Source organism: Colwellia sp. BRX9-1, from assembly GCF_014077195.1.
GTDB lineage: Bacteria > Pseudomonadota > Gammaproteobacteria > Enterobacterales > Alteromonadaceae > Colwellia_A.
In genome coordinates this window covers 1-57,671 of the sequence record NZ_JACGVM010000007.1, presented here as the reverse complement: position 1 = coordinate 57,671, position 57,671 = coordinate 1, and the positions used below count along the sequence as shown (strand labels likewise).

Below are 57,671 nucleotides of genomic sequence, written 5' to 3'. Positions count from 1 at the left end.
ATGATTTTCAATATTAATTTGTGCAACATTTAATGCATCAATTGATAAGTCGAGCGCGTCAACCTCGGATTCAGGGAACGCTACCGCACAAGCAATGGCAATACAGCCGCTTCCCGTACATAAATCAAGAATACGTTTAGGTGGATTTTCGGGTGAAAAATTTGGCGAAAAGTGTTGCTCTATTAATTCACCAATAGGGGAGCGTGGCACTAAAACCCGCTCATCGACATAAAAGGGTAAGCCAACAAATTGGGCATAATTGGTTAAATATGCAGCCGGCAGTTGTTCGACGATACGTCGTTCAATTAAGGCCAATACCGCTGATTTTTCAGTTGATGTTAAACGACAATTAAACACTTGTTCATTTAACTCTACTGGCAAGTTTAAAGCGAACATCACTAAAGTTATAGCTTCATGCCACGCATTATTAGTACCGTGACCAAAAAAAAGCTCGGCTTGATTAAATTCACTGGTGGCAAACCGTAGATAATCACCTATGGTAAACAGTTCATCCTTAATCGGTGAAAAATCAACTTCGTTCACATTTACTCTCTTTATTTAACAAGTTTTATAAGGGGGTACTATAACAATTAAATTAATTCATGGTGCAAATTTAAATGAAGATAAATTTTCAAGAACAAGACGATTGATTGACTAATAGCTGGCTATTGGGATTAAAAGCAACGCTGTTTTTGGATATTTAGAGCATTAACATTGATCATTGAGTTAATTTACTCGGTATTATAACCTTTTGCTTGTTATTGCCCACAGATGTTTTTAGAATTTAAATTGTTTTCCCTCTTAAAGTAAGAATGTAGTTTCCAAGATGAAATTTAAAGACGCATTGACACCCGATGAGAAAGATTTATTTATGCAGGCTATTGGTAAAGTAAAGCCAATTGTGCAAGATAAAATTGCGCCTATAAAAAAGCAAAGCCAAAATCAATCTTTACATCTTGGAAAAAACAAAGCAGATGCAAAGAAAAAACAACATGCTGAGTTCTACTTTTCTGATGAGTTTGAACCAAATCTGAATCAGCAAGGGCCGATGAAATATGTGCGTGAAGATGTTGACAGCTTTGAGGCTAAAAATTTAAGACGCGGTCAGTACGCACCCGATTTAATTTTAGATTTACATGGTTTAGATCAGAAAACAGCCAAGTTAGAAATTGCCGCGCTAATGTTTGCTTGTAAAAAAGAACATGCGAAGTGTGTCTGTATTGTACATGGCTTAGGTTCACAGGTACTAAAGAATAAAGTCCCACATTGGCTAGTACAGCACCCTGACGTAATGGCTTTTCATCAAGCACCACTTGAGTGGGGCGGTAATGGCGCATTATTGGTTCTAGTTGAACTTAATGATCGCTTCGCTGATATTATCTAACCAGAGCACTAAAGACTGTTGGGTGTCGTATGCGAAACTAACCGCCCTTGCGCGGTACTTATATCATAATCAATAACCGCAATAGAGGCGGTTTCAAATAACGGCGCATGTTGACCACAGGTAAACTCTTCCACTAAATAACAGACCAAAGGCATATGTGAAACAATAAGTACATTTGCCTGGGCATTATCGATGAAAGTGACATCAATATAATTATGCATTTGTTGAGCTGAGTCTTCTGGCGTTATAAATTCAAGCGTGGTTAGAGTTGTTGTTGTTGCTAAGATGTTTTTTACAATTTTTGCGGTTTGTTGAGCGCGAACATAAGGGCTAACAAAAATAGCATCAAAGTGCTCTTTTTGATGGACCAATTTCTTTGCCATCACTTCAGCTTCACGTTGACCAACGGCAGTTAATTCACGACCTTTATCAGAAGGAGCCATTGCTTGAGCTTGACCATGTCGCATTACAAATATTCGCATAAATTTTCCAAATAACATCATTTTTTCAAATCGATGGCATTTTAGCGCTTATTTCGGTCTATAGTATAGATAATTAATAGATAAATTAAGAATACAATAGACTCTAGTTGGTGCTTCAGGTAATTTAACTAGATAATTAAAATAATCTTAGAAACAAACGCTTACCTTTCCAGTGTTCGTCACAAATGAGGTTGCTGCAGTGTTTGCCGGAGCCGATATTGAAACAAAGCCCAAATGACAACAAGCAATATAAAACCTTAACATTAGCTAATGGCTTGCGTGTTCTATTAGTTCACAACGAACAAACCAATAAATCAGCTGCAGCATTGGCAGTAAATATTGGCCACTTTAGTGACCCCAGCAACCGTGAAGGTTTAGCCCATTTTCTAGAACACATGCTATTTTTAGGCACTAAATCTTATCCAGACGGCAGTGAATATCAAAAATATATTAGTCAACATGGCGGCAGTAATAATGCATGGACAGCAACTGAGCACACCTGTTTTTTCTTTGATATCCAACATCAACATTTTACTTTCGCTTTAGATCGTTTTAGCCAATTCTTTATCAGTCCGTTACTCTCACAAGAGTTTGTTGAAAAAGAACGCCAGAATGTTGATGCTGAATTTAAACTTAAACTTAAAGACGATATTCGTCGTCTATACGATGTTCACAAAGAGACTATTAATCAAGCCCATCCTTTTTCAAAATTCTCGGTTGGTTCAATTGATACACTAGCCGACAGAAAAGAAAGCGATCTGACAACCGAAATACGTGATTTTTTTCAACAGCATTATCGTGCCAACATAATGACACTTGTATTAGAGGGCCCACAGTCACTTGATGAGTTATCACAATTAGCAAAGAATAAATTTACCGATATAAAAGCCGCAACCTCAAGCCCCAAAATAATAGATATACCGCTTTATTTACCTGAACACCAACAAATAAAAATTAATGTAAAACCGGTGAAGAATGACAGGCAACTTATTGTTAGTTTTGCAATGCCCAGCATTGATCCCTACTACCGTAACAAACCAGAATCTATTTTGACCTATTTACTGGGTCATGAGGGTAAAGGCAGTATATTGTCTTATCTTAAAAAACAGCGTTGGGCACTTAGCTTAACCGCTGGTTCAGGAGTAAATGGTTCAAACTTTAAAGATTTCAATTTAAGTATTTCGCTTACTGAATTAGGTGAGCAGCATATTAACGAAATCATTAGCAGTATTTTTTCTTACCTAAATTTAATGAAGAGCAAACCTGTTGATGAGTTTTATTATCAAGAAAAGCAGGCAATCGCTAATTTAGCGTTTAATTACCAAGAAAAACTAAAACCATTAGATTCTGTTTGTCAGTTAGTTATTAACATGCAGCATTACGGACCCGAAGATTATATTTACGGTGACTACATAATGGATGGTATGCAACAACAAGAAATCAATGTCTTGTTGGGCTATTTATCAGCAAGCAATATGCGCATTATTCATATTAGTGCGCAAAATGAATTTGATAAAAATAGTTTTTGGTACCAAGTCCCTTTCAGTATTGAAAAAATAACTCAACTGCAAATTAACACTTGGGAAAATGAAGCATTAACCGCTAATTTTTCTTTGCCGCTAAGTAATCCTTATATTGTCGAAGAGCCCAAAATATATCCGTGTCAACCTGTTGCTAAGCAGGGTAATAAAACCCCCAAATTAATTGAAAAAATTGATGGTTTATCTGTATGGTTTAAACAAGACAGTACTTTTATTGTCCCCAAGGGCTATATTTACATAGGTATTGATGCCCCCCTAACGATAAAAGACAGCAAACATATTGCAATGACACGGTTATTTGTTGATTTGTATAGCGATGCTGTTATTGAACAGCATTATGATGCTGAATTAGCTGGAATTCATTACCATTTATTTTCGCACCAAGGTGGTATTACTCTACAACTATCAGGGGTTAGTACTAAACAAGACAAGTTACTCGAACAGTTATTGATAAGTCTAGTCACTGAGAATTTCATTGAAGAAAAGTTTGAGTTATTTAAAAAACAATTAATTAACCACTGGCATAACGCGCAAACCAGTAAATCTATTTCGCAATTATTTTCGATTCTTAGCTCAACAATGCAACCTAAAAACCCAACAAGTAGTTCACTCGCTAACGCGCTAGAAAATACTTCTTTCGAAGAGTTTGTCGCCTTTAGAAAACACTTGTTTGATGAGATAACTATTGAGGCGTTAATGCATGGCAACTGGTTACCTGAACATGCATTGAAATTTAGTGAACAATTAAAAGCAGCATTTAGTCATCATTATTCAGATAAGTATGCCGTTAATGTACCTGTTCTTGATATTGAAGACCAAGGTGACATTCACCTTCCTTTGCATTTACCAGAACATGATCATGCTGCCGTGGTGTATTACCCGTTCGTAGGAAAAGATTTAACAACAATAGCGATAACTATGATCGCCAGCCAAATATTGTCACCCCTATTTTTTCAAGAAATGCGGACTGAAAAACAATTTGGTTATCTGGTAGGAGTTGGCTTCATTCCTATTAATCGTTATCCTGGTATCGCTTTCTATATACAGTCACCGCACGTTGACGCTATTGTTTTAGTAAAAGAAATAAACGAGTTTATTAATAGAGCACAGGACAATTTAACACTGTTATCTGAGCAAGATTGGCAACATATTCAACAAGGTTTGGCGAGTCAATTACAAGAAAAAGACTCTAGTTTGCGAATAAAGAGCCAACGATTTTGGGCCGCTATTTGTAATAAAGAAACGAATTTCGATGAGAAACAACAATTGATCAACGTTATTTTATCATTGACGATTGATGATATTAGTCGCTTCTTTACTCAACAACTTTTATTTAACAACAATACCGACAGGATAACCTTAGCAAGTTACCAAGAAAACATTGCAGAAAATGATGAGAAAACATTGCAGCACAATGAAAGTATTGAAAAAAAATTAAAAAATTGTCAAAGAAAATACTAAACCTGCCGATAAAATATTAGGGCTAATGATATTAACTTATCTGAGTATCTAATTCATATAAGGGTAAATAAGTTGACTTAGCTCTAGCCATGATTTTTAATGTGGCTTGATGCAATATAAATAACAAAAATAATAAAATTGCTGGCTTAATTTATACCGTTCAAACGGTCAAATAATTCATTATAAATATTTTTCTTCTATTTTATATTATGAGTGGTGTAAATAAGCCTAATTGAAGCTTCTATCCAAGGTTGTATTTGTGCTTAATTTTTTTCCAAAGACTTATCCGGTAAAATTACAAAACTTTTGCCAAGCTTTCTGTTTATTGATTTTGACAATGGCATTTACCATTAATGTCGCAACTGCTGATGAAACAACTACTGAAAGTCTTATTTCGGCAAATACTTCCTTATCAAACCAAGCAGCCTTAAAGTTTAAACGTTTACTATCTGCAGACGGGTTAAGTCAAAATAACGTTTTTGATATTACCCAGGACCATGATGGTTTTATTTGGATAGCGACCGAAGTTGGTCTCAATAGATATGATGGAAGTAACTTCGTCCATTATAAAAACAACCCGGCAGATAAAAGTTCAATTGCGAATAATTTTATTCGTAAAGTTTTTGTTGATAATCAAGGTACTCTTTGGGTTGGTACTAAAAAAGGCTTAGGTAAATTTAATGCAGAGCTAGATAACTTCGAAAACTATTATCATCAATTAGGAAATAGTGATTCCTTAAAAGATAATATGATTTGGGATATCTATCAAGACAAAACAGATAATATTTGGGTATCAACCACCAGTGGCATCCAAAAATATAATCCCGCTAATAATAATTTCACACGCATTAAAATACATGGCCTTGAAAATGAAATAAAACAAATATATACCATATTTCAAGATTCTAATAATAATTTTTGGTTTGGTAGCTACGATAAAGGCATTTATGTAACCAACAAAGATCTTAATTATTCATCATCACTGCAGGAAAAAAATAATAAATGGAAGATCACAATTCCTGCTAAATCACTATTCGATATAAAAGAAATTAATGGTGAATATTGGTTAGCTACAGAATTAGGTATTTATGTATTAGATCAAAATTATAACCTGAATAATCAGTACAACCAGGGTCATCTAACAAATAAGCTTATTTCTAATACTATACGCAGTATAACTCAAGCCGATGAATCGACCATATGGGTTGGAACAACAGATGGTTTAAATATTATAAATTTAAAAACTAATTTAATTGATGCATATACTAGTGATTCAAAGATAAAAAGTTTATCAGAAGATTGGATAAACTCGATATATAGCGATAAATTTGGCAACATATGGTTAGGCACTTATGGAAAAGGGCTCAATTTATTCTTAAAAGACAGCTTGAAGTTTTCTCATTATTTATCAGGCACATACAGCTCACCCATAGGTTCATTTTCCGAAACAACAGATGGTAAAATTTGGTTGTCTTCTGAGGAGTTAGGACTGAATTACATAAATAATTATGGAGAAGTCATAACAAAAGACATCCTTAAAAATGAAAATATCTATCAACTCATTGCTGATAACAACAACAACTTATGGTTAACTACTCTATCAAATAAATTATTTGTTTTTTATCAAGATACAAATACGCTAACTGAAATAAAACCCTGGCAAAAAGAATCTTTATACGACTCAAACTATACACTTAATTTACTCAATAATAGTATTTGGTTTGTCGATACAAATGGACAATTAGTAAATTATCAATTAGATAATCAAAATTTTAATCGCTTTATTATAAAAGATAATAACCTTAATAAAATAAAATCAATACATATTGATAGTAATAATACTTTATGGACCTTTTCATCGAATAATCAATTGATCAGTTTAAAAATAACATCTAGTGGCATTGTTGAAAACAGCATTACTTATCATGATTTATTAAATATTGATTACTTAGCTATGGTTGATGTTATGAACATAAAATCATACAACGCATGGGTTTGGCTGACTTCCGAGCAAGGATTGTTACTTTACAATAAAGAAACAAAAGAGACAGAATACTTCAATGAAAGTTCTGGTCTTTTAAATAATTCCATAGCTTCAATTGAAATTGATGAAAAAGAAAATGCTTGGTTATCTAGCGATGGAGCCATCAGTGTGATATCCCCTGAAACAAAAAAAATAAATAACTTTAGCCAGGATTTACATTTATCTGATAACGAATTTGTTTTTAATTCCTCATTAAAGGCTGGAGATGACAAAGTTTATTTTGGCGGTATTAATGGTTTCCACCAAATATCACCATCAAAAATAATGAATATAGAGCAACAAATAAATCCTCCAGTATTTATAGATTTACTCATTGCTAATAAAAAAATAAATGTAAAAAAATCAGCTCAAAAAAGTAACAAAAATAAAGAGTTTACACTTAATAGTGACATTAATCATTTAGAAGTGCTGACCCTCAAGCATGAACAATCTCCTTTTAGCATTGAATTTACATCCCCAAATTCAAAACTTCCTAATCAACTTTCCTACCGGTATCGCTTAATAGGGCTAGAAAAAGAATGGATACACACAGGTAAAAACAAGCATTTTGCTACTTACACCAACTTAAGTGCCGGTGATTATATATTTGAAGTTGAAGTGTATGATTTATTAGGTGCTGTTCCAAATAAGAAGAGCAATTTAAACATTCATATATTAGCACCTTGGTGGCTTTCTAAAACTGCAATTATAGCTTATACGCTACTCTGCTTTTTATTGATTGGCTATGTTATTCAGCAAATGCGACATAAACGCTTATTTCACTTACAGATTCAAAAAAGTGAAGAACGTTTAAAACTTTCTCTATGGGGAAGTGGCGATGAAATGTGGGATTGGAATATAATCACTGGCAAGATATATCGCTCAAATATTTGGGGTATTTTAGAGTTTCCACAAGATGGTAAGCGTAACGTCGGCTCAGACAAAACAAATATTAACGAACATGATATCGCGCGAGTTCGTGATGCAATAAACGACCATTTCGATAACGATACCGACCATTTTGAAGCGACCTATCGTGTTAAAAATAAAGATGATAAATGGATATGGGTACTTGATCGCGGAAAAATAGTCGAACGCGATGAAAAAGGCACCCCAACCCGTATGACAGGTACTTTAAAAGATATAAGCCGAATAAAAAAAGCTGACGAACGTTTAAAATTATTTGCCAAGTGTATTGAGAATATTTCTGATGCGGTTGTTATATACGATCGTGCTTTTAATATTGTTGATGTCAATAAATCTTACCAACGTATTACCCAAAAAACGCGTAAAGAAATGCTTGGTATAACCTTAGAGTTTGCCCAATATCCAAAAAGTTTCACCAAAGATGTAAAAAAGCACTTAATAACCAAAGGCAGTTGGCACGATGAAATCGAAAGTAAACGTGATAATGGCGAAGAGTATTTAACCGACCTTAATATCGATGTGATACTTGATGAGAATAAAAGTATTTCTCATTTTGTTGGTGTATTTTCTGATATAACTAAACGCAAAGAAACCGAAGCTGAACTGCGTAAATTGGCCAATAGCGATACCTTAACGGGCCTGCCTAATCGTTCATATTTTCAAGCTAATCAAACTCTGCTAGTTAATAAAAAAGCCCCTCATGCTCTACTGGTTTTTGATTTAGATAATTTTAAAAAGATTAATGACTCTATGGGACACGAAGTAGGAGACGTACTTCTATGTCAGGTCGCAAAAAGAATGCAAGCTGTTGGCAGAAAGCAAGATACGGTTTATCGCTTAGGTGGTGACGAATTTAGTATTATTATTGAAAACACCAACGATATTCATACGATCACCAGTATTGCTAAAGATGTGCTAACGACCATTGCCCAGCCGCTGAAACTGAGAAATCAAGAAGTAGTTCTTTTTAGTAGCTTAGGTATTGTACTTTATCCTGAAGATGGTATATCACCGCAAGAGCTACTGAAAAACGCAGATACAGCCATGTATCATGCTAAAAACAATGGTGGTAATAAGTATCAGTTCTTTAGTGATTCGATGAATAAGGCAGCAGTTAAGCGCTTACAAGTTGAAAGCTTAATACGCCATGGTTTAAAAGAAGATTCTTTCTCAGTCTTCTATCAACCTAAGATTGAAATTTCTACCGGTAAAGTGGCCGGTATGGAAGCCTTAGTGCGTTTCGAAACCCCTAAAAAAGGCATCATTAGCCCAATAACTTTTATCCCTATTTCGGAAGAAACAGGCCAAATAATTGACATTGGCGAAGTGGTTTTAAGAAAGTCATGTTTTGCAACTAAAAAATGGGTTGATGCCGGGCTATTTAGTGGTCGGGTAGCGGTCAATTTATCAGCGGTGCAATTTACCCAGCCTAATTTGGTTGGCATGATTGCTGACATTCTCAAAGAAAGTCAATTACCGGCTAAGTACCTTGAATTAGAAATAACGGAAGGTACTGTTATGGACTCTCCCCAAAAAGCTATTGATATTATGTTGCAAATTCGAGCTATGGGTATTCACTTATCGTTAGATGATTTTGGCACGGGCTACTCATCACTCGCTTATTTAAAGAAGTTTCCGCTTAATACCTTAAAAATAGATAAAGCTTTTGTTGATGATATTGAAGAGTCAGAGCAGGGTCGTAATATGGTTGCCACTATAGTGACTATTGCACATAACTTAGGTATGCAAGTAGTCGCTGAAGGGGTTGAAACTAATCAACAGCTAAGTTTTCTTTCTGGATTACGCTGTGAGCAACTGCAAGGTTATTTATACAGTAAACCTTTACCGGAAGGAGACTTTCAAAAGTACTTACTTTCTTATCAAATCACCACAGCATCGACCAACTTTGGGAAAACGTCATTTTAATGTCATTTAGCATTATAAAATTCTAACGAATTACTTTAGTCTCTGACAAGTTTTTGACATACGAAAATTCCTCTAAAAAACCTCCACGAAAGCCTTATTTAACAAGGCTTTTGATTTCTGGCATAATACGTGCTTTAGCATAGATGAAATTAATAATAAAAAATTAAGGAAATTTTAATGCTTAGCTCACTTATTTTATCTTTGGCAATGTCTGCTTCGCCAGCACCTGTTATAAAGTCTGATTCATTAATGATAGATGAAATTGGTCGTTTACGTGGTTCTGTAAAAGTAAATGAACAAAAGTTAGATGTAGATACAATCGGTCGCTTACGTGGCTCTATAAAAGTAAATGATCAAAAGTTAGATATAAACACAATCGGTCGTTTACGTGGATCTGTGAAAGTAAATGAACAAAAGTTAGATGTAGATACAATCGGTCGCTTACGTGGCTCTATAAAAGTCTAGGAGTCCAAGATGATCAACTTATTTAAAGCTCTATTTGTAACAACTAAAGCAAACCCTATTGCTGCTAGCATTGAAATTAAAGAAATGCCAGCCAGTAAGTGGTGGAAGTAATAATCATTGAGCCACTATTATCAATGGTTAGTTTGAAGAAAGACACTGTTTGCTACAAGGAATGTAGCTGTCTTATTTTATCTAGAGTGATAAAGAAAAATTAATTTTAAAAACTTCTAAGCTTTTAAAATTAGTGTATTAAAGCCAAACATCTTATTCATTTTCATCCGTTTCTTCATACAGAACATTGGCCAAATAAAAGGCCCAAAAACTAATCCTGCACATGCCCAGCGCTTCAAACCTAAACCACTACGTAATGCCTGGCAGTAAAAGAACATCGAACAAACAACACTGACAACCGCTAAAAATAACAACATAATATTTACCGCTAAACTGACTAAAAGAATGGCTAAAACTTTATAGGCGAAATATAACTAATTTAGAGTATTTATTCAACTTATTTTAAAGGGTAAAAAGCATAAAAAAAAGAGGCATTAAATTGCCTCTTTTTCGTTAAATTGCCACCGAGGTGGCATAACATTGCCTGTTACTAATAATATTTATTACCTGTTTCAGCCATGGTAATTAATGCCTGGCAAGGCTTGAAGCGTTCGCCTAGTTCACTACTCCACAGGTTCAACTTATTAACAATCACCTCTGCACCTAACGTATCGATATAATGGAATGGTCCACCTAAAAATGGTGGGAATCCGATACCAAAGATAGCGCCGATATCACCGTCTCTAGCATTACGAATAATACCTTCATCTAAACACCTAGCAGCCTCATTCAACATCATAAAAACACAACGCTGGACAAGTTCATCATTTGTTTTTTGATCTTTAATGATGATATTTAATAATGGATAGACAGATTCATCAACAAGTTTTTTGGTGACTTTTTTGCCGTTTTTATCTTTATAGAGGTAAAAACCTTTCTGCACTTTTTTACCTAAACGTTTATCGGCAATAAGTTTATTAAATGCTTCTGGTGCAGCAAATCGATCGCCTAATTCAGCTTGTAAAATAGGACCAATTTTAGCACCTATATCAATACCGACTTCATCTAGTAATTGTATGGGTCCAACAGGGAAGCCAAACTTAACCAGTGCTTTATCTAACTTACCAATCGATTCGCCTTCAAGTAATAATAAGGCGGCTTCATTCATGTAAGGCGCTAAGATACGATTAACATAGAAACCCGCTTTGTCTTTAACAACTATCGGCGTTTTGCCTTGTTTTTTAGCAAAAGCAACTGTCGTTGAAATAGTTTGATCAGAGGTTTTTGAATGTGCAATAATTTCGGCTAACGGCATTTTATCTACCGGAGAAAAATAATGCAGTCCAATGACATTTTCAGGGCGCAAAGCTTTTGCGGCTATTTGTCCGATAGGTAAACTTGAGGTATTACTCGCAAAAATAGTGTCTTCAGCACAAATACTTTCCATGTCATCAACCATTTTTTGCTTTAATGACAAGTCTTCAAAAACAGCTTCTATAACCATATCAACGTTTTTAAAACCGCTATAATCAACACAACCCGTAATTTTAGCCAATTGCTTTTGCATTTCACTTTTCAACATAAAGCGACGTTTAACTTTTTTGTTGAGTATGTCATAACCATATTTCATCGCATGGCTGATACCTTGCGGCGCAATATCTTTAATACGTACATCAACATTCGCTTTAGTTGCACTAACAAAAGCAATACCACCGCCCATTAAGCCGCCACCTAAAACACCAATTTGGCTAATCGGCTTAGCATTAACACCTTCGATGCCCTGCTCTTTTTTCATGTCGGTAGTAGCAAAAAAGATTTGTCTTAATTGAGCTGATTCTGGTGACATAACAAGTTCACCAAAATGATCGGCTTCAGTTTGGTAACCACTGACCGATGATTTTTCGATACCACTGCGTACACTATCAATAATTTTGAGGGGTGAAGGATAATTGCCTTTGGTTTTAGCCAATACAGATTTAGTCGCCTGATTGAAAATTATTTTACGGCCAACCGCATTACCTTCAAGTGCCTTATCTAAAACACTGATTTTGCGTTGACTCTTTTTAATCTTACTCGCTTTACCTTGTGCCGCTATCACTAAGTTTTCAGCAGCAGAAATTAAAATGCTGTTTGGCACAACATCAACAACCAAGCCCATCTTCAAGGCTTGTTTCGCGCGTAATTGTTTACCTGTTAGCATCATATCTAATGCTTTTTGAATACCAACCAATTTTGGTAAACGCTGCGTACCACCGCTCCCCGGTAATAGGCCTAACTGTACTTCAGGTAATCCCAAGGCTGTTTTGCCATTATCACTACAAATACGAGCATGACACGCCATAGCAAGTTCAAGTCCGCCACCTAGACAAGCACCATTAATAGCAGCAACAACAGGAATTGAGAGGTTTTCAATTTGATCAAAAATTATTTGCCCATTGCGAGAAAGAGCCGTTGCTTCACTCGCACTTTGACAGCTCGCCAGCATATTAATATCTGCGCCAGCAACAAAAGAATCTTTTTTGCCACTGATTAAGACAACACCTTTAATCGTATTGTCATTACGTATTTCTTTTAATACCGTATCAATTTCTTCAGAAAACTCAGCTTTCAAGGTATTCATGGATTCGCCAATCACGTCCATCACTAAATGAGCAATACCATTTTCTTGGCGAATTAATGTAAACGTACTCATATTGTTACTCTCTTGTTTAAGCGCTTCATCGTTTGCTTGAGTGTTATTAGGTACAGTCATTAGTCAGTCTCCACTATCATTGCAGCGCCTAAACCACCAGCGGCACATGCGGTAGTTAAACCGGTACCTCCACCTCGACGATTTAACTCATTAAGGGTTTGTACAATTAAACGCGTACCTGTTGCAGCAAAAGGATGACCATAAGCTAACGAACCACCCATCACGTTAAATTTAGCCATATCAATATCGCCAATCGCTTTATCTTGACCTAATTGCTCACGGGCAAATTTTGTGCTGGCAAACATTTTCATATTAGCAAGCGCTTGTGCTGCAAAAGCTTCATGCATTTCAATTAAATCTAAATCTTTTAATTCCATACCTGCACGCTTAAGTGCTAATGGCGTCGCATAACTTGGCCCCATAAGCATATCTTGCCAAACATCAATGGCAGCAAAAGCATAACTTTTGATATAACCAAGCGGTTTATAACCTAATTCTTTTGCGCGCCCTTCACGCATTAAAATAATGGCAGAGGCACCATCTGTTAATGGTGTACTTGTTGCTGCAGTCACTGTGCCGTGTTTTCTATCAAAACAAGGACGTAATTTTTTATAACTGGCAAGTTCTGAGTTCTCACGAATACAGTTATCTTTTTCAATAAAACTTTTATAAGGTTCACTGTAGGCGGTCATCACCTCACCGGCTAACTTACCTTCTTGCCAACTTTTTGTGGCTAAAGTATGCGAACGATGTGCTAATTCATCTTGAGCTTCACGAGAGATATTATGGGTTTTTGCCATCTGCTCTGCAGTCTGCCCCATCGATATACCCGTAGAGTATTCAGCAACAGCTGGTGGAACAGGCATAATATCTTTTAGGCCCAACTGACGAATAAGTGATATTTTTTGCCCCAAGCTTCTCGCTTTACTTAAATCAAGTAAGATACGTGCAAACTTTTTTGACACACCAATAGGCGCAACTGATGAAGAATCAGCACCACCAGCAATACCCACATCAACATAACCTGCCATAATAGCTTCGGTTACATTAACCGTTGATTGGAAGCTTGTTGCACAAGCCCTTGAGACACTATAGGCGTCTGTATTTACATTCATGCCAGTACCCAAAACAATTTCGCGGGCAATGTTTGGCGCTTCAGGCATTTGTACCACTTGGCCAAAAACTAATTGATCGATAATAGTAGGGTCAATATCATGCTTTTTTAGCAATTCATTAACGACAATTTTTCCTAAATCTACTGCTGGTACACCATGAAAAGCAGTGGCTTGTTTTGCAAAAGGTGTTCGCAACCCAGCCACTACAGCGATGCGTTCTCCGTTTCGAGTCGTTAAATTCATTTTTGTCATGTTTTACCCTTCTATCGTAATATCTAATTTTATCGTCTTCAAACCAAGAGGTCTGACCACTTGTTGATTGCTTTATTCTAACCTCAAATGAAATAAATACAACTCCCAGCTAAAACGTGAGCTATTCATTCGAAAATAAATTGTTAAAAATCATGTCAAATTGTAAAAAATCCTTGTTTTATGGTACCTGAACCTTATATATATACCCACAGGTTTAACAATAAAAACAAGTAAGTGGTAGTTAGCATGGCAATTGAACATTTTTCATCCCTAAAAGAATACTTATCTCAACAAATTATAGGTCAACACGCCCTTGTTGAAAATTTACTTATTGCATTGCTTGCCAATGGTCACCTAATTGTAGAAGGTCCTCCCGGCTTAGCAAAAACTCGTGCCGTAAATGCATTAGCTGAAGGTATTGAAGCTGATTTTCACCGCGTGCAATTTACCCCCGATTTATTACCTGCTGATTTAACCGGCACCGATATTTATCGCCCTGAAGATGGCACTTTTGTTTTTCAGCCGGGTCCTCTTTTTAGAAATTTAGTACTCGCTGATGAAATCAACCGCGCGCCAGCAAAAGTACAATCCGCTTTATTAGAGGCGATGGCAGAGGGACAAATTACGGTTGGACGTAATACTTATCCTCTTCCTGACTTATTCTTAGTGATGGCAACACAGAATCCTATTGAACAAGAAGGTACTTATCCTCTTCCTGAAGCACAATTAGATCGCTTCTTAATGCACATTGAAATTGATTATCCTGATGCTGTAAGTGAATTAGCTATTTTAAAGCTCAACCGCGGTGAAGCACTTCAACATGGCAAAGAAAGTAAAAAACCGGTAAAAGAAATATCGCAAAGTGATATTTTTGCTGCTCGCGACCAAGTGATGGAAATTCATATGGCACCGGCTATTGAAAATTATATTGTTGATTTAATTATGGCGACGCGTACTCCAGAAAAATATGATGATCAATTAAAAAAATGGCTCGCTTATGGCGCAAGTCCCCGAGCAACTATTGCACTTGACCGATGTTCACGTGCTAGAGCTTGGTTACATAACCGTGATTTTGTTAGCCCTGAAGATGTACAAGCCGTATTCCATAATGTATTACGTCACCGCATTTTGCTGACTTACCAGGCTGAAGCTGAAGGTATTAACAGTAATCAACTTCTTGATCACTTACTAAGCTTAGTCGCTGTTGCTTAAATAGCATTAATCGCTTTAACAACATCAAATAATGAACGATCAATCTTGTAAGTAAATTTATGTGGCTTAATCAAAAAAAAGAACAAAACCAGCAAGACGTTGCAAATCTGCTTAGTAGTGTTTTAAGTAATGGTATTGAATTATCAATCGATGAATTAATTCAATACCAAAACAAAACTAAACTCATTGATCTCGCTGCGCGTAAAAGTCAGCATGGTCAAATGTCAGGTAATTACTTATCTCGTAGTAAAGGGCGAGGTATGGAATTTGACGAAGTACGTCATTATCAAAATGGTGATGATATACGTGCCATCGACTGGCGAGTAACAGCACGAACAGGTAAAACCCATACTAAAATTTTTCGTGAAGAAGTTGAACGTCCAGTACTCGTAGTAACCGACCTCAGTAATTCAATGTTGTTTGGTAGTCAGCTTTTATTTAAATCAGTACAAGCTGCACACTTAGCGGCATTAGTGACTTGGCATGCTAAAGGCCGAGGCGATAGAGTCGGCGGTATTGTTTTTAATCAACATAAACATAGTGAATTAAAACCGCGCAGTCGCAAACAAGGCGTGCTTCATTATTTATACAGTTTAGTAGAAACTCATCAACATACGTTATCTATCGAACAGCAAAAACACGAAGAACATTCGTCTATTGAACAACAGCATAATTCTGCTAATGCTGCTTTTGAAGAGAATTGTGCACGACTAAGACAACTTGCTCGCCCTGGAAGTTTGGTTTATTTAATCACCGATGGTAATTATATTAGCCAAGAAACTATCCGCCACTTATCCCATATTAGTCGTCATTGTGAACTAGTTGTCTGTTTGATAAGTGATCCGCTTGAGCACGACTTACCTAATAGTAAACATAAAATGAACGTTACGGTGACCGACGGAAACTCGCGACAGCAATTATTGATTGGTGATGAAAAGGCGACTATAAATTATCATCAACAAGCCAATGAACGAGTTCAATTGAAAAAAGATTTATTACTTAAAGCAGGCGCCCGAGTATTGCACTTCTCATCAGGTCAAACTTTAGAGCAACAATTAACTGACGGAGTCGCCTCATGGAAGCGTTAAAACAACCGTCTGAGCAATTAGCTCAATTAAAAGATATTCACTTACCAGAGCAGGTTCATAATTACCCATTCGCTTATGGCTGGTGGATCTTACTTGCGTCTATATTAATAGCGCTTATTTTCGTTACTGTAAAATGGCAAAGACGCCGAAAATTATCTCATGCTAAAAAATTAGCATTATCAAAACTTCAAAGCACCGATAATAATGACGAAATAATCACTTTATTAAAATGGGCTGCATTTCAGTATTTTCCACGAAATGAAATTGCCTCGTTACATGGCGAACGATTAAAAGATTTTTTCAAGAACACGTTAGCAATTAAGCATCAAGAAAAATTTCTAACCTTATCTGAACAGCAATTTAGTCATAAATATCAGCTCACTAAAAATTCAGAAAATGAAACGTTGAAGGAAGCCGCTCATCTTTGGCTCAGTCAAGCGCTTCCGCCGCAGTTACTAAAGCAAAATTCGGTAACAAAACATGAGAAACAGTCATGATTAATCTACTACTACCTTGGGTATTGTTAGCGCTGCCGATACCATTATTAATGTATCTATTACCAGCAAAGAATCAAAACCAAGCGGCAGCATTAAAAATGCCAATACTAATTCAAAATACTTCTAGTGAACGTTTTTCAGCTAAAACTAAAAAGTCTCCACCTATTTTGTTTTTACTGATTTGGAGCTTAATTGTTATATCTGCCAGTCAGCCGCAATGGCTCGGCGAAGCAGTAAATGTACCCACCGAAGGGCGCGAAATGATGATAGCTGTAGATCTGTCTGGCAGTATGCAAGTTGAAGACATGCAAATAAATGGCAGCACCGTTAACCGCCTAGATATGTTAAAAGTATTATTAGGTGAGTTTATTGAACGTCGCACCGGTGATCGTTTAGGTCTTATTCTCTTTGGTGATGATGCCTATATGCAAACACCAATGACCTTTGATAGAAAAACAGTACAGCAGATGCTTGATGAAGCCGTATTAGGTTTAGTCGGTAAACAAACTGCAATTGGAGATGCTATTGCTTTGGCAGTAAAACGCTTTGATACAAAGAAACAATCAAATCGTGTGTTATTACTGTTAACCGATGGTCAAAATACGGCGGGTAAAATAACCCCAGAACAAGCATTAGAACTCGCAGTAGCAAAAAACATTACCATTTATTCAGTGGGCATTGGCGCTGATGTAATGATTCAAGATTCAATTTTTGGTAAACGTCGCATTAACCCATCTAGCGAATTAGATGAAGAGTCGTTGCAACAATTGGCTAGCAAAACGGGTGGTTATTATTTTCGTGCCCGTGACAGTAAAGATATGAGTGAAATATATCAATTACTCGATGCGCTAGAACCGATAGAGCAAGACCAACAACAAATGCGTCCCCTTACGGCATTATTTTATTGGCCATTATCTGCAGCATTATTATTATCATTTCTTTATCTAATTTGGCTGAACCTACCCACTATCACATTAAAAGGAGCGAATAGTTAAAATGGCTGACTTTCACTTTATTCGTCCTTGGTGGTTATTAGCCATCATCGCCTTAATTTTTGCGTTAAAACTCCTCAAAAAATACCGGTTGAGCCAATCCGGCTGGCAACAATTGCTTCCAAAACATTTAGCAAGCGTCTTGGTTGATAAGCAAGACAGTCAGCAGAAGTTGTCACTTACTTTACCTTTTATCATAGGTTTATTAGCAATTGTAGCTTTAGCCGGACCTACGTGGAAAAAACTGCCACAACCCGTTTATCAAATAGCACGTGGCTCGGTGTTGATCATGGACATGTCGTATTCTATGTATGCTACTGATATTGCACCCAATCGATTAACAAGATCGCGTTACAAAGCGATTGATTTACTAGAACAATTAAATGAAGGTGAAATAGGCTTAATCGCCTATGCTGGTGATGCTTTTACGATTAGCCCTCTGACAGCCGACATTAATAATATTAAATTGTTATTGCCATCTTTGTCCCCTGAATTAATGCCAGAACTTGGTAGTAACCCTTTAGCTGCGCTAACGCTCGCTCACGATATGCTGGTTAATGCTGGTCATAGCAAAGGTGATATATATTGGTTTACTGATGGTATCGATAATTATGACATTCAAGACATCACCGATTGGAGTAGAAGCAATAATCATCGATTGAATATTTTAGGCATAGGCACAACAACTGGAGCGCCAATAAAGCTTAATAATGGTGAACTGATGAAAGATACGAGTGGTTCTATTATCGTCCCTAAATTATCAATATCAGCCTTAAAAGGCGCAGCAAAAAGAGGCAGTGGTTATTATGCAACACTCGCTAACAATAATAGTGATATTGAAGCGTTACTTCGACAACCCAGTGATATTGAAGATCAACAGCAAAAAGAATCTTCAAATACGGGTGATCAATGGCAAGAAGCGGGTCCCTATCTATTATTTTTAGTCTTAGCCTTGTTATTGCCCTACTTTCGCCGAGGCCGTTTATTAGCGATATTGCCATTCATATTATTAATGTCACCCGTTGATAAAAGCTACGCGCAAAGCACAACATTACCAAGCACTACAAAACCCAATGCAGTGCTAACAAAAGAATCAGTCCCAGACAAACAGGTGACTGATGATTTTTGGAAAAATTTATGGCAAACCAAAGACCAACAAGGACAACAACAATTCAACAGTGAAGCTTTTGAGCAGGCAGCCACTAGTTTTGAAGATTCATCTTGGCAGGGGAGCTCTTATTATCGCTCAGGAAATTACGAGCAAGCATTAAAAGCATTTCAACGCCAAAACACTGCGGAAGCTCTGTATAACCAAGGTAATTCTCTAGCGCAATTAAAACGTATTGATGAAGCAATTAAAGCGTATGAACAAGCGTTACTAAAAGAGCCACAGCATCAAGATGCAAAAGCTAATAAAGCTTACCTTGAAGAGTTAAAAAAACAACAAGAGCAGCAACAAGAAAACCAAGAACAGAACAACGAAGAAAACAACGACAAAAATCAAGAGCAGCAAGAACAAAACGAGCAAGAAAATCAGGGGAAAGATCAAGAGCAGAAAAACAGTGAAGATCCAGCTCAGCCAAATGAATCTGAGCAACAAGATGATCAAAAAGAAGCGACTGACAAAGAGCAGACCGAACAAGAAAAGTCTCAACAAGAACAAAAAGATAAAGCCGAGCAGGAAAAACAAGCTAAAGAAGAGGAAGGTAAAGAAGACGACCCAAGCCAACCCGAGCAAACACCTGCTCAGCTTCGTGCCGCCGAACAATTAGCAGAAGAGACCGAACAAAAACACCAACAATTACTCAACAAAGTAACTGATGATCCTTATATGTTACTGAGAAACAAAATGCAGCTCGAATATCAAAAGCGCCGTAATAGTCGAAGTAGTCGCGCAAAAGGAAAAAAACAATGGTAAAAATAATGACCCAAACAATAATAGCCCTACTAACTATTTTGCTCAGTAATACGCTTTTTACCCCTAATGCGTTTGCGGCAACTCAAATTAGTGCAACTATTGATAAGAATCCTATCGTGGTTAATGAGTCTTTTATTTTAAAAATCACCATAGATGACGATGTCGACACCAACGCTTTAAATACCTCCGCGTTATTAAAAGACTTTGTCGTTGGTAGAACATCGGTAAGTTCTCAAACCAGTATGGTTAATTTTAAAACGACACAAACAACAACCTGGACTACTTTGCTAATAGGCAAATCAGCAGGCGATTTTATTATTCCTCCTTTCACTATAGCGGGCATAAACTCTCAAGCCATAAAAGTACAAATATTAGCTGAAAATGATCCGCTTGCTGACAAACAACAAGACATTTTTATTACCACTGAAATATCGACCAAAGAAGTCTATGTTCAACAACAATTAACCTTAACAGTAAAGCTGCACTTTGCTGCAGAATTGAAGCGTGGCAGCTTAAGCGAACCAACGTTAGAAAGCGCCAGCATTACTCAAATTGGAAAAGATAAAGAAGAAGATACTATTATTAATGGCCGTCGCTATCGAGTTATTGAAAGAACCTATGCAATAAGTCCTAAAAATAGCGGTGAATTTACGTTAAAGTCACCGCTGTTCTCTGGCGAAATCTTAGTGCCTTCAACGCGAAGAAATAACATGTTTAGCTTTTCAGAAACTAAACCTGTTAGTGTCATTGGCGATGAAATTCAACTGGTAGTTCGTCCTATCCCTGAAACATTTCAAGGCACGTGGTTACCGAGTAATTTACTGGCTATTCATCAAGACTGGCAACCTGATTTAACAACGTTCAAAGTAGGCGAGCCGATTACGCGCATCATTACCTTAACTGCAGCAGGTTTATCCGAAGAACAATTACCACTTTTAGAGATGACGGTGCCCAAAGGCCTGAAAGTCTATCCAGACCAAGCTCAATTACATACCGGCATGAGCAGTGGCCATTTGGTTAGCCAAAAAGTTAGAAATTTTGCCATTGTTGCCAGTAAGCCTGGCGAATATCAACTACCAGAGATAAGTATTCCGTGGTGGAACACCGTCACTAACCGTTATCAAATCGCTACAATTGCTGCTCAAAAAATTACAGTTTTACCTAATAGCGAGCTTAACACCGCTCCAGCTGTCATGAAAAACCAGCAAAACAAAGCACTTATTCCAACAGAAAAAATTGTTATTACTCAGGCATCCTGGCTGCAATGGCTATTTTTAACCTTATGGCTACTTACTGCTTTAGCATGGTTTATCAGTGCAAAACGCTCTAGACCATTGGCAGTAAAAACAACGAAGATTGATAATATAAATAATAATCCCTACTTATTTTTATTAGCCGCCTGTAAAAAAAATCAGGGCTTAGAAGTGCTCTCTTTAATATCGCCATGGATAAATACCTTACAAGCAAAAGCAGGTAACAAAATAACAGCAACACTTGATGATGCGTTAATCGAGATTAATGATAAGAAATTTCAGGACGAAATTGAGTTGTTACAGCAATGTTATTATGGGAAAGAGCAAAAAACTTGGCAAGGAAAGGCCTTAACAAGCTTAATTCAAGCGATTAATAAGCAAGGATTAAAAGTAAATGAAGCTAAAATTGTAACTCTGAACCCAAGATAAAAATGAAATATATTGTTAAAAGCGAAATAAAATAATGTCAGCTCAGGTCTCTTACAACATGGCAACAAAACAAGTTAGATATGAAGCACTAGTTAAAGCTTTGCATGGCGATTTATTCCGTTATGCTTATTGGCTATGTCACGACAAACATGTGGCTGAAGACTTAGTGCAAGAGACATTTTTACGGGCATGGCGAGCTTTAGATTCATTAAAAGATGAAAAAGCAGCTAAGTCATGGTTGATCACAATTTTACGACGAGAGAATGCTCGTCGTTTCGAACGTAAACGATTTGATATGAGTGAATATGAAGAAGCCACTATTACCGATACTAAATCAACAAGTAGCGAGCAAGAAATTGAAAACTATTGGCTGCGTGAAAAAATAGCACAAATGCCAGAAGAATACCGAGAGCCATTAGTTTTACAAATTATTGGTGGTTTTTCAGGTGAAGAAATAGCTAAACAGCTCGATTTAAATAAGAATACCGTGATGACAAGGTTGTTTAGAGCGCGTAATCAATTAAAAGAAGCTTTAGATAATACTCCCAAAGTTAGAGGTCAATACAATGGATGATTTGCAATTTAGACGTCGTATTTATGCAGATCCAAATACACGTGATGAAGATATGCTTGCTGCAATTCACAGTGACCCTGCCAAGCAAAATTTTACACAAGAACTTGAAAGTTTAGACAGTAAACTCTTTCAAGCGTTAAATATTGAAGTACCTACAGGCTTAAGCGATAAACTTATTTTACGTCAAACAATGGCCAGTCATCAGCAGCAAAAACGTAAAAGTCGTGTGCGTTTAGCTTTAGCTGCGTCTGTTGCCTTTGTTATGGGTTTAACGATTAATTTTATGCAGTTTTCTAATGCATATAACAACCTAGGGGATTATGCGATAGCTCATATTGCCCATGAAGAAGGACATTTCTCTAACACTTCAACTGCAAATGTGAGCTTAGCCTCTCTTAACGATAAAATGGCGACGTTTAATGGCAGTTTTACAGATAGCATAGGCAAATTAATGTTTGCTAATTATTGCCGGTTTGATGGCATGAAAAGCCTGCACTTAGTTTTTCAAGGTGCAACAAGCATGGTCACTGTTTTTATTGTTCCCAATAATGAAGAGCTTGAATTTACCGCTGATTTTTCAACAGATAAATTAATAGGAAAATCCCAACACTTTAAAAACAGTAATATTATTGTAGTTGCTGACAAAAGTGAATCGCTTACGCAGTGGCAAACAGCCATCGATAGAAATATTAGCTGGTCTATTTAAGTCATAAAAATAATATTTTACTGTTAACGTCGTCGCACATGAAACCATGGCGACGACGTTCTTAATCCCCTCTTATTAAAACTCCATTGCTCTTGCACTGAAACCATCATATTAATACTCAAATCCCCAGACTCAACGCGTTTCAGTATCTAGTACTGACCTCCCAAACAACAGAAGCCAAAGTCGTCATGCTGAACTCGTTTCAGTATCTAGTACTTACCTCAATTCAAGCAACAGATACCAAAATCGTCATGCTAAACGCGTTTCAGTATCTAGTACTCACCTCCAAACAACAGAAGCTAAAGTCGTCATACTGAACTCGTTTCAGTATCTAGTACTTACCTCAATTCAAGCAACAGATACCAAGATCGTCATGCTGAACTCGTTTCAGTATCTAGTACTGACCTCAATAAAATAGAGATTAAAATAACATATACATTCATTGCCATCCTTGGCACCACGCTATTGCCTCCAGGGATGGAGGTACTTATGATTTGTCAGGAACAAAAATCATGACCGTTCATCCTGAACATATACGTTGCTTGCCATCCTTGGCACCACACTATTGCCTCCAGGGATGGAGGTACTTATGATTTGTCAGGAACAAAAATCATGACCGTTCATCCTGAACATATACGTTCCTTGCCATCCTTGGCACCACACTATTGCCTCCAGGGATGGAGGTACTTATGATTTGTCAGGAACAAAAATCATGACCGTTCATCCTGAACATAAAAAGCCCGTTATTGAACATCAATAACGGGCTTTATTTGAGCGAGTTTACAATACCATTAATCGATATTGTGCTGCTCTATCATCTCATCAAACATCTTTTCAACAGATTCATCAGGTGCCGCGGTCAAGTTACTCACCACAACAATCGCTATTGTTGAAAGTATAAAACCAGGAACAATTTCATACATCACTGAACTCAATAGTTCACCACCGACAGTTATCGGAGCATAAATCCAAATAAGAACGGTTATAGCGCCCGTTAACATACCTGCTAAAGCGCCTTGTTTGTTCATTTTTTTCCAGTAGAGACTTAAGATAACTAGTGGTCCAAATGCGGCGCCAAATCCTGCCCAAGCGTTACTAACCAAACTTAAAATAGAGCTATTTCGGTCATAAGCTAAAGATATCGCAACAATAGCAACTAGAAGTACAGATAAACGGCCAACAAAAACAAGCTGTTTATCAGTAGCATCTTTATTTAGAAACGCTTGATAAAAGTCACCGGTTAATGAGCTTGATGTCACTAATAATTGAGAAGAAATGGTGCTCATTATTGCAGCTAAAATAGCGGCTAATAAAAAGCCAGAAATGAGAGGGTGAAATAAAACCTGAGAAAATAAAACAAAAATAGTTTCTGGATCGGTTAATTCTGTGCCCGTTTTCGCCACATAAGCAATACCAGCAAAACCAGTTGCCATAGCACCACAAATAGAAACGATCATCCAAGTCATACCAATACGACGAGCAGCAGGTAAATCTTTAACTGACCGGATTGCCATAAAGCGCACAATGATATGTGGCTGGCCAAAATAACCTAAGCCCCAAGCCATCGCTGAAATAATCGCCAGCGCACTAACACCATTGAACATATTAAACTTTTCAGCATCAATAGAATGAATAACATCATTCATTGCTTGTACGCCACCAATATCGCTTATAACCACAAAAGGTACCAGCACAAGTGCTACGAACATAATACACCCTTGCACAAAATCGGTTAAGCTTACGGCTAAAAAACCACCAAACATAGTATAAAGTACAACAACACCTGCGGTAACGTAGAGCCCAACTTCATAATCTAATCCGAAAGAGCTTTCAAACAATTTACCACCAGCAACGATACCTGATGAAGTATAAAGCGTGAAAAAGACAATAATAACAATTGATGAAACTACGCGTAGCAAATGGCGCTTATCATTAAAACGGTTTTCAAAGAAATCAGGTAACGTTATCGAATCATTTGCTACTTCGGTATAAGTTCTCAAACGAGGCGCAACAATTAAATAATTAAAATAAGCACCGATCACTAAACCTACGGCGATCCAAATACTGCTTAAACCTGTCACATACATAGCACCTGGTATGCCCATTAGCATCCAACCACTCATGTCAGAAGCCCCAGCGGAAAGAGCCGTCACTGAAGGACTTAGATTACGCCCTCCTAGCATATAACCTGCTGCGTCACTGGTCGATTTTTTAAAGGCATATAAACCTATACCGATCATAACAATAAAATATAAACCTAAAGAAAATAATGTACCAAATGCCAAATTAACCTCCGAAAGTATTATTATATTTTTACTAAGTAAAAAAAATGTTAAAAACTTCTGTTACTAAGCAAAAAATAGATTAAGCTAGTATGACTAGATATTTTGCTATTACTATACTTTTATTGTTTTCAACTATATTAAAGGTATTATCCATGTAATATTCTTATGCCAGCAACTAATATATAAAAATAGTTGATGCTAATTTATCCTTTTTCCAATATATTCAATATAGTTACGAAAATATCAGGAATTTTTATGTATTTTTATGCCGCCAGGCAACCCATTCTAGATAAAGACAAAAACCTTTTTGCCTATGAATTGCTATTTAGAGACAGCATTGACAACGTTTTTCCTGATATCGATGGCGATGAAGCCACCACAAAAATGATTGAAGCAAGTAAATTTAACTTAGGTATAGGAGAATTTACTGGTAATAAGCCCGCCTTTATTAATTTTACCCTTGAAACATTAAGTCTTGGTTACGCAAATATGCTGACCACTGATGAAGTCGTCGTTGAAATTCTTGAAACGGTTAAGCCGGGTAAAAAGCTATTAGCTATTTGCAAAGATCTTTATGAACAAGGTTATACACTAGCGCTAGATGATTATGAACATCAAAAAGTGTGGATACATTTTTTCCCTTATATCAAAATAATAAAAATAGATTGGAAAATATCCACTATTGAAGAAATTAAAGAAGTTAAACAAGCGATTACTAATTTCCCTGATATTAAATTGCTTGCAGAAAAAGTTGAAACTTACGACGAGTATAATCAAGCACTAGAATTAGGCTTTGAACTATTCCAAGGCTTTTTCTTTGCTAAGCCTGAGATGATAAAAACTAAAAGTCTCTCTCCATCACAGATTGCCATGGCTGAGTTACTTTATGAAACATCAAAACCCGAATTAGATTTAATCAGTATTACTTCAGTCTTTGAACGCGATGTAACGCTTTCTTATAAACTCTTACGATATGTTAACTCGGCGATATTTCGCAGACGCAATGAAATATCAACGATAAAACAAGCACTTGTAACACTAGGGTCACAAGAATTAAAGCGCTTTTTAGGATTGATGTTTGCTATAAATGTTAACCCTGATAAACCTTCAGAGTTAATTAATTCAGCGATGGCTCGTGCTAAATTTTGTGAACTTGTCTCAAAGGATATAAATGCTCCAATAGATTCATCTATTGCTTTCTTAACGGGCTTATTATCATTAATTGATGCCATTTTAGATGAAAAACTTGAAACTGTTTTAGAAAAGTTACCACTTGCGCAAGAGATAAAGATTTCTTTACTCACTAAGAAAGGCGTATTGGCTGAATTAATCCAGTTATTAGAGTACATTGAACATGCACAATGGGATGAAACCACTATTGTTATGAAGAAGTTAGGTATAGAAAAGGAAAAAGTCATTAGAGATTACAACCAAGCACTTTCTTGGGCTGACGAGCAGTCACAGATGACAAATGGCAGTTAATTAAGTCAATGGTTCGATTGACAAAAAACAAGTAACTGAATTATTTACTTGTTTTTATTGTCAATGATTAGAGAGTAACGCGCCCATGTTATAATAGGCGATACAGAATTTTATCTATATTTAGTTAAAATTACATAAGTTCTTTAGTGTTTTTAGATGAAACAGTAGTGGTTAATAAATTAAAGTCTTTTAACACTATTATTTCGTTAGTTAACCTGTCTTCAAGTGCATCGATGTCGACAACAGATTGACAAAGTACTTCACTATTTTTTTTAATTTGTTCGCCACGAGATTCCATTTCGTTTTCCATTTTTTCACCGAAATCCTCCATACGAGATTCAAAAGCGTTCATATCGCCACCAGAGAAAAGCATCTGTTGCCCTACCGCTATCATTAAACTACCAATCGAATTTTGCACCGTCTTTTCTATTGCACTTTCAATACGTTGCTCAAAATCTTCGTTGAAAAAGTTTTCTCCTGAAAAACCATCCTCGTCAAAATAAATGTCATTATCACTGGTTAAGCCCAGATCAACTTCTTTACGTATCTCTGAAAGTTGACTAGTAATTTCAGCACTCAGCGTATTATCTTGACCGAGTAACTCATTAAACGCTAAATTAATGCCGTCATTCGCAAGATCAATAGCATCTAATGCAACACTTTTTACTTGTGGAACTGCAGCCCTAATGCCAGACGAATAATCATGAACCAAGGATTGCTGATTATCTGTTAAGTCAACTTGAACACCATTGACATATAATCGTTCATTATCAACAATTTTATAGAGTGGCAGTTTACTTTTAGAGAATTCAATAGCGGTTGGCGTAATTTTAATACCACCAGATATTGTTGCATTGCATGAGTCATTTGTAAAAGATGCGGTGGAAGCGAACGTACTGCTGCTTGCCAATATAAGTGCTGTTGCGATGAGTGTTTTCATATTATGCCCTTCGATTGTTATCGATTAAATAATGCCTAACTTAATATAGACATTACAAAACTAGTGCCAACTAGTAAAACCAATAAAATTCAATAAGATACAAAATAAACATAAAATAAAATGAAAATTAAATACCATTTATTAGTGAAATAAACACATTTGTGGCTAATATGCTAATTGTTGCATTTCAATGAGACGGGATTGGCAGCGAGCAAACTCAAAACTTAATTGCTGTCCTTGGTAAAGCTCAATAATATCAACTTCAGCATTAATAATAAGTCGTATATTTCTATCATAAAATTCATCAACAACAGCAATAAAGCGCCGAGCTTCATCATCTAAGTGGCGAAGTTGGCTTAACAATTTACCGTCGCGTTGATAGTCATCTTCTACGCCTGATATCACAGACGTTATGCGCTCTCCATCAAATTGAGGAACTTGGTCAAGCAATACTAATTTAAAATGATCAGCTAGGCTAATGTAGTCTCGCTGACTTCTAGGACCAGAACATAGTGCATAAAAATCAAAAAGTATAATAGTATCTGTTTTCGCTTGAAAAGGGATTTTACGGTGGTTAACGGTTATATTACCTGAAGTGCCTACAATACCCGTAATATCTAAAAACCTTTGTCTAAGCGTTTTGTTATTTAATGGGTAAGTATAATCACGATATGCGATTGCGGTTTCATCATAACGGTCTAAGCGATGATCTACAGCACCATCAACCGATAATACTTGGCAATAATCGTTAATTAAATCTATGGTAGGCATAAATCTTTCGCGCTGTAACCCATTACGATAAAGTTCTTCGGGTCGACAGTTAGAGGTAGCGATTAAAATAATATCTTGTTGAAAGAACGCCTGAAATAAGCCAGAAAGCAACATAGCGTCACCAATATCTGAAACATAAAACTCATCAAAACACAGTACTTTGATCTTTTTAGCCCATTGCTTAGCAATAAACGTTAATGGATCACTTTGTCCTGTACATAAATTTAATTGTTGATGTACTTCTTCAATAAAGCGATGAAAGTGAATACGTTTTTTAGCAGTAACGGCTAAATTTTGAAAGAAGAGATCCATAAGCATGGTTTTACCACGACCGACTCTCCCATAAAGATAAATCCCACGAATAGCAGACGATTTTTTCAGTCGTTTAGCAAGCCAAGATTTATGCTCATGTTGATAGATTTGTTCAGAAAGATCATCAAGTTTGGCAACGGCATTAACTTGTGCATAATCGTATTTAAAATTATTCGAAGTAGATAGAGCTTGGTAAGCTGAAAGCATATCTTAAGTTTTAAACGTTGAAACTAAATTTTTCCCACAAAAAAAGGGTGAGACATAAGTCTTACCCTTTTTAGCAATTTATTTGTATGAGGTAACCTAAGTTAGCTCAAGATACAAAATTAAAGAGCTTGAATGTTCTCAGCTTGAGGACCTTTCTGACCTTGAGTTACAGTAAACTGTACTTTTTGGCCTTCAGCTAGAGTTTTGAAACCGTCGCCAGAGATTGCAGAAAAATGTGCGAAAACGTCAGGACCAGATTCTTGCTCGATGAAACCAAAACCTTTAGACTCGTTGAACCATTTTACTGTACCAGTAGTTGTAGACATAATAGTATCCTATTTGTTTAATATAATTAATCTTAATTTTGTTTTAGCCATTAAATAAATTTAATTCACTAAAACGATGATGCTGAGAGTGTTGCTATGACTTATTAAACAGGACGAGCTACTAACATAACTTCGAAACTTGGTACATAAATATAGGTAGTACTTTCTAGCTGCGTGCATTGTATATCGTTGACAGAAAGAGTCAAGTTTTTTATCGACTTTATTAATTCTTTTGTTTGTTTTATGAACAAATCGTTAGATTAACACTATCAACAAGCCATTTTACTGTTTCACTTTTACCGTGTTATTTGTATCTCTACTTTTTCGGATAAGTTCATCGTCACCAATAGCTATTGCAGACTTTGCTAAGCGGTCATAAAGTAAAACATTTACTGTTGCTGCCAAATTCATACAACCATTCGTTGGAATATATACCACAGCATCAGCTTTATCGATAACAGCCTGACTAATAGTGCCATCTTCAGGGCCAAACACATACATAGCATTTTTAGGGTGAATGAAGGCCGGCAATGGCACCGCTCCTTCAATTAAATCAACACATATTAGCTTGCTCCCTTCGGGTAAACTTTCCACCAAAGATTCAACACCAATTAAAGGTATTTTTTTACTGGCACTTTGTGTGTCGGTATGAAATTTCGCGGCTCTTGCATACCTAACACCACTGTAGAGTACGCTATCAACTTGATAACATCCTGCTGCGCGCATTACAGCACCGACATTACTTGGGCTTTTAGGATCGGTTAAACCTAAGGTTATCTCAGCTGATTCAGCGTTTTTATGTTTTAACGGTACTTTTATCTTTTTAGTCATTAATATAATCGTTTTGGTTAGTTACTTTACAAATACAGGTAAATTCTACAGGAATTCTCCTTAGCTTTAATAAAAAATTCAAGTAAATAGTAATTTTTTATTTGTTCTCAAGTTAACGTTTGATTTTATCTAGTCTACCTTAGCGACCGATAGTTTAAGCTCGAAACCTATAGTGATATGAACACTAAATAAGTTTCACACTAGCAAGTGGAGTGACCAACGAAGTTTACTTTTTAAAAATTATACAAAGCTATTATTAATGCATTATTCATGAGCTCTTTCCTTGTTAAACAGTAAAGTTGTCATAATCCGTTACATTTCATAAGCAACAAATCAAAAAATAATGGTCATAATAAACTAAGATTTTCTGTTAATAACTATACCTGTGTCATCAATATTTAAAAGGAAAGAAAATGAAAAATAGTCTCAAGAAACTATGGAAAGAAAATAAGTTATTATTTATTTTTATTGGTTTAATGTTAGTTTTTCGTAGCGCTGTCGCTGACTGGAGTGACGTACCTACAGGTTCGATGAAACCAACAATTGTTGAAGGCGATAGAATTTTTATTAATAAAATGGCTTATGATATTCGCTTACCCTTCACTCATATTTCTCTTGTTACACTTTCCGAACCACAAACCAATGACATCATTATTTTTGATTCAGTGGTCTCAGATAAACGTTTAGTAAAACGTGTAATTGGTGTTCCAGGTGATACAGTTACTATGAGAAACAATAAATTAATTATAAACAACCAAGTGATTAGCTACAAAAAAGAATCAACAACAAACCTACCATCGAACAATTACCACGACAAGATTGAGACGATCAATGGCCAGCCACATTTTATTCGAACCAGTAAGTTGGCGTCACAATTGGATAACTTCAACCAAGTTATAGTGCCTACTGGTCAGTATCTAGTTCTGGGCGACAACCGAGATAATAGTGCAGATTCACGGGTAATTGGCTTAGTGCCAAGGAAGGAAATTGTTGGCAAATCTAGTCAAGTCGCTTTTTCTCTAGATTACAATAATAACTTTTTACCACGCACTAATCGTTTTTTTCATTCACTTTAAATGTTTGTTAACTACTGGTACTTTTTGCTCAGATTTTAAATCACATTAGGTAAATTCAGACGACTTTTTTTATTTTAATCTCAAATATACTGGGATTTATTTAACGTATGTCGTTAATAACGATATACGTTATCAGCTCTCACCGCTTTTATAGCCTCATTGATATGCTGAAAAAAAACGCTACAACCACAAACTCAAATTTACAGGTAAGAAAAGCTCTTGTTGTTTTAGACTAATACTTTTAGTATCTCTAGCATTGTATTCAACTATTATTATCCCTAATAAATTTAAGGTTACTATGTATCAAACTTCTCCTAAATCACTCGTACTAACGGGTGCATTTTCTATTGCGACACTATTATCAGTATCGAGTAATGCGACAATTGTTGAATTTGAAACTTCTCAAGGGAATTTCAAAATTAACTTACACGATCAAACCACGCCTAAAACAGTAGAAAATTTTTTAAGGTACATTAATGACGGGGATTTCAACAATACTGTTGTTCATCGTTTAGTGCCTAACTTTATTATGCAAGCGGGAGGCTTTGAATTTAACGGAAACTTTCCATTAACGGCCATTGATGTTGATAGTTCTGTAAAAAATGAGCCATTGTATTCAAATGTTAGAGCAACTGTCGCGATGGCAAAAGTAGCAAACAGTCCCAATAGTGCAACCAGTCAGTGGTTTATTAATTATAAAGATAATAGCGCTATTTTAGATAGACAAAATGGTGGTTTTACGGTGTTTGGTGAAGTGATTGAAGGTATGGATAATATCGATAAAATAGCTCAGTTACCCATTTGTCAAAGTATACCAATGCCAGACTATACCGACGAGCAATGTGCTAATAGTAATTTTGTACCTGCAGATGAGAATTTTGTAACCATTCGTACTGTTACCATTTCAAATAGTTCAACCACAACGTCTGAAAGCCTATCTCCGGTAAAAAATACGCTGATTAATCAGGAGAGCAGTTCAAGTGATAGTAGCGGTGGCGGTAGCTTATCCTACTTTGCATTACTGGCATTATCTTTAGTCGGCTTACGACGTAAAATGAAAATATCTTAACCAATGTTAACTAGTCAGTGACCTTGCCGCGGAGTGCTTTTACATTGCCGCGGTGAGATTTACCCGCTAAGCGTCTTTTTTTGGAATTTTTTGATGGTTTAGTTTCTCTTCGAACCTTTTGAATAACCATTGCTGATTTAATCACTTCAACAACACGCTCAAGCGCAGATTCACGATTTTTCTCTTGTGTTCTATACTGTTGCGCCTTGAGAACTAAAATTCCCTCTTTAGTGATACGTTTATCTTTTAATGCTAATAAACGTTCTTTATAAAAATCAGGTAAAGACGATGCCTTAATATCAAAGCGTAAATGAATCGCTGATGATACTTTATTGACATTTTGTCCTCCCGCCCCTTGTGCACGAATAGCGGTTAACTCGAGTTCATTTTGATCTAACCAGACATTATTTGAAAGGGCCAACATATTTTACTTCTACTACCTTATTTATTCACACGTTAAGTATACCATTCATAATGATAATAATAAGCTAGAAACTAAAACGGGAGCAATAGCTCCCGTAAACATTTAAGTATAACTACTTTGAAATTAGTTCAAATTCATTTCTTGAACTTTCTCATGGGCAATTTCAGGCGTAACTGAAACAGGCTTACTGTGTAAATTTGCTTTTAATTGGCCTTTTCTATGTTTAAGTGCGGCATCAAGCTTTTTGGCTACACTAGCAATTGCGGGAAACATGACATCGTCTTCTGCTGATACAGCAATACGACCACCTTCATAATTTGTTGTTATTTCTGCTCCATATTTTCCATGCTCTTTTGAAAGAATAATGTCTAATGAGATCAGCGTTGGAAAATGGTTAGAAATTTTTAAGAATTTTTCATCGATATGTTCTTTTACACCATCGGTAACATCTACGTGGTGACCTGAAAGATTTATTTTCATAGGTATTCCTTTTGTTTATTGCTCTATTTAAGACTTGAGGGTAAAGTCGAAAAACGCAAGGCCTTAGTATGAAAAAAATATAAATTAATTCATAAAAGAGCTTACACAATTAACTGTAGCAAAAATTATACATTTTATTTGGATTTTGCTTCATTTTTTATATTAATATTATTATTTACCCCTAAGCTAATGAAATTATATTATTTAAAAAAGTAAAGCATAAACAATAGGAGTCTTTTCATTTAAAAAGCGGTTATAATATCCGCCAATTTTTAAGTTAATTAATCGCTGTTAAGCAGTAAAGAGACCTTACATGTTTGATGATATTCGCCCTTATCGTGATGATGAGGTTGCAACTGTGATCCGAAAACTGATTAATGACCAAGGGCTACTTTCTTCTATTGCTAGTTTTAAAATGCCTCGACTGTACAAGCTTCTACCGGTAATTTGTCGCTCAGTGGTAAAATGGACGTTAAAGTTACGCGTGAGTAAGTTTCATAACATCGAAGACATTCAACGTGAAGTAGCAAAGTACTTGCATCACCTAGTAAAAAAAAGTACCGATGGTTTTACTTTTCATGGTTTAGAGAAAATTGATACAAGTAAACCTATGCTGTTTATCAGTAATCATAGAGACATAGTACTTGATGTCGCATTAATTAATTGGGCGTTGTACAACAGCGGCATTAATACCGTTGAGGCAGCAGTTGGCGACAACTTATTGCATCAACCTTGGGTTGCTGACTTAATGCGTATTAACAAAAGCTTCATTGTTAAACGTAGTGAAGAGTCAAAACGTGCCATGCTCAATGCGTCAAAGCAATTATCAGCCTATATTCACCATACAGTTTATGAGCGCCAACAAAACATCTGGATAGCGCAGCGAGAAGGTCGTGCTAAAGACGGGATAGACAAAACCAACTCGGCTTTAATTTCAATGTTATTACTAAACAAAGACAAGCAAACGCTGCTTGCAGACTATTTAAATGAAATTAATATTGTACCTGTTTCAATTTCGTATGAATTTGATCCCTGTGATAGAGATAAAGCCATCGAACTTGCAGAACGAGAAGCAACGGGGTGTTATAAAAAGAAAGAAAACGAAGACTTAAATAGTATTACACAAGGGTTAATGGGGAAAAAAGGTCGTGTTCATGTTGAGTTCTGCCACGCGATTAAAGGCGACTATGCCGATAGTAAAGCCGTTGCAAAAGCTATTGATAAAGAGATTATCAGTAACTATAAATTATATGACAGCAACTTAACGGCTTATGCCCAGCTTCACCAGCAAGATGACATTAAGCAAAGCGTAATGAATCAGTTAAATAGCAGGATGTCTGATTTAACTGAACAGCAGCAGCATTGGTTATTAACTATGTATGCAAATCCTGTTAGAGCGAAACAAGCAGTAGATTAATGGCTAACAGTAACGTGTATTAATAAAAAACGGCGCTTTATAGCGCCGTTTTCATATAAAGATAACCTTATTTTTTTATTGATATGTGATAATTTTTTACATTATTAGCAAAAGAGTTATTATTTTCATTTTGATAATACAATAAATAATTTTCATATTTATCAGTATCTTCACTTTGTACCAAATCTGTACTGGTACCCAATACAAGGGTCTCATCATTAATAATACCTTCATAACCAGGTAAAGCTGTAGTTACGGGTAATTGACCAGTAATTCGCCCATAACTTGTCCATTTAGCTGGCATAGGTGTATTATTTTCGGGGTGGTAAGCTTGATAATTGACGGTAATTATAGCCAAAGGATAATTAGCAACATTACTGTAATCATAACTCCAGTCTGATTTGATTTCTGAGAAATAAATATCATCAACATCTGGTTTTTTCGTTGCAGCCGCTAAGGCAAAACTAGTGTTAAAAGCTGAAGAAATAACTTGGTGCTGGCTCGATATTTTTATTTGACCAAAGGCAGAATCAGTTTCAGATAAAATAACCTCAGCATTTGATTGATAAACAGTTTCTGAAACATAAAGATGGCTATTAAATAAATCAACTGAGTTATCATCTTCAAGAACTCTTGTTGCAAAATGCGCCTGCCCTAAAAATAACTGTTGTGTTGTAAAAGGCTGATGATTTTTATTTAAGCCAATTTGTTCAATAGCGGCGAAAGCTGAAAGTTGCCATACAGCTTGATTGTCGCTATTAACGGCTGTTTGACTAAAATCATCAATAAAGCCAGCAGCACCCAGAACGTTACTGTTATTTCCAGTACCAACAAGCGAGAAAGAATGTAGTGGCCAAGCGCCATCAATTGCTCGGCAAGCTTCAACATTAATAAAGTTAGTGCGTTGTGAGTCTACAGCTTCAGTGCTGGTAAATGTTGCTGAGCTGGTTACTTGGGTAATATCAGAGATAGGGGTATGTGACACTTCAACATTTCGAGTGATACATTCACAATTAGCATCAACAACTTTACTGATATGTTCTGCCTGATAAATGGCGGGCGTTGTTGCTTTTACCTGATGAAAGCTAACAAAATCTAAACCTTCCACTTTTCCTTCTTGCTGAGTTTTAGCAACAAGTGTGTAATTGATGAGTTCATTGTCTGATAAAAAACTAAAAAGTCCATCATCGTTTGGCTGTAACTTTGTAACAACACTCCAATCATTATTTTGAATAAACAACTCAACATCAACAAACGGTAGTTTTTCGCCACATTTATTGGTCAGTGTAGACGTTAATGAAAAAGCATAACTTTTTGGCGCTGTTGGGGTCGTATTATCGCTGCCACCACCTCCTCCACATGCTTGTATACCCAAAAAGATAGGCAGTAATAAAAGTGTTTTTTTATAATTGTTTAACAATGAGTTTATTGGGCGGTTTTGTAGCTGAAATAATTTTAATAGCATATCAAGAATTCTTCCTAAGTTTAGCGATCCATTACAGTAATTATAAAGTAATCACCACTAAGACTTAAAGCACTAATATCATCGAGTCTTGTATTCATTATAAAAAATGATATTTTAGCTTTATATAAAGAAAAAAGATCAGCAAATGCTGATCTTTTGATATTGAAATTAAGTGTTAAGTTTATTTTTGCTGATAGAAAGCCGACATAGCTTTATATAATGAATATAAGTCAACTTTTGAACCTACCGCATAAGGAGAGTGAATTGACAAAATGGGTACACCAAAATCAATTACTTCCATATTGTCATTAGACAAATCGCTACCAATAGTTCCGCCAGAAGCTTTACCTTTATAAGTCGATGTTTGCCATTTGATTTTATTATTATCTAAGTAATTACGCGTCCATGCCATGTACTCTGAGTTAGCATTAAAACCACCACCGTAAAGTTTCAAGTTAATACCGTTACCTAAACGTGGCGCATTGCCTAATTCCCAAACACCAGCCCAGTTAGGATTAACACCCGGGTTAACATCCGCTGAAATAACTTTGGTATTACGCAAAACTTTACGTAACTGGTAATCGTTATAATCGTCACCCATTTGGTTGTATAACAAGCCACTTAACATATCAACAAGATAAGTTGAGCTTGCCCCGGTATTATTAATATTGCCCACTTCTTCGTTATCCACTAAAAAGGCAACCGAGGTATACTCTGGAATTTTCTGTTCAAAGATGGCAGTAACAGCGGCAATAGAGCTTGCCTTATCATCTTGGCCATAAGCAGCGATCATGCTGCGATCAAAGCCAACATCGCGAGGCTTAGTTGCTGGTACTAAGGCTAATTCAGCAGACACTAAATCTTCGATTGAAATGTCATACTCTGTTTTTAAGAAATCGGTAATTAATTCTTTTATTGATTTATCTAAGTCAGGCTTAGCTGCGATAATAACATCAAGTTCTTCTTTCTTGATCACATCACGACTTTTACGATCCCTGTTTGGATGATCAACATGCGGGGCTAAATCAGGTACCATAAAAATAGGATCGTTTTCATCAAAGCCAACAGAGATATTAACAACTGTCCCGTCTTTTTTGTCAACGCGGCCAACCAGCGCTAAAGGGATATTGACCCATTGATAGGTTTTAATACCACCATGAACATAAGTCTGCAGCATAGCAAACTTCTCTTTTTCATAAAGCGGTCGTCCTTTAAGTTCTAGGCGAGGTGAATCAATATGAGCGCCAACAATACGAGTACCTTGCTCAAGGCCTTTTTTACCAATAACAATTAATGAAATAGTACGGTCACGATTGACGTCATAAAAACGAGCACCTGGCTTTAAGTTACTTTTTTCAGACAAACGCTTAAAACCTTGTTTCTCAGCACGTTTTATAGTTTCTGTAACAAAGGTCAATTCTGTTGGTGTTTGATAAATAAAAGTTTTGTAATCGGTCGCATATTTTTCAACGGCAACTAACTCACTTTCAGATAAATTTAGCCAGGTTGATGATGAAACTTTCTTTGCTTGATCTTTTTCAGCGGTATCTGCATAACTATGACCAGAAAGGGCCATAGTACTTATTATTGCGATGCTTGTTAGGGTTCTTTTTATGTTCATTATTATTTCTTTTGATTAATGGCTCCTGATTATAATAAAGAGAAGTAACGTCCCCTTACAAGGTTTATTCGTTTGAACAGATAGAAAATAAGATGAACGTCGGCATTTTAATCTCCTTATTACAATAAATGCTCATCGCGTTGATCAATATTACTCAGCACAATTAACTTTTGACATAAAGCAGCAAACAGAAACAATAAAAAGTGAACAACAAACAACACTTATTTGACATGAATAAATACTAAGAAAATACTAATACCACTCTGTTTTAATTAAAAAAGTAGATAAAAATAAGTTGATAAAAAGCAAGCTTTGTTAAAAATCAGTTGAAATTCGATCAACTCCATTATTTACGCGATGACTGAAGTAAATTTCCCCCGCTTATATGATATAAATACTGAGGTATTTACAATGAAAAGTGTTTCCACTAGGAAATCTTAAAAATAATAAAGTAGGATCTGGGTAAATGACATTAAATAAATCTCAAATAGCTAAGGCGCTGTCCATTGCTATTATTGGCTCAAGTGTTGCACTGATGGGCTGTGAAAAAGCAGACACAGCAAGCGACTCAGCAGTCGCTGAAACCGTACAACAACAAACAAGTTTATTACGCACTCAAAGTGAATCACTTGAAGCAGTTTATGCTGAGATGCGTGCTAAACAAGTCAGCAACGTTAGCTATAAGTTAAGTGTGACGATTGATAATAAAAGCGAAAGTTTTTCTGGCTCTACCGAATTACTCTTTGACTTAGTAGAGAACAATCAAAATGATTTAACCATAGATTTTGATGAAGGTACTATAAAGTCATTAAAAGTTAATGGCAAAGTAGTTAAGTTTAGCTATGAAAAATGGTTTATCACTATTCCTGCTAGCGAGTTAACTGCGGGTAAGCAAAGTATTACTATAGATTATCAGCGTCCTTACTCTACTGACGGCTCTGGTTTCCATCGTTTTGTTGACCCTAAAAATGGTGAAGTTTACTTATACACCGATTTTGAACCTTATGACGCGAACCGATTATTTCCTCACTTTGATCAACCTGATTTAAAAGCCAGCTACGAAATACAAGTGACCGCTCCCGCTCATTGGCAAATAATTAGCGCCACTCGCGAAACAACTATTAGCGAAAACGGTGATAACAAAGTATGGTCATTTCCTGCTTCAGCAAGATTCTCTTCTTATGTTTTCTCTCTTCATGCAGGTAATTACGCTGTATGGGAAGATGATTTTGAAGGGATGAAATTGCGTTTATTTGCTCGTCAAAGTTTAGCCGAATACGTTAAAACTGACGAATGGTTTATTCCAACCAAACAAAGTTTTGCCTTCTTCAATAAGTACTTCGATGTGCAATACCCTTTTGGCAAATATGACCAAATTGTCGCACCTGACTTTAATGCCGGTGCTATGGAAAACGTTGCTGCGGTTACATTCAATGAAGGCTATATTGCACGTGGAGAGAAATCAACCAGTGCTCGTATGAGTCTTGCTAATGTTATTGCTCATGAAATGGCACACATGTGGTTTGGTGATTTAGTCACCATGCGCTGGTGGAACGGCTTATGGTTAAATGAAAGTTTTGCTACTTATATGGCCAACTTAGCTATTGCAGAAGCCAGCGACTTTGAGAACAACTGGGATGTATTCTACTCTGGTACTAAACAATGGGCTTACCGCACTGATGACTCAGTGAACACTCATGCGATAGAACTACCGGTTGCTTCTACGGGTGTTGCTTTATCAAATTTTGACGGTATTACCTACGGTAAAGGCGCATCAGTATTAAAGCAGTTGCCTTATTATTTAGGTGAAGAGAATTTCCGTATTGGTGTCAGCAATTACTTGAAAAAGTTTTCTTACCAAAATACTGATTTAGAAGATTTTATCGGTGAATTAGGCAAAGCTGCAGGTAAAGATATGACCCAGTGGACACAAGACTGGTTATATAATGCAGGCTTAAACACCATCAAAGTTAATTACCAATGTAGTGACGGTAAGATTAGCGCGTTTGCAATAAACCAAACAGCACCAGAAGGTTACCCAACATTACGTGAACAACGTGTTCAAATAGGTTTATACAATGTTAGTGCTGATGGTAATGCGATGAACTTAACCTCTGCAACACCTATTATGTATAAAGGTGCGACCACTGAGATTAAGGCCGTGATAGGTCAAGCATGTCCTGATTTGGTTTATCCAAACGAAGCCGATTGGGGTTACGTAAAAGTAGATCTTGATGAAAAGTCATTGGCATCGGCACAACAACACATTAATGCGATTGATAACCCCACTATGCGCTTAATGCTATGGCAGAGTTTGTCTGACAGCGTCAACGATGCAAATTTAGCCGCTGACCAGTTGGTAACGTTTGCCATGGCTAATATTGAAGGTGAAAGCGATTATAACGTATCACGTAAAATTGCGAGTACGTTAACCTCGGCTTTAGGCTTCCTAACTGTTGCAACACGTTTAGAGCAAAAAGATTATACAGCGCTTTATATGGACGTTGAAAACTTATACTTACGTTTATTAGAAAATGCCGAAGCGGGTTCAGACTTCCAAAAACTTTGGTATGGCCGTTATGTTGGTGTAACGAAAACAACTAAGCATTTAAATCGCTTACAAAACATTTTGAACGGTGAAAAAAGTTTTGATGGTATTACCATAGATCAAGACAAGCGCTGGACATTAATTGCTAAAATGAACCGTTACCAACATGGTAATTACCAAGCATTATTGAGCACTGAAGCCAAAAAAGACATTACCGATTCAGGTGTTAAAAGTGCTATTTATGCAGAAGTTATTCGACCTGAGGCTGAAGTTAAAGAAAAATGGTTTAACATCGTTATTAATAACCCTGACAAACTAAAACTTTCTACCCTTCGTTATATTATGTGGGGTTTATTCCCTGGTGAGCAACAAGCTTTAGAAGCGCCTTATAAAGCTAAAATTCTCGCACACATTCCTAAATTAAATGAAGGAAGTGATTTAGGTTTATTAGAGTCTTTTGCCGGTAGCATGTTGCCGACACAATGTAATGCAGTCAGTGAAGCAGAATTAGCGCAACTGATTAAAGACTACAGTGGTATGAAGCCACAAGTGTTAAAGACAGTCAAAGCTAGCCATCAACAAATTGGTCGCTGTGTTAAAGCGCTTGAACTATTAAAATAATATTTCGTTAGCGTAATAAAAAGGCCTTATGTGAAAACATAAGGCCTTTTTTTATTTTATTTAATTTTATAAAAAATTAAAGCGTTAAAGCATAAGCTCTAGCTTTTTCTAGGTCTTCTGGCGTATCAACCCCTTCAACCACTAAACGAGTTTCTGCTACCGCAACATGAATTTTTTCACCTTGCCATAATACGCGCAGTTGTTCTAAAGACTCAATTTGCTCTAATTGACTGGCCGGCCATTGCACGTAATCTTTAATGAACCCAGCACGATAGGCGTAGATACCAATATGGCGTAAATAAAAATCGCCAATAGCAGCGATACTTTCCTCATTAAGAAAGCGATCTCGGTCATAAGGGATCGTCGAACGGCTAAAGTACATCGCATAACCGTGTTTATCTGTTAACACTTTAACCGCGTTAGGATTAAAAGCCTCTTCAACGTCATGGATATGCACAGCAAGTGTCGCCATTCTAGCTTGTTGCTGGTTTGTTCTTTGCTGGTCCGCTAGATTTCTGGCAACTTGAGCAATATTTTCAGCGGGAATAAAAGGCTCATCCCCCTGAACATTAACGATAACCTGATCATCGTCAAAGTTATAAATGTTCATCACTTCGGCTAAACGTTCGGTACCCGATTGATGATCGGCACGAGTTTTACAAACCTCGCCGCCAAATGCTAATACCGCTTCTTCAACCTGCTTATTATCAGTGGCCACAATCACTTGGCTAGCACCGCTTTGCTGGGCTTTTTCAACAACCCATTGGATCATCGGCTTACCATTAATATCGGCTAACACTTTTCCCGGTAAACGAGACGACTCAAACCGAGCAGGTATTACAACAATAAAAGACATTTAATTCTCCAAATATATTTAATTAGTCATTTTCAGTAATACGGCGCGCTTCACTTTCTAACAAGACCGGAATACCTTTTTCAATAGCGTAAGCAAGGCGGTCGAATCTACAGATCAATTCTTGTTGTTCTTTATTGTAATCAAGTTTGCCCTTGCATGCTGGACAAGCTAATATTTCCATTAGTTTTACATCAAATGCCATGTTTATTCTCTTATTTATCAGTTTATTTATTAGTTAACTTAGCGTGAATCTAGCCTTAATACGGCTCAGTTTATCTGCTTTTACTTTGTCAAATAGCGCATCTAAAAATGGCGTTATTTGTTTATTTTCAATATGGGCATCAACCGGTAAATACCACCAGTTATTTTTAGCAAAAGACGTACATTTTACCGCGTCTTTTTCTGTCATCAAAAGTGGAATATCGTCAGAAAAACTGACAAATTGTGCTTCATTATAATGCTGATGATCTTTGAAACCTACCGATGCTTCAAGACTAAAACCACTATCAACTAAGGTTTTAAAAAAACGGCTAGGGTCACCAATACCGGCGATAGCATTGATACACTTAGTGTTACTTTCGTTATCATTAAACTGTTGATAAAAATCAGTTAATGATAGTTCCTGCTTGGTTTTAACATTGACCACCATTTTTGCCATTAAAGTCATTGTTATTTGTGGTATACCGACTGGATAGACTTTATTATCGGTTGGCGTTGCGCCATTAAAGATAAGCGCGTCGACTGTTTTTAAACGCCATAAACCTTCACGTAATGGCCCTGCGGGTAATAACAAGCCATTTCCAAACACGCGTTTACCGTCAATAACAATAAGCTCAAAATCTCGTTCTAAGCGATAGTGTTGTAAACCATCATCAGCAATAATAACGTCGCAGCCTTGCTGCATTAACAACCTGGCACTCGCCACTCGATCGCCGCCAACCACAACAGGAATACCATGGCGTTGATAAATTAATAAAGGCTCATCGCCTGTTTCAGCTGCGCTACTGCTTGCATTGAGTAAATAGGGATAGTGCGGTGCTTGTCCGCCATAACCTCGACTAATAACGCCAACTTTCATGTTTTGTGCTAAGCATTGCTTAATTAAGTACAAAACCACCGGTGTTTTTCCGTTACCACCAATACCAATATTACCCACCACCACAACAGGGATGTCGATACCAAAAGATTTAAAAAAATACAGTTGATAGCATTTTCGTCGTAACGCGGATAGCAACCAAAAAATAACGGTTAACGGTAACAAGAACGGCACGAGCAGCCATTTTGCTGGGTGTTGAAAAAACCAAACCTTTTCAATTAAGCGCATAGCAAAATCTCAACCGTCATTTTATTCGCTAAATTGAAAGTTGTGTAATTTTGCATAAGCACCTTCTTTTGCTAATAACGTTTGATGATCGCCCTGTTCAAGAATTTTCCCTTGTTCCATAACAATAATTTTATCGGCATTTTCAATGGTAGACAAGCGATGAGCAATAACAATACAGGTACGATCTTTTTGTAAAACTTGCAAAGCATCTTGAATATGACGTTCTGACTCGGTATCTAATGCACTGGTTGCTTCATCAAGAATTAAAAAAGGTGCATCACACAATAATGCTCGAGCGATAGCAACACGTTGGCGTTGTCCACCAGAAAGTAAAGCACCATTATCACCAATATTAGTATCTATCCCGTCAACCATGTTTTCTGCAAACTCAAGCACATGAGCACTTTTAGCCGCAGCTAAAACTTCGTCACGACTGGCGTTGGGTTTACCATAGGCAATATTATTAGCGATAGAGTCATTAAATAACACCACTTGCTGAGAAACATAAGCAAACTGAGCACGTAAGTCTTTCAACTTGTATGAGGTAATGTCTTTTCCATCAATTAATACTTTACCCGCTGTTGCATCATAGAAGCGCAGTAAAATTGCACTGGCGGTTGATTTACCACTCCCCGAGCGACCAACCAAAGCTACTGTTTCTCCAGCATTCGCGGTAAAGCTTAGTTGAGTAAGCGCTAATTTTTCGTCGTTAGTATAAGAAAAATCAACTTGTTCAAAAGCAAGTGTTCCTTTGGCTTTCTCAAGTGATTGTTGGCCCGTGTCTTTTTCATTTTCTTGGTCAAGCACTGCAAAAATACTGACACAAGCCGCCATACCATTTTGAAAGTCACTGTTAACCGTAGTTAATAACTTTAAAGGTCTCAGTAGCATAGTCATACAAGTAATCACCGTTATGAAAATCCCTGGCGTTAAGCTTGCTTTCATACTTTCTAAATTGGCAACGTAAAGTACAAACGCTAACGCAAAAGAAGCGATAATTTGTATCAAGGGTACGCTGAAAGATTTTGTGGCCACCATTTTCATGCGCTGTTGGCGATTATGTTTATTTATCTGACCAAAACGTTCGAATTCACGTTCTTGTCCGCCAAAGGTTAAGACAACCTTATGAGCGTTAAAGGTCTGCTCGGCAGCAGAAGTGACTTCTCCCATCGCATTTTGAATTTTTTTACTAACTTGGCGAAAACGTTTCGAAACCACAGTAACAATAATAGCGATGATAGGAGTTATAAGGAGGAATATTGCTGATAACTGCCAACTGTTGTAAAACATAACCGCGAGAAAGCCAATCACCATAGCACCTTGTTGTACTAAGGTAAGCAACGCTTTACTGGTTGCATTAAGAACTTGCTCGGTATCAAAGGTCAGTTTAGAGATTAACGTTCCAGTAGACTCTTTATCATGAAAAGTCACCGGTAGCGCCATAATGTGTTCGAATAAATTTTGTCTTAAATCGGTAACTACATTATTACCCACCCAAGCTAAACAGTAATTACCAAAAAAATGGCAGATACCTCGGATAATAAAACAAACAATAACAAAAAGTGGGGCCCACTTCATAAAGTTAGGATTAGCATCAGTTAAACCATCATCGATTAATGGCTGTAACTGCGAGAAAAATAAAGTGTCGATACCGGCATAGCCAAGCATCCCTAATATAGCGATGACAAACCCTGCTTTGTAAGGTTTGGCATAACTCATTAAGCGTTTAAAATTTTGCCACGTTGTGGCTTGTGCGGCTACTTTGCTTTTACTTGCTAACATTCAGTCTCTCTGTGACTTCGCGATTAATTATTCATATCCAAGCCATTTTAGCGTTATTTCTTAGTTGCAACCAACTAATAATATTTACAACGTTAATTAGCAAACCAATATGGATTGATATGCAGACGATAAGATTGAATTTCAAGGGCTTGTTCGGTAATGTTTATGCGGATCATTCCATGCTCAGCAGTTGCATACGGCGTTACATTAAGCTGATGATAACGTTTAAGTACCGCTTTATTAGGCATCTTCCATCGATTCATAAAACCCGCACTAAAGATAACGGCCTCGGGTGAAACCGCTTTAATAAAACGCGTACTTGATGAGGTTTTAGAGCCATGGTGCGGCGCAACAATAACATCAGCTTTTAACTGATTAGCGATTTCAGTATTAGCGATTTCAGTATTAGCGACCAGTATTTTTTCAACTTTATGAGGAATATCACCCGTTAATAGCACCTTATATTTACCATCAGAAATATGGATCACGCACGAATTATCATTTTCTTTATCTTCAAGAACCACCGGCCACAACACAGAAAAAGTGAGACCTTGCCAAGAAAAATCATCGCCTTGTTTACAACTGTACATGTTAACAAAACTATACCTGCCAACATCTTCTACCGGTTGATTATATTTGATGTGCTTAACGATAATTTTATTTAGCGCCATTTTTTTATCGATAAAAGCCAAGCCACCAGCATGGTCGTTATCTGCATGACTTAACAGTAAATAGTCAAGAGTGGTCAAACCTTGATACTGTAAATAAGGAAAAACCACACTTTCTGCCAAGTTAAATCCACTGGGGTAACTTGCCCCAGTATCGTATAAAATAGCCTGCCCATGCCTTTCAATAACAACCGCTAACCCTTGCCCAACATCAAGGACATTTACTTGCCAATCATCATTTTTTTGTTGGTCATTAAAAAACATATAACTCAATAAAAAAGTCAGTAATAGCGCAACAGCCAGTACTTTTTTGGGTAAGGCTAAAAAATAACTGATGAAGCATAAACCGCTGATTATCAAAATAATCATTAATGTCTGATGGCTAACGTCGATAAACAGCCATTGTTGGCTCGATAAGTAACTTAGCCACTGCCAAATAAACGTTAATGATATTAACGATAACTCAAGAAAAAACATAGCCAGCGTTTCACTCAAAGGCATAGCAACCACAGCCAATAAACATAACGGAATAGCGGTAAAGCTCATCCAAGGCACGGCAATAATATTAGCAAGTAATGCAGAAAGAGGCAGTTGATGATTCAATAAAGCCGCCACGGGCAACATAAATAATGTTAAGCCTAGCTGGATAATAATTAGAGAGTGGAGCCAGGCTTTTATTTTGTCAACTTGACCATCACCCGATGTTAACAGTAACTTTCGACATCGCCAGATAACCAATAATATCAGTGATACCGCATAAACGCTTAGCCAAAAACTGACACTAAATAGACTAAAGGGTGATATTAATATAATGCAAACGATACTCAGTAATAACCAACGTATTATTGTTAATTTAACCCCCACGAGCTTAGCGCAAATAAATATTTGCATCATGATCAAGGCACGTAATGTGGGTAAAGAAAAGCCGGCCAGATAAGCATAAAATAGTGCGACTAAGCTACTAAAAGCGAAAGCCACGATACGGCTGTTCTTTTTTACCAACCATAACTTGCCTTTTTGAGTTAACAGTAAGTAAAACGGACTATAGCGAAAAAACATCAACATGAATCCAAAAGCACCACTGGCAATTAAGCCTAAGTGTAAGCCAGAAATAGCCATTAAATGCTGTGTTCCTGTTGCTTGTAAAACTTGCCATTGCTCAGCCGTAATTTTGCCACGCTCGCCAAAGGTAAGAGCAAAAATAAAATGGTGCAGCTCGTTTGTTAAAGTCAATGAGTCTATTAATGCATTGAGTTGCAGGTACAATTGTTGACGATAACTAGGCTGCGCTGCTATTAATTTATTTTTTGCTGAATGTTTTACATAGCCAGTAGCATGGAGTTCCTTTTGTCTTAACCATGTTTGATAGCTAAAACCGCCAATATTTGCAAAACCATGGGCAGGTTTTACTCGCACCGTAAGTTGCCATTTCTGGCCTTGGTTAATCTTAGTAACTTTTTTTAAGTGATCCGGTTTAACAGACTTATGATCCCAACGCAGACGAATATTTATCTTTGATTGAAGTTTTTGTTGATTGACTTCTTCAACAACAAAATTAAAACGTGATACTTGTTTAACCCTTTCATCCTTGTTTGTTTTACGCGTTAATGACTTTGGAATATTAGCAACCACACCTCTTACCGTTAAGGTTGTACCGAAAAAATCATCTGTAATTAGGCTATTAACTTGCCATATATTTTGATAAACGAAGCCAGCATAGAGTAACCAAGCACAGCCAAAAAAGAGCCCACTATAACTCCGTAACCTTTTGATGAGACAAAAAATGACAGCAAAACAAAAACAAATATAAACTTGCGAAATGTCTGGTACTATCGGTAAGAATAGTGACAAAATAGCACCGATAAAAAATGTAAATAGCCACCGTTCCATAGTGATTAATTTCCGTATCTGTCTAATCGATAAATAAAGCCTAGATAATATAAGTAAGTATATGCCTAAAAAACTCTTCAAGCGTTATATGCCGGATCACAACACCATAAAAAATAATAAACATTTAAAAATTTTTGGTGCGTCATTGCATAACCCCAACTTATGGCATTTAAACCGTAATTCTGTCGCAAAAGCTTTTGCCGTAGGTTTATTTTTTGCCTTTATCCCGGTACCTTTTCAAATGGTTTTAGCTGCTGGTGTTGCTATTATAGTACATTCGAATTTGCCACTTTCTGTTGCACTCGTTTGGATAACTAATCCGCTCACAATACCCGCAATTTTTTATGGCTGTTATATGGTTGGCATCTGGCTACTAGGCCGATCTGAAAAAGAATTTGTATTTGAAGCGAATTGGCAATGGCTGGTTGATAGTTTATCAACTATTGGACCAGCATTTTTACTTGGCTGTGGCGTGCTAGCGGTACTTTTCTCGCTAATAGGTTATTTTGCCATACATGGTCTATGGCGATATTCTGTTATCAAACAATGGAATAAACGTAAAAGTAGAAAGTAAAAATCTGCTCTAGTCTCGCGTTGGTGATAAAAATTATCGGTTAATAATATAAAAGTGAAACCCGCTACATTTGTCCTAACACCTGCGCTGGCTCAACTTTAGTTGCTTGCCATGCGGGGTAAATAGTCGCCAGTAGACTCATCAGTAAAGCAGTACAAACAGTAATTACAACGTCAGCTTGGCTTAAGTGAGTGGGAAGAAAGTCGATAAAATAGATATCACCTGATAACACTTTTACGTTAAGAAGTGTTTCTACTGCAGTAACAATATCAGTTAAATTTAATGAGATAACAATACCTAACACTGTCCCCACTAGACAACCCACGACTCCATTAACCAGTCCTTGAAACATAAAGGTCATCATTATAACGCTCGCCGGTGCTCCCATAGTTTTTAAAATAGCGATATCACCTTTTTTCTCATTGACTGCCATAATAAGCGTTGAAACAATATTAAAACTTGCTACCGCTATGACTAATATTAAGACAATAAACATCACTAATCGTACAAGTTGTATATCATTAAAAATATGGCCGTGACTTCGTGTCCAATCATAAATGGCAACATAAGTATCATCAAAGCTATAAGCAACATCACGTGTTACCTGGGGCGCTTGAAAAACATCAGCTACTTTTATGCGAATTCCCTGAACTTGCCCCTTCGCGAGATTAACCATTTTTTCGGCATGCTCAAGTGAAAGATATACAGAGTTTTCGTCAATCGTACCGCCAAATTTAAAAATGCCAACAACTTTTACTTGGTGCTTAACCGGCACCGGAAATTTAGCACTCGCTTGCTGGTTACTTTTTTGGGCAATAACACTCGATAGTAACAATTGTAGTGAGTCGCCTAATTCAAGTTGTAATTTTTTTGCAACTCCCGAACCGATAACAACACCAACCGTAGGGTTTTCGGTATTTTCATTATCAACGATCGCTTGCCAGCTGCCAGCAATCATATAATCGGCAATGGTAGAAACTTGCTGTTCTAACTTTACATCGACACCACGCACAGCAACGGCTTTGAGTTCACTGCCATGTTGCATCATACCGGTAAGTTTTATCACAGGTGCAGCGGCTATCACTTGTGGATGTTGTTGTGCTTTCGCCACGTGTTTTTGCCAGTTATCTATCGGCGTATTAATAGCAATTAGCTCACCGTGAGGAATAACCGACAGCAAATGTTGCGCTAATGCTCGTTCGAAACCGTTCATTGCTGAGAGCACTATAATCAATACCATTACACCAAGCGCAATACCGATAGTGGAAGATGCTGAAATAAACGAAGAGAAGCCATTACCGTTTCGGCTACGCACATAACGTAAACCTAAAAATAAACTTAATGATTTGGTCATTTAAAAGCCTTAACTTTCAAGGGGCGCTAACCGGCCGTGCGATAAACGTAGTTGACGATCCATTCTGGCAGCAAGTATTAAGTCATGGGTAACAATAACAAAACTGGTGTTTACCGTTTTATTAAGGTCACGTAATAACTGATATATTTGCTCTGCGGTATCAAAGTCTAAATTACCTGTTGGTTCATCAGCTAATATTAATGAAGGTTTAGTCACTAATGCCCGAGCAATAGCGACACGTTGACGCTCACCACCAGAAAGCGCGGAGGGCCGGTGCTCAAAGCGGTGACTTAACCCAACCTGTGTGAGCATTTCTTGTGCGGCAGCTAGGGCCGATTTAGGTGAATTCCCGCGAATCAGTAAAGGCATTGCCACGTTTTCTTGTGCTGAAAACTCCATCATTAAATGATGGAATTGATAAATAAAACCAATATGTTTATTGCGAAATTTAGCACGTTGCTTGTCAGATAACTGGTGGATATCAACACCGCTAATAAAGACCTGCCCTGAAGACGGAGAATCTAGTGCTCCAGCTATATGTAAAAAAGTACTTTTACCACAACCAGAGCTGCCCACTATAGCAACAAGTTCACCCGCATCTACTGACAAATCAAGCCCGTCTAAGACTTTGGTTTCAATGCTACCTTGATAATATGACTTTGATAATTGCTGACAAAGTAAACCTTTACTCATTTCGTAAAACCTCGGCAGGCTCTGTTAAAGAAGCCTGATAAGCGGGATATAATGTAGCAATAAAACTCATCGCTAACGCTGATAAAACAATACTAAACACATTGTTCACTGATAGTTCGACGGGCAAAGACTGCCCTGCTCCCAATAAATTAACACCGAGAAGGGTAAATATAGTGTTTAAATTTAAGGTTAGTATGGCGCCAACCACAGTACCGATAGTGACGCCCCAAAAACCATTAACTAAACCTTGAGTAATAAATATTTTTACCACGCCAAGACGATCTAGCCCAAGTGTTTGTAAAATACTAATTTCACCCTTTTTTTCGATAACAACCATCACTAAAGCAGAAACAATATTAAACGCGGCAACGGCAATAATTAAGCTCAACATCAACCACATCATATTTTTCTCCATGCGCACAGCAGAAAATAAAGCGCCTTGAGTATCGCGCCATGTAGTAAAATCATACTGTGGATATTGTTGTTTTAAACGTTTGACCACATGCTCAGCAGCAAAAGCATCATCAAGATACAAACGAAGTTTTTCAACGCCATCACCTCTTTGTCGATGAAGTTTTGCGCCATCTTTACTGTGAATATAAACCAGTCCTTCATCAACTTGTGAGCCAACACTAAAAATACCAGCGATGGTAAAAGTGCGTTGCACCGGAATTCTCCCCATTGGGGTAAAGACGGTTTTATTAGGCAGTGTTAGACGTATTTTATCACCCAAATCGACATCAAGTTGCCTTGCTAACGACTGTCCGATAACAATGGCAAAGCTCTGTGTCGATAGATTATCTAAATGTCCTGATACCATAGAGTTGTTAACAATATTGTGCTGCTCGAATTCAGGCATGATTCCTTGAATGAGTACACCGCGTAATGCGCCAGAATTAGCTTGTATGAGTGCTTCACTTTCCAACAAAGGAGTAACTTTTTTAACTTTAGGCGTAAGTAATAATTGTTCACGTAGGATTTGCCATGTAGGTAAAGCATTGTTTTTGTTTTGCTGAGGTTGATTGGCGACGACAATATGGGGAACTAGACCCAATATTCTCCGTTTTTGTTCACCTTCTAAACCGTCCATAACGGAAACAACGGTGATCAATGATGCGACACCCAGGACGATACCGACAATGGAGAAAAAAGTGATAAAGGATACAAATCCAGAACTTTTACGGCTACGACTATAGCGTAGCCCAATGAAAAAACTGACGGGTTGAAACATTAATTAAACTTCATCTTATGTTATTCAGTAAGAGAACTATTACTCTAGTTAAGTAGCCACAGCATAGCACAGTCAATGTTTTATTTGGCAGCAATAAAGCCAACAATTAATATTGATAAAAATCAAAGTTAAAAATATTACGATTATTTTCAGTTAGTTAAATAAAAAAATAAAAAAATCATCAGGCTTAATGTACAAAATAAAATACGGCACTGCTGATACATTATGTAAAAATTCATGTCCAAATCTAGTAAAAAGCCCTGTAACCCTTTAGTATCAATGCGTTTACCATTTTATAACCATATTCTTTACTTAATAATAATGAGATTACCATGAAAAAAATAATAACAGGTGCAGTCTGTTCTTCGTTATTGTTGCTTGCCGCTTGCAACGACAATCCAGAAAGCACTGAGACAACTAAGCAAGAAATGCCTATCATGCAAAAAACTGCATTAGCTTCAGGTATCGACAAAGCAACAATGGACTTATCCGTTCGTCCACAAGACAACTTTTATCGTTATGTAAACGGTGCTTGGTTGAACGCTAATGAAATCCCTGGAGATAAAACGTCAATTGGTGCCTTTTATGACTTACGTGACGAAGCTGATGACAATGTAAAAGTAATCATTGAAGAATTAGCAGCAACAGAAAATTTAAAAATGGGCAGCGACGAGCAAAAAGTAGCTGACTTATTCCGTTCATATATGAACATGGATGCACGTAATACTGCAGGTATGGCTCCTATCCAACCATTATTTGATAGCATCAATGGTTTAAAAGACAAGAATGAACTTGCGACATTTTTTGGTGAAAATCAAAAAAATGGTGTAGGTAGCCCATTAGCGTTTTATATCAGCGTTGACGGTAAAGACTCAACTCGCTATGCCACTCATATTTGGCAAACAGGTTTAGGCTTACCCGACAGAGATTACTACTTTGATGAAACCGAACGTTTTGCCGCATTACGTAAAGGTTATGTTGCTCATATTGAAAATATGTTCAACTTAGCTGGTTTGAAGAACGGTAAAGCTGCTGCGCAAACGGTCATGGCAATTGAAACTAAATTAGCAGGTTTTCATTGGACAAAAGTTGAAACTCGTGACAGCAGTAAAACTTACAATAAATTCGATGTCGCTGACTTAAACACAGTTACTGATGCATTTAACTGGAATGCTTACCTTGCTGCTCAAGGCGTATCAGCCCAAAAAGACATCATTATTAACCAACCTTCATTTGTTAAAGGTTTTGGCGAAATATTTGCAGCAACCTCATTAGCTGATTGGCAAACTTACTTAACTTTCCATACCTTAAGTAACTTTGCTGGTTCTTTAACCGCTGACTTAGATAATGAAAACTTTGACTTTTATTCTCAGCAGTTAAGAGGACAAAAAGAACAACGTCCAATGTGGAAGCGTGGTGTTGGCGTAGTTAACAGCAATTTAGGTGAGGTTATTGGTAAAGTTTATGTGAGCCGTCACTTTAAGCCCGAAGCTAAAACCCGAATGACACAACTTGTTGAAAACTTACGCGGAGCATATGGTGCAAGTATTGATGAACTAGAGTGGATGTCTGATTCAACTAAAAAAGCTGCCCATGTAAAACTAGCAAGCTTTGATCCTAAAATTGGTTACCCAAATAAGTGGGAAGATTACTCCGCACTTGTTATTAAAGGTGATGACTTAGTGGGCAATAAAATGCGTTCTGGTAGTGTTTCTCATCAAAAAGAAGTCGCTAAGTTAGGTGGTCCAATTGATAAGCAAGAATGGGGCATGACGCCGCAAACTGTTAATGCTTATTACAATCCAACTAAGAATGAAATTGTTTTCCCTGCAGCCATATTACAACCACCATTTTTCAACTTAGCTGCTGACGATGCGGTTAACTATGGCGGTATTGGCGCGGTTATCGGTCATGAAATGGGTCACGGATTTGACGACCAAGGGAGTAAGTATGATGGCGACGGTAACATGCGTAACTGGTGGACTGAAGCAGATTTAGCGGCCTTTAAAGTTCGCACCGATGACTTGGTAAAACAATACGATGGCTATTCAGTATTTGAAGACTTAAATGTAAACGGTTCTTTAACACTGGGCGAGAATATTGGTGATTTATCAGGGGTAACTATCGCGTATAAAGCTTATATTGCTTCATTAAATGGTAAAGAAGCACCGGTAATTGACGGACTAACTGGCGATCAACGTTTCTTCATGGGCTTTGCTCAAGTATGGCGTGGAAAAAAGGTTGAGAAATCATTACGTAATCAAGTAGCAACTGACCCTCATTCACCTGGTGAGTTCCGTGCATTAGGCTCTTTATCTAACATGCCTGAATTCTACAAAGCGTTTAACGTTAAAGAAGGTGATGCTATGTATATCGCCCCTGAGAAACGTGTAAAAATTTGGTAAGCCAATGGCTTAGTTAAATAACGTTATTATTAGAAAACACTAAAATGCCAACAACTATTGTTGGCATTTTTATTACTGAAAATTCCTTGCCTTAGATTCTATTTATCAAAAACATAAAATCAATGGTGTTTAATGCCGCTAGATATTGTAAATAATTAAAAATCTCGTAAACTAATGCAACGTAAACGTGTTTAGGGAATAAGGTGAGAAACCTTGACTGTTCCCGCAACTGTAAATTGTAGTGACTTAAGAGTTGCCAATGAGTCAGCATACCTATCCACAATAAAATCACCACCATTAACATCAATAAAATCGTGCGGGAATACACGGTAAATTGCTATTTTTTAAGGGACCCCCTTAACGTTAGCCTTGCCTTTTCTCCTCTTTAAAATGACTATAATTATCAATAGGAATACTCATGGTTGACGAAACACAAAAAAGTGAAAAACACCAAGCACGCATGCAAAAAGTAAAAGATAAAGTTGATGCAAGAGTTGATGCTGCCACTGATGAACGCGGTATATTAATTGTAATTACAGGTAACGGTAAGGGTAAGTCAACATCAGGATTTGGCACGCTAACTCGCGCAGTAGGACACGGTCTAAACGCAGCAGCCATTCAATTTATAAAGGGCACTTGGGCTTGTGGCGAAAGAAATGTCCTAGAAAAGCTCGGCGTACCTTTTCACGTGATGGCAACAGGGTTTACTTGGAATACACAAGATAAATCAACCGATATTGCCGCTGCTCAACTTGTTTGGAAAGAAGCAAAGAAACTATTAGCTGACGAAACCATTGATGTTGTGCTACTTGATGAACTGACTTACATGCTGTCGTTTAAATACCTTGATCTTGATGAAGTATTAGACGCCATCGCTAATCGCCCGCCTATGCAACATGTAATAGCCACAGGCCGTGGCGCACATCGTTCACTCTTAGAATTAGCTGATACGGTTAGTGAAGTGCAATCGATTAAACATGCTTTTGATAATAATATAAAAGCACAAAAAGGTATTGATTGGTAATAACTCAGCCGTGTTGATACCAACTACGTCATGCTGATACCAACTACGTCATGCTGAATTTATTTCAGTATCAGCATGGCGAAATGACAACCTAAAATCGAGCTTTCATGTGTTACACGCATAATGTTTGAGATTGATCTCTTCAGATCACTTTTACTACAAAGACGACCTATCTTAATTTTAATAAGTAGTCCGCTTAGCCACCACAGCGGTCGTTCATCATCTAATAATTAAAGCTTACTTTGATAAGTATTGCAGAAGTTAGCTTTTGGTTTTTCTTTAGGTTGACTGTTCGCTCAGGCTGTGTAAAAACACTCAGCTTACAATTTTTATGCAACGCTATGTAAATTCAAAGGTAGTTTGACACCAAACTTACTACAGATTTAAATCTACAGAGCCTTTTGTCGTTGATATTTCCAAATTACGCAAGTTCAAAATAGTTTTCACACAGCCTGCGCTATCAGTTGACCTTAATATTTATGTATTAAAGGTTCGTTAAGCTTTTCTGCCCTTATTGGTTTGTTAGCTGGCATTCACCCGGCAAAAAGTGCCGCTAAATTAGCCCCCATAAAAGCGCTGCGCACTGAATGATTTATTCAGTGTTATCGGATAGACAAAGTTATTTACCTACTTTATTCATAAGCTGTTAGTTTTTCATTAACGTCTACATCATTGATCTATATCAACGTCCTTCCAAGAAAAAATAGAATCCTCAAGTAAGAACAACTAGACTAAAAATCAACCTAATAGTGGAAAGCGCTATGTGTAATTTTTTTGGAATCATCTGCTTTTTAACTTGTACTGCTATCCCAGCAGAGTCTTTGATATCACCAGAAAAATGCTTATCTATACAATTTGTAGATATCAATAAGCAAGAAAAAATTCTAATACTATTGAGACTTTACTCATGGTTTTGATCAGCGCTTTAATTAATTCAACTTAAAAAAGTAATTAAGGAATAACAATGAAATACATTCTATTCACTTTACTTATCGTTTTGTCATTAACGCTATTCAGTTGTGATAAAGGGGTTGATTCCCCACGAGGATTTAGCCTGCCTAAAGGTAATATTGAAACAGGTAAAACAGTTTTCTTAAAGTACCAATGTTTAGCGTGCCACACACTAAAAGGTGTTGAGGACTCCAGTATTGTAAAACAACAAGATATCTCTGTTTCCCTTGGAGGTGAGAAAACTAAAATCATAACTTACGCTGAATTAGTTACTTCAATAATTAATCCATCTCATAAATTCTCCAACCCGCATTCGCCTAAGGTAAGAACACCTGAAGGAAAATCAAAGATGAAGGTCTTTAACGATGTTATGACCGTGACCGAGCTTATTGATTTGGTGTCCTTTTTACAGCCAAATTACACATTAAAACCTTATCAACAAACCAGATATCAGTATTATCCACACTAATCCTTATGGGAGCTAAAATGAATATTAAATTTTTCGGTGCCACTCGTGAAGTCACGGGTTCTTGCTATTTGGTGCAAGTAAACAACAAAAATATACTTATTGAATGTGGGATGTTTCAGGGCTCTCATGAGCATGAAAAACACAATCACGACCCCTTCCCTTTTGATGTTAGTGAGCTAGATGCGGTGATTGTCAGTCACGCACACCTTGACCACACAGGTCGATTACCCATGCTCATAAAAGAAGGTTTTCATGGTTGTATCTATACTCATAATACCACGGTAGATTTATGTAAAATTATGCTCCTAGACTCAGGCTATATTCACGAAAAGGAAGCCCGCTGGGAAAATAAAAAACGTGAGCGTAAAGGTTTAGCATTAGTAGACCCCCTTTATACGAGAGCAGAAGCGGAGACAACCTGTCAGTATTTTAAAGGACTTACCTATGATGCCGAGTTAGAAGTATGCCAAGGCGTTAAACTAACCCTTAGAGATGCGGGTCATATTATTGGTTCGGCTATTGTTGAATTAGCACTCACTGAAAACGGCGTTAGTAAAAAGATTGTCTTTAGTGGCGATTTAGGCCATAAAAACGCCCCTATTTTACGTGATCCGTTCACGATTAAACATGCTGACTTGGTCATTATGGAAAGTACATATGGTGACAGATTACATCGTAGTTGGCAGGATACTTGGCAAGAAATGGGTAATATTATTGCTAATGCTAAAAGTAGTAAAGGAAACATATTAATTCCTGCTTTTACCGTTGGCAGAACACAAGAGTTACTTTATGAATTTAAGCAACATTTTGAGGAGTGGCAATTAGGCGATTGGCAAATTTTTCTCGATAGTCCTATGGGAATAAAAGCTACTAATGTTTATGCCAAGCACCGCGAAGTTTACGATAAGAAAGCAGTTGATGTCCAACTACAAGATGATGGGATATTTAATTTACCTAACTTGCACATGTCAGAAACAACTGAATATTCGATGAAAATAAATCAAATATCTTCAGGCGCCATTATTATAGCGGGTAGCGGCATGTGTACAGGGGGGCGAATTAAACACCATTTCAAACATAATATTTGGCGTGAGAATGCTCATGTGCTTATTGTTGGCTTTCAAGCTAGAGGAACATTAGGTCGATCGCTTGTTGATGGCTGTGAACACATAAAGTTGTGGGGAGAAAAGGTACAAGTTAAAGCAAATATTCACACCATTGGCGGATTCTCTGCACATGCTGACCAACAAGGCTTACTTGAGTGGTATCAAGGCTTCGAAAACAAACCACCTGTAGTTCTCGTACATGGGGAAGTAGAAGCCATGGATATACTTGCGCAAAAATTAAAACATCAATATCAAGTTAATGTTACGCAAGCAAGCTATAAGCAAAATATTATTATTTAAAATGAAGGAGAAATTTATGTATAAGCATATTTTATTTGCCGCAGAACTTAATGAGTCGAAGAGTTATATCGAAGATAAAGTCACGCAACTACAAGAACTCACTCAGGCAAAACTGAGTGTTATTCATGTAGTTGAGCCTATACCAAACGCTTACTATGCTGGTGTATACGGTACTATGCAG

General features: G+C 36.9%; 44 protein-coding genes and 1 riboswitch (1 of these 45 running past the window's edge). Of the genes, 22 read left to right on the top strand and 22 right to left on the bottom strand.

Annotation, left to right across the window (positions count from 1 at the left end; all coding sequences use genetic code 11):
• Positions 1–543, bottom strand: partial view of a 50S ribosomal protein L3 N(5)-glutamine methyltransferase gene (gene prmB, locus H4J76_RS08745; protein WP_182230453.1) — the 5' portion only. Its footprint begins 402 nt before the window's first position; only the first 543 of its 945 coding nucleotides appear in the window; the start codon lies at positions 541–543; its stop codon lies beyond the left edge, outside the window.
• A 283-nt stretch (positions 544–826) separates the two neighbouring features.
• Here prmB and smrB point away from each other — a divergent pair, with 283 nt between their 5' ends.
• Positions 827–1,384: an endonuclease SmrB gene (gene smrB / locus H4J76_RS08740; protein ID WP_182215041.1), complete on the top strand. Its 558-nt coding sequence runs from the start codon at positions 827–829 to the stop codon at positions 1,382–1,384.
• Positions 1,385–1,392: 8 nt separating this feature from the next.
• On the opposite strand, the gene sixA is transcribed toward smrB, so the two are convergent.
• Complete coding sequence (sixA, locus tag H4J76_RS08735; RefSeq protein ID WP_182230452.1) at positions 1,393–1,866, bottom strand: phosphohistidine phosphatase SixA; 474 nt, start codon at positions 1,864–1,866, stop codon at positions 1,393–1,395.
• A 218-nt stretch (positions 1,867–2,084) separates the two neighbouring features.
• Between sixA and H4J76_RS08730 the strand changes: the two genes are divergently transcribed.
• From H4J76_RS08730 to H4J76_RS08720, 3 genes are all read left to right on the top strand, one after another.
• Positions 2,085–4,868 (top strand): insulinase family protein, encoded by a 2,784-nt coding sequence (locus H4J76_RS08730; protein WP_182230451.1) that lies wholly within the window; start codon positions 2,085–2,087, stop codon positions 4,866–4,868.
• Positions 4,869–5,127: 259 nt separating this feature from the next.
• Positions 5,128–9,744, top strand: coding sequence for an EAL domain-containing protein (locus H4J76_RS08725; RefSeq protein ID WP_182230450.1), 4,617 nt, complete (start codon positions 5,128–5,130; stop codon positions 9,742–9,744).
• Between the two features lie 177 nt (positions 9,745–9,921).
• Positions 9,922–10,209 carry a hypothetical protein gene (locus H4J76_RS08720; protein WP_182230449.1) on the top strand — a complete coding sequence of 96 codons (288 nt, stop codon included), beginning with the start codon at positions 9,922–9,924 and terminating at the stop codon, positions 10,207–10,209.
• Positions 10,210–10,436: 227 nt separating this feature from the next.
• Here H4J76_RS08720 and H4J76_RS08715 read toward each other — a convergent pair whose 3' ends face one another.
• The 3 genes from H4J76_RS08715 to fadI form a co-directional block, all read right to left on the bottom strand.
• Positions 10,437–10,637 (bottom strand): hypothetical protein, encoded by a 201-nt coding sequence (locus H4J76_RS08715; RefSeq protein WP_182215051.1) that lies wholly within the window; start codon positions 10,635–10,637, stop codon positions 10,437–10,439.
• Between the two features lie 173 nt (positions 10,638–10,810).
• Positions 10,811–12,952: a fatty acid oxidation complex subunit alpha FadJ gene (gene fadJ, locus H4J76_RS08710; RefSeq protein ID WP_182230484.1), complete on the bottom strand. Its 2,142-nt coding sequence runs from the start codon at positions 12,950–12,952 to the stop codon at positions 10,811–10,813.
• A 59-nt stretch (positions 12,953–13,011) separates the two neighbouring features.
• Complete coding sequence (gene fadI, locus H4J76_RS08705; RefSeq protein ID WP_070376076.1) at positions 13,012–14,319, bottom strand: acetyl-CoA C-acyltransferase FadI; 1,308 nt, start codon at positions 14,317–14,319, stop codon at positions 13,012–13,014.
• A gap of 246 nt (positions 14,320–14,565) precedes the next feature.
• Between fadI and H4J76_RS08700 the strand changes: the two genes are divergently transcribed.
• Genes H4J76_RS08700 through H4J76_RS08665 form a run of 8 tightly spaced genes read left to right on the top strand, consistent with a single transcriptional unit; the run spans position 14,566 to position 22,988 of the window.
• Entirely contained in the window at positions 14,566–15,531 is a 966-nt protein-coding gene (locus H4J76_RS08700) for a MoxR family ATPase (RefSeq protein WP_070376075.1), read from the top strand.
• Between the two features lie 59 nt (positions 15,532–15,590).
• Complete coding sequence (locus tag H4J76_RS08695) at positions 15,591–16,619, top strand: DUF58 domain-containing protein (protein WP_182230448.1); 1,029 nt, start codon at positions 15,591–15,593, stop codon at positions 16,617–16,619.
• Positions 16,607–17,116 carry a DUF4381 domain-containing protein gene (locus H4J76_RS08690; protein ID WP_182222075.1) on the top strand — a complete coding sequence of 170 codons (510 nt, stop codon included), beginning with the start codon at positions 16,607–16,609 and terminating at the stop codon, positions 17,114–17,116. The genes H4J76_RS08695 and H4J76_RS08690 overlap by 13 nt, the downstream gene beginning before the upstream one ends.
• Positions 17,113–18,111 carry a VWA domain-containing protein gene (locus H4J76_RS08685; protein WP_182230447.1) on the top strand — a complete coding sequence of 333 codons (999 nt, stop codon included), beginning with the start codon at positions 17,113–17,115 and terminating at the stop codon, positions 18,109–18,111. Before H4J76_RS08690 ends, H4J76_RS08685 begins: the two co-directional genes overlap by 4 nt.
• A gap of 1 nt (position 18,112) precedes the next feature.
• Positions 18,113–20,026, top strand: a complete 1,914-nt coding sequence (locus H4J76_RS08680) for a VWA domain-containing protein (RefSeq protein ID WP_182230446.1) — start codon at positions 18,113–18,115, stop codon at positions 20,024–20,026.
• A gap of 5 nt (positions 20,027–20,031) precedes the next feature.
• Positions 20,032–21,708: a BatD family protein gene (locus H4J76_RS08675; RefSeq protein ID WP_182230445.1), complete on the top strand. Its 1,677-nt coding sequence runs from the start codon at positions 20,032–20,034 to the stop codon at positions 21,706–21,708.
• A 58-nt stretch (positions 21,709–21,766) separates the two neighbouring features.
• On the top strand, positions 21,767–22,282 hold the full coding sequence (locus tag H4J76_RS08670; protein ID WP_070377194.1) for a sigma-70 family RNA polymerase sigma factor: 516 nt from the start codon (positions 21,767–21,769) through the stop codon (positions 22,280–22,282).
• A complete protein-coding gene (locus tag H4J76_RS08665; protein WP_182230444.1) occupies positions 22,275–22,988 on the top strand; it encodes a DUF3379 family protein in 714 nt (237 codons plus the stop codon). The genes H4J76_RS08670 and H4J76_RS08665 overlap by 8 nt, the downstream gene beginning before the upstream one ends.
• Positions 22,989–23,779: 791 nt before the next feature.
• Here the strand turns inward: H4J76_RS08665 and putP are convergent.
• A complete protein-coding gene (gene putP, locus H4J76_RS08660; protein WP_182230443.1) occupies positions 23,780–25,273 on the bottom strand; it encodes a sodium/proline symporter PutP in 1,494 nt (497 codons plus the stop codon).
• A gap of 255 nt (positions 25,274–25,528) precedes the next feature.
• On the opposite strand from putP, the gene H4J76_RS08655 reads away from it, so the two are divergent.
• Positions 25,529–26,755: an EAL and HDOD domain-containing protein gene (locus H4J76_RS08655; RefSeq protein ID WP_182230442.1), complete on the top strand. Its 1,227-nt coding sequence runs from the start codon at positions 25,529–25,531 to the stop codon at positions 26,753–26,755.
• A 130-nt stretch (positions 26,756–26,885) separates the two neighbouring features.
• On the opposite strand, the gene H4J76_RS08650 is transcribed toward H4J76_RS08655, so the two are convergent.
• The 4 genes from H4J76_RS08650 to H4J76_RS08635 form a co-directional block, all read right to left on the bottom strand.
• Positions 26,886–27,695: a DUF2884 family protein gene (locus H4J76_RS08650; protein ID WP_182215068.1), complete on the bottom strand. Its 810-nt coding sequence runs from the start codon at positions 27,693–27,695 to the stop codon at positions 26,886–26,888.
• Positions 27,696–27,860: 165 nt separating this feature from the next.
• A complete protein-coding gene (gene zapE, locus H4J76_RS08645) occupies positions 27,861–28,985 on the bottom strand; it encodes a cell division protein ZapE (RefSeq protein WP_182215070.1) in 1,125 nt (374 codons plus the stop codon).
• 119 nt (positions 28,986–29,104) lie between these two features.
• Complete coding sequence (locus H4J76_RS08640) at positions 29,105–29,311, bottom strand: cold-shock protein (protein ID WP_070376065.1); 207 nt, start codon at positions 29,309–29,311, stop codon at positions 29,105–29,107.
• 282 nt (positions 29,312–29,593) lie between these two features.
• Positions 29,594–30,142 (bottom strand): RNA methyltransferase, encoded by a 549-nt coding sequence (locus H4J76_RS08635; protein ID WP_182215072.1) that lies wholly within the window; start codon positions 30,140–30,142, stop codon positions 29,594–29,596.
• Between the two features lie 413 nt (positions 30,143–30,555).
• Here H4J76_RS08635 and lepB point away from each other — a divergent pair, with 413 nt between their 5' ends.
• Both lepB and H4J76_RS08625 read left to right on the top strand, forming a co-directional pair.
• Entirely contained in the window at positions 30,556–31,218 is a 663-nt protein-coding gene (gene lepB / locus H4J76_RS08630; protein ID WP_182215073.1) for a signal peptidase I, read from the top strand.
• A 298-nt stretch (positions 31,219–31,516) separates the two neighbouring features.
• Positions 31,517–32,287 (top strand): peptidylprolyl isomerase, encoded by a 771-nt coding sequence (locus H4J76_RS08625; protein ID WP_182230441.1) that lies wholly within the window; start codon positions 31,517–31,519, stop codon positions 32,285–32,287.
• 10 nt (positions 32,288–32,297) lie between these two features.
• Here the strand turns inward: H4J76_RS08625 and arfB are convergent, their stop codons facing one another.
• The gene (gene arfB / locus H4J76_RS08620; protein WP_070376061.1) at positions 32,298–32,711 is read right to left on the bottom strand and encodes an alternative ribosome rescue aminoacyl-tRNA hydrolase ArfB; all 414 of its coding nucleotides are present in this window, start codon (positions 32,709–32,711) and stop codon (positions 32,298–32,300) included.
• Between the two features lie 123 nt (positions 32,712–32,834).
• Positions 32,835–33,191, bottom strand: a complete 357-nt coding sequence (gene hpf, locus H4J76_RS08615) for a ribosome hibernation-promoting factor, HPF/YfiA family (protein WP_070376060.1) — start codon at positions 33,189–33,191, stop codon at positions 32,835–32,837.
• Positions 33,192–33,504: 313 nt separating this feature from the next.
• Here hpf and H4J76_RS08610 point away from each other — a divergent pair, with 313 nt between their 5' ends.
• Positions 33,505–34,608, top strand: a complete 1,104-nt coding sequence (locus H4J76_RS08610; protein WP_182230440.1) for a 1-acyl-sn-glycerol-3-phosphate acyltransferase — start codon at positions 33,505–33,507, stop codon at positions 34,606–34,608.
• A 67-nt stretch (positions 34,609–34,675) separates the two neighbouring features.
• On the opposite strand, the gene H4J76_RS08605 is transcribed toward H4J76_RS08610, so the two are convergent.
• Both H4J76_RS08605 and H4J76_RS08600 read right to left on the bottom strand, forming a co-directional pair.
• Entirely contained in the window at positions 34,676–36,073 is a 1,398-nt protein-coding gene (locus H4J76_RS08605) for a hypothetical protein (protein ID WP_182222057.1), read from the bottom strand.
• A 181-nt stretch (positions 36,074–36,254) separates the two neighbouring features.
• A complete protein-coding gene (locus H4J76_RS08600; RefSeq protein WP_220465288.1) occupies positions 36,255–37,694 on the bottom strand; it encodes a hypothetical protein in 1,440 nt (479 codons plus the stop codon).
• Between the two features lie 466 nt (positions 37,695–38,160).
• Here H4J76_RS08600 and pepN point away from each other — a divergent pair, with 466 nt between their 5' ends.
• The gene (pepN, locus tag H4J76_RS08595; RefSeq protein WP_182230439.1) at positions 38,161–40,863 is read left to right on the top strand and encodes an aminopeptidase N; all 2,703 of its coding nucleotides are present in this window, start codon (positions 38,161–38,163) and stop codon (positions 40,861–40,863) included.
• A 76-nt stretch (positions 40,864–40,939) separates the two neighbouring features.
• Here pepN and kdsB read toward each other — a convergent pair whose 3' ends face one another.
• From kdsB to H4J76_RS08570, 5 genes are all read right to left on the bottom strand, one after another.
• Positions 40,940–41,719 (bottom strand): 3-deoxy-manno-octulosonate cytidylyltransferase, encoded by a 780-nt coding sequence (kdsB, locus tag H4J76_RS08590; protein WP_182230438.1) that lies wholly within the window; start codon positions 41,717–41,719, stop codon positions 40,940–40,942.
• Between the two features lie 22 nt (positions 41,720–41,741).
• Positions 41,742–41,921, bottom strand: a complete 180-nt coding sequence (locus tag H4J76_RS08585; RefSeq protein ID WP_070376055.1) for a Trm112 family protein — start codon at positions 41,919–41,921, stop codon at positions 41,742–41,744.
• A 33-nt stretch (positions 41,922–41,954) separates the two neighbouring features.
• Positions 41,955–43,043, bottom strand: coding sequence for a tetraacyldisaccharide 4'-kinase (gene lpxK, locus H4J76_RS08580; RefSeq protein ID WP_182230437.1), 1,089 nt, complete (start codon positions 43,041–43,043; stop codon positions 41,955–41,957).
• Between the two features lie 21 nt (positions 43,044–43,064).
• Complete coding sequence (gene msbA / locus H4J76_RS08575; protein WP_182230436.1) at positions 43,065–44,825, bottom strand: lipid A export permease/ATP-binding protein MsbA; 1,761 nt, start codon at positions 44,823–44,825, stop codon at positions 43,065–43,067.
• A 92-nt stretch (positions 44,826–44,917) separates the two neighbouring features.
• Positions 44,918–47,383, bottom strand: a complete 2,466-nt coding sequence (locus H4J76_RS08570) for a DNA internalization-related competence protein ComEC/Rec2 (RefSeq protein ID WP_182230435.1) — start codon at positions 47,381–47,383, stop codon at positions 44,918–44,920.
• Between the two features lie 61 nt (positions 47,384–47,444).
• Between H4J76_RS08570 and H4J76_RS08565 the strand changes: the two genes are divergently transcribed.
• Positions 47,445–47,957 carry a DUF2062 domain-containing protein gene (locus tag H4J76_RS08565; RefSeq protein ID WP_182222052.1) on the top strand — a complete coding sequence of 171 codons (513 nt, stop codon included), beginning with the start codon at positions 47,445–47,447 and terminating at the stop codon, positions 47,955–47,957.
• A gap of 64 nt (positions 47,958–48,021) precedes the next feature.
• Here H4J76_RS08565 and lolE read toward each other — a convergent pair whose 3' ends face one another.
• The 3 genes from lolE to H4J76_RS08550 are packed head-to-tail and all read right to left on the bottom strand — an operon-like array spanning position 48,022 to position 51,235.
• Positions 48,022–49,311 (bottom strand): lipoprotein-releasing ABC transporter permease subunit LolE, encoded by a 1,290-nt coding sequence (gene lolE / locus H4J76_RS08560; protein WP_182230434.1) that lies wholly within the window; start codon positions 49,309–49,311, stop codon positions 48,022–48,024.
• A gap of 9 nt (positions 49,312–49,320) precedes the next feature.
• Positions 49,321–50,004 carry a lipoprotein-releasing ABC transporter ATP-binding protein LolD gene (gene lolD, locus H4J76_RS08555; protein WP_182230433.1) on the bottom strand — a complete coding sequence of 228 codons (684 nt, stop codon included), beginning with the start codon at positions 50,002–50,004 and terminating at the stop codon, positions 49,321–49,323.
• Positions 49,997–51,235: a lipoprotein-releasing ABC transporter permease subunit gene (locus H4J76_RS08550; protein WP_182230432.1), complete on the bottom strand. Its 1,239-nt coding sequence runs from the start codon at positions 51,233–51,235 to the stop codon at positions 49,997–49,999. Before H4J76_RS08550 ends, lolD begins: the two co-directional genes overlap by 8 nt.
• Before the next feature lie 332 nt (positions 51,236–51,567).
• On the opposite strand from H4J76_RS08550, the gene H4J76_RS08545 reads away from it, so the two are divergent.
• From H4J76_RS08545 to H4J76_RS08530, 4 genes are all read left to right on the top strand, one after another.
• On the top strand, positions 51,568–53,640 hold the full coding sequence (locus H4J76_RS08545; protein ID WP_182230431.1) for a M13 family metallopeptidase: 2,073 nt from the start codon (positions 51,568–51,570) through the stop codon (positions 53,638–53,640).
• A gap of 151 nt (positions 53,641–53,791) precedes the next feature.
• Positions 53,792–53,936: riboswitch (cobalamin riboswitch) on the top strand.
• Between the two features lie 122 nt (positions 53,937–54,058).
• Positions 54,059–54,664 (top strand): cob(I)yrinic acid a,c-diamide adenosyltransferase, encoded by a 606-nt coding sequence (gene cobO / locus H4J76_RS08540; RefSeq protein ID WP_182215101.1) that lies wholly within the window; start codon positions 54,059–54,061, stop codon positions 54,662–54,664.
• A gap of 964 nt (positions 54,665–55,628) precedes the next feature.
• On the top strand, positions 55,629–56,084 hold the full coding sequence (locus tag H4J76_RS08535) for a c-type cytochrome (protein WP_182230430.1): 456 nt from the start codon (positions 55,629–55,631) through the stop codon (positions 56,082–56,084).
• A gap of 17 nt (positions 56,085–56,101) precedes the next feature.
• Positions 56,102–57,490, top strand: coding sequence for an MBL fold metallo-hydrolase RNA specificity domain-containing protein (locus H4J76_RS08530; RefSeq protein WP_182230429.1), 1,389 nt, complete (start codon positions 56,102–56,104; stop codon positions 57,488–57,490).
• Positions 57,491–57,671: the final 181 nt, after the last annotated feature.

What these genes read in the sequence shown, in the direction of transcription:
- smrB (WP_182215041.1), top strand. Translation starts at nt 827, where the DNA reads ATGAAATTTAAAGACGCATTGACACCCGATGAGAAAGATTTATTTATG.
- sixA (WP_182230452.1), bottom strand. Translation starts at nt 1,866, where the DNA reads ATGCGAATATTTGTAATGCGACATGGTCAAGCTCAAGCAATGGCTCCT.
- H4J76_RS08720 (WP_182230449.1), top strand. Translation starts at nt 9,922, where the DNA reads ATGCTTAGCTCACTTATTTTATCTTTGGCAATGTCTGCTTCGCCAGCA.
- H4J76_RS08715 (WP_182215051.1), bottom strand. Translation starts at nt 10,637, where the DNA reads ATGTTGTTATTTTTAGCGGTTGTCAGTGTTGTTTGTTCGATGTTCTTT.
- fadJ (WP_182230484.1), bottom strand. Translation starts at nt 12,952, where the DNA reads ATGAGTACGTTTACATTAATTCGCCAAGAAAATGGTATTGCTCATTTA.
- fadI (WP_070376076.1), bottom strand. Translation starts at nt 14,319, where the DNA reads ATGACAAAAATGAATTTAACGACTCGAAACGGAGAACGCATCGCTGTA.
- H4J76_RS08700 (WP_070376075.1), top strand. Translation starts at nt 14,566, where the DNA reads ATGGCAATTGAACATTTTTCATCCCTAAAAGAATACTTATCTCAACAA.
- H4J76_RS08695 (WP_182230448.1), top strand. Translation starts at nt 15,591, where the DNA reads ATGTGGCTTAATCAAAAAAAAGAACAAAACCAGCAAGACGTTGCAAAT.
- H4J76_RS08690 (WP_182222075.1), top strand. Translation starts at nt 16,607, where the DNA reads ATGGAAGCGTTAAAACAACCGTCTGAGCAATTAGCTCAATTAAAAGAT.
- H4J76_RS08685 (WP_182230447.1), top strand. Translation starts at nt 17,113, where the DNA reads ATGATTAATCTACTACTACCTTGGGTATTGTTAGCGCTGCCGATACCA.
- H4J76_RS08680 (WP_182230446.1), top strand. Translation starts at nt 18,113, where the DNA reads ATGGCTGACTTTCACTTTATTCGTCCTTGGTGGTTATTAGCCATCATC.
- H4J76_RS08675 (WP_182230445.1), top strand. Translation starts at nt 20,032, where the DNA reads ATGACCCAAACAATAATAGCCCTACTAACTATTTTGCTCAGTAATACG.
- H4J76_RS08670 (WP_070377194.1), top strand. Translation starts at nt 21,767, where the DNA reads ATGGCAACAAAACAAGTTAGATATGAAGCACTAGTTAAAGCTTTGCAT.
- H4J76_RS08665 (WP_182230444.1), top strand. Translation starts at nt 22,275, where the DNA reads ATGGATGATTTGCAATTTAGACGTCGTATTTATGCAGATCCAAATACA.
- H4J76_RS08655 (WP_182230442.1), top strand. Translation starts at nt 25,529, where the DNA reads ATGTATTTTTATGCCGCCAGGCAACCCATTCTAGATAAAGACAAAAAC.
- H4J76_RS08650 (WP_182215068.1), bottom strand. Translation starts at nt 27,695, where the DNA reads ATGAAAACACTCATCGCAACAGCACTTATATTGGCAAGCAGCAGTACG.
- zapE (WP_182215070.1), bottom strand. Translation starts at nt 28,985, where the DNA reads ATGCTTTCAGCTTACCAAGCTCTATCTACTTCGAATAATTTTAAATAC.
- H4J76_RS08640 (WP_070376065.1), bottom strand. Translation starts at nt 29,311, where the DNA reads ATGTCTACAACTACTGGTACAGTAAAATGGTTCAACGAGTCTAAAGGT.
- H4J76_RS08635 (WP_182215072.1), bottom strand. Translation starts at nt 30,142, where the DNA reads ATGACTAAAAAGATAAAAGTACCGTTAAAACATAAAAACGCTGAATCA.
- lepB (WP_182215073.1), top strand. Translation starts at nt 30,556, where the DNA reads ATGAAAAATAGTCTCAAGAAACTATGGAAAGAAAATAAGTTATTATTT.
- H4J76_RS08625 (WP_182230441.1), top strand. Translation starts at nt 31,517, where the DNA reads ATGTATCAAACTTCTCCTAAATCACTCGTACTAACGGGTGCATTTTCT.
- arfB (WP_070376061.1), bottom strand. Translation starts at nt 32,711, where the DNA reads ATGTTGGCCCTTTCAAATAATGTCTGGTTAGATCAAAATGAACTCGAG.
- hpf (WP_070376060.1), bottom strand. Translation starts at nt 33,191, where the DNA reads ATGAAAATAAATCTTTCAGGTCACCACGTAGATGTTACCGATGGTGTA.
- H4J76_RS08610 (WP_182230440.1), top strand. Translation starts at nt 33,505, where the DNA reads ATGTTTGATGATATTCGCCCTTATCGTGATGATGAGGTTGCAACTGTG.
- H4J76_RS08605 (WP_182222057.1), bottom strand. Translation starts at nt 36,073, where the DNA reads ATGCTATTAAAATTATTTCAGCTACAAAACCGCCCAATAAACTCATTG.
- H4J76_RS08600 (WP_220465288.1), bottom strand. Translation starts at nt 37,694, where the DNA reads ATGAACATAAAAAGAACCCTAACAAGCATCGCAATAATAAGTACTATG.
- pepN (WP_182230439.1), top strand. Translation starts at nt 38,161, where the DNA reads ATGACATTAAATAAATCTCAAATAGCTAAGGCGCTGTCCATTGCTATT.
- kdsB (WP_182230438.1), bottom strand. Translation starts at nt 41,719, where the DNA reads ATGTCTTTTATTGTTGTAATACCTGCTCGGTTTGAGTCGTCTCGTTTA.
- H4J76_RS08585 (WP_070376055.1), bottom strand. Translation starts at nt 41,921, where the DNA reads ATGGCATTTGATGTAAAACTAATGGAAATATTAGCTTGTCCAGCATGC.
- lpxK (WP_182230437.1), bottom strand. Translation starts at nt 43,043, where the DNA reads ATGCGCTTAATTGAAAAGGTTTGGTTTTTTCAACACCCAGCAAAATGG.
- msbA (WP_182230436.1), bottom strand. Translation starts at nt 44,825, where the DNA reads ATGTTAGCAAGTAAAAGCAAAGTAGCCGCACAAGCCACAACGTGGCAA.
- H4J76_RS08570 (WP_182230435.1), bottom strand. Translation starts at nt 47,383, where the DNA reads ATGGAACGGTGGCTATTTACATTTTTTATCGGTGCTATTTTGTCACTA.
- H4J76_RS08565 (WP_182222052.1), top strand. Translation starts at nt 47,445, where the DNA reads ATGCCTAAAAAACTCTTCAAGCGTTATATGCCGGATCACAACACCATA.
- lolE (WP_182230434.1), bottom strand. Translation starts at nt 49,311, where the DNA reads ATGACCAAATCATTAAGTTTATTTTTAGGTTTACGTTATGTGCGTAGC.
- lolD (WP_182230433.1), bottom strand. Translation starts at nt 50,004, where the DNA reads ATGAGTAAAGGTTTACTTTGTCAGCAATTATCAAAGTCATATTATCAA.
- H4J76_RS08550 (WP_182230432.1), bottom strand. Translation starts at nt 51,235, where the DNA reads ATGTTTCAACCCGTCAGTTTTTTCATTGGGCTACGCTATAGTCGTAGC.
- H4J76_RS08545 (WP_182230431.1), top strand. Translation starts at nt 51,568, where the DNA reads ATGAAAAAAATAATAACAGGTGCAGTCTGTTCTTCGTTATTGTTGCTT.
- cobO (WP_182215101.1), top strand. Translation starts at nt 54,059, where the DNA reads ATGGTTGACGAAACACAAAAAAGTGAAAAACACCAAGCACGCATGCAA.
- H4J76_RS08535 (WP_182230430.1), top strand. Translation starts at nt 55,629, where the DNA reads ATGAAATACATTCTATTCACTTTACTTATCGTTTTGTCATTAACGCTA.
- H4J76_RS08530 (WP_182230429.1), top strand. Translation starts at nt 56,102, where the DNA reads ATGAATATTAAATTTTTCGGTGCCACTCGTGAAGTCACGGGTTCTTGC.